We start from the raw sequence: 57,671 nt of genomic DNA, 5'->3' as shown, positions 1-57,671 counted from the left end.
CCCGGCCGGGGCGGTGGCCAGCAACCGGTCGAAGGTGGCCAGGCCGATCCGCCGCCCCACCTGCCAGGCCACCGGCGCGGCGGCCAGCGTGCCGAGCACCGCGGCGAGCAGCCCGACCGGGCCGCGCCGCCGACGCAGGACGAACCACAGGGCGAGCGCCACGATCAGCCCGAAGGCCAGCCCGAGCAGGCTGAACCAGCCGTCGGCGGCGATCGGCTGCTCCGGCTGCGGCTCGGCGTAGATGGCCCCCTCGGCGGTCTTGAGCACCGGAGTGTCCGGCGCGAGCGCGGCCCAGAGCAGCCCGAGCGGGACACCCAGCGCGGCCAACGCGAGCACGGCGCCCAGCACCGTCGCCACGGCACGCAGCGGACGGCGCGGCTCGTCGAACCGAAGCTCCAGCGAGCTCTGGTACGCCGCCGAGGCCGGCAACCGACCCGGGCCGAACCCGCCCGACGCCGCCTCGGCCGACGGGTCGGCCTCCAGCGGTTTCGCGTCCGGCGTGCGGGGTGGCGTGGGTTGGTCGGGCTCGTCGACGGGCCGCTCAGGGCCGGGGTTGTCCGGGCTCACCCGATGATCCTCTCAGGCCCGGTGCGAGCCTGGGGCTCCGGTGGCGGCAGACCAGCTCACCGGGCGAACGGCTCCACCATCATCGCCGCGGCCCGCAGCCACGCCTGCCGGGTCTCCGGCTGGAGTTGGTGGTACTCGATCGACGACCCGGTCTCCAGAGCCGGGTCGTACGGCACGACTGCCACACCACGGGTACGGGTGGCGAAGTGCCGCTCCAGGTCGTCCTGGAGCGTCGAGCGACCCGGGGTCGGGCAGGAGATGAGGGTGATCGCGTTGTCCGCCAACTCCCCCATGCCCTCCTCGTGCAGCAGGTCGAGCATCCAGTCCGCGCTGAACGCCGCGTCCTCCCGGGGCACGGTGGTCACCACCAACTGGTCGGCGGCCTGCATCACCGTGCGCCAGTTGGGGCTCTCCACGTTGTTGCCGGTGTCCACACAGACCACGTCGTGGGTGCGCCGCAGCAACTCCAGCACACGTCGGACGGTGAACTGGTCCAGTCGCTGGGCGAACCGCGGGCTCTCCTCGCCGGCCAGCACGTCGTACGAGCCGTCGGAGGCGTGCCGCAGGTAGTCGTCCAGCCGGTCCAGCAGGGTCGCGCCCTCCAGGATCTCGATCTGGGCCAGGTCGCTGATCAGGTGCCGGATCGTCCGGGCGTGCCGGGCGCTGCCGGCGCGCAGGCCGAGGGTGCCGCGCAGCTCGTTGTCGTCCCAGGCCAGCACGCCCTTGCCGCGGACGCTGCCGACCGTCGCCGCGGCGAGCACGGTGGCGGTCGTCTTGTGCACCCCGCCCTTGGGGTTGGCGAAGGCGAACACCCGGGGCGTGCCCAGGTCCCGTTGGAGCACCCCGTTGGCGCGCTCCTGCTCCTGGTCGACGGCCGGTGGGCGCCACTCGATCCGGGTCGGGTAGGCACGCTCGGCGACCGCCGAACCGACCGTCGGGGCGGGTGGCGGCGGAACCGGCGGGGCGACCGGTGGCGCGGGTGGCGGGGCGACCGGCGGGATAGCCGGCGGCGGTGCGACCGGCGGGGGCGGTGACGCGACCGCGGGGTAGCCGCTCTCCGGCTGGTAGCCGGTCTCCAGCAGGGCGTACCGCGACTCCACCGGTGGGTCGCCGGGTCGGTAGCCGTTGTCCAGCAAGGCGTAGCGCGACGGGACCGGGTCGGGGCCGCGGGGCGGCGGCTCGGGCTCGGCCCGGTACGTCGGCTCGGCCCGGTAGTCCGGCTCGGCCCGGTAGCCGGGCGTGGCGCGGTAGTCCGGCTCGGCGCGGTAGCCGGGCTCGCCCCGGTATTCCGGCTCGGCCCGGTAGCCGGGCTCGGCGCGGTAGTCCGGCTGCTCGGTCCGGTACGCCGGCTCCGATCGATAGTCCGGCTCGGCCCGGTAACTCGGCTCGGTCCGGTACGCCGGCTCGGCCCGATAGTCCGGCTCGGCCCGATAGTCCGGCTCGGCCCGATAGTCCGGCTCGGCCCGGTACGCGGGCTCAGCCCGGTACGCGGGGTCGACGCGGTAGGTCGCCTCGGCCCGGTAACCGGGCTCCGCGCCGTACGACAGGTCGGCCGGATGCCCGATGGCGGGCGCCCGCCCGGCGTAGCCGTTGGGGGCCGCACGCCGTGGCAGAGGGTCCGGCGGCGGCTCGTCGCCGTGCCGCTCCGGCTCGGTCTGCTCCGCGCCGCGACCGCCCAGCCGGGCACGGTCCAACAACGCGCGCCACCGCGGCGCTGGTTCGGCCGGCCGGCCCCAGCCGGTCTCACTGCCCTCCACGGCCCGCCCTCCCAGCGCCATCGATCTCCGTCTGACAGGCTACGAACCCAACCCTATTCGGACCACACCTCAGAGCGCACACCAGCCGGCGCAGATCACGACGGCGACGCTGACGGCGACGGCTCGGCGACGGTGGCGTTCGGCGAGGTGGTGACGCTCGGCGGCGCCGACTCGGTGGGCACCGGCTTCGACGGTTCGGGTGACGGAATCGTCACGACTGGTGCGGGTTCCGACGATTCGCCCACGGAAGCGGAGGGCGCCGGTGCGCTGATCACCGGCGCCGGCCGCTCGGACTCGGCAGGTGCGGCGCTCGGCCCGGTGTCGGCCGGCGGGCGCACCACGTCGCGCTGTTCGGGCAGGGGTGGCGTGAAGACCGTGCGGTCCAGCCGGTACACCTCGGGGGCGGGGTCGACCGCCCGCACATCCGGCCGGGCCGCGACGCCGCGCAGTGCCACCGGGGTCGCGCGTACCACCGCCGCGTAGACGCAGGCGCAGCCGGTGCGGTACGCGGCGGCCTCGGCGGCGGCCACCTCGGCGCCGCTGGCGTACTGCTCCCGCAGCTCCTGCTCGCCCGCCCCGTCGCCGTCAACCGCGGCGGCCCTGGCCCGGTAGTCGGCGGCCTCGGTCTCCTTGCGGGCCGCCACCTGTTCCATCCCGGCGACCACGTCGTCGGGCACCCGCAGCGCGGGGATCTTGACGATCTCGGTCTGTCGGCCGGGCAGCGGAACCCGCCCGAAGACGGTCGAGACCCCGACGTCGCCGAGCACCGTCGCCAGCCGCTGCGGCGGCAGGTACGCCTCAAGCGTGACCAGCGCGTACGTCCCGCCCTCGGCGGCCGTGGCGGACGCGGGCAGCGCGGCCAGGTCGGCCGCGGCCGACCGCAGGTAGCCGGGGACGGAGTCGCCGTCGGCAACGCCGACCCGGGTCACCTCGCCGACCGTCCGGTCGCCGACCGGAGTGTCGTCGACGGCCCAGACCGCGGTGCCCAGCACCGCCGCCGCGGAGAGCACGGCCGCCCAGCTGAGCACGCCGGACCGCGCCGACCGGTCACCCAGCCGGGTCACCGCCCGGGTCAGCGGCGGCAGCAGCCGCTGGTCCAGCTGCCGCAGCAGGTTGCCGGCGCGCACGGGCGGGATCCCCTCTGTGGAACGGTGTCGGGTGGTCGCCGCTCAGTCACGCAGGATCTGGAGCGCACGGTCCAGATCGTCAGGGTAGTCGCTGACGAACCGGACCTCGTCCCCCGTTCGGGGGTGCAAGAAGCTCAGTTCGCGGGCGTGCAGCCACTGTCGGGCCAGGCCGAGACGGGCCGAGAGGGTGGGATCGGCGCCGTAGGTGAGGTCACCCACACAGGGGTGCCGCAGGGTGGAGAAGTGCACCCGGATCTGGTGGGTCCGGCCGGTCTCCAGCCGGACGTCGACCAGGCTCGCCGCCGGGAACGCCTCAAGGGTGTCGTAGTGGGTGATGCTCGGCTTGCCGCCGGAGACGACCGCCCACCGGTAGTCGTGGGTGGGGTGCCTGTCGATCGGCGCGTCGACGGTGCCGCGCAGCGGGTCCAGGTGACCCTGCACCACCGCGTGGTAGCCCTTGTCGACCTCGCGGTACTTGAAGGCCCGCTTCAACGCCGTGTACGCCTGCTCGCTCTTGGCCACCACCATGATCCCGGTGGTGCCCACGTCGAGCCGGTGCACCACGCCCTGCCGCTCGGCGGCGCCGCTCGTGGAGATGCGGTGCCCGATCGCGGCGAGCGCGCCGATCACCGTCGGCCCGGTCCACCCGGGGCTGGGGTGCGCGGCCACCCCCACCGGCTTGTCGACCACGACGATGTCGTCGTCGGCGTAGACCACCCGCAGGCCGGGCACCGCCTGCGGCACCACTGTCGGCGGTGCGACCGGGGCGGGCAGCGTGACGTCCAGCCAGGAGCCGGCCTTGACCTTGTGCGAGTTGGGTCGGGCGGAGCCGTCGACAAGCGCGTCTCCGGCGTCGACAAGGGCTGCGGCGGCGGTGCGGGAGAGCCCGAACAGGCGGGAGACCGCCTGGTCGAGGCGCATGCCGTCGAGGCCGTCCGGAACCGGAAGGGAACGCTGGTCGCCGCCAGCGGCGAACGCGGAGGTCATGCCCGCTCCCTCTGCTCGGCGCCCGGCTTGGCGTCCGTCGTGGCCGGGTCGCCGTCGCGCCCCGCCCGCCGGCCGTCACGCTGGCGGCCGGTCAGCTCCAACAGGACGGCCAGCAGCACGCCGCAGACCAGTGAACTGTCGGCCAGGTTGAACACCGGCCACACCTGGCCGTACGGGTCGAAGAGGCTGATCATGTCGACCACGTGCCCGTGGAAGGGGGACGGCGCCCGGAAGATCCGGTCGACGAGGTTGCCCAACGCGCCGCCGAGCACCAGGCCGAGGGAGACCGCCCAGGGCAGCGAACGCAGCCGCAGTGCCATCCAGACGATCCAGCCGACCACCCCGATGGTGATCAGCGGGAAGACCCAGGTGTGGTCCGCGCCGATGCTCCAGGCCGCGCCGCTGTTGCGGGTCAGGCTCAGGTAGACGAACCCGCCGAGCAGCCGGACCGGCTCCCGGTCGGACAGCGCGGCCAGCGCGAGGTGCTTGGTGACCAGGTCGGCCAGCAGGGCCACCAGGGCGACTCCGGCGAGAATCGCGACGGCCCGGGGCCGGCGTGTGCCGCCACCCGGGTCGGTGCGGCCGGGTTCGGCGGACGGTACTGCGGTCATGCGCTCCCCATCGACAGTCTTGGCGGTGATCGCTCACCGTCTCATCGCCGCCGGGGAACGGACCTCAGCGCCGCTCCTCCAGCTGCTTGCACGTCACACACTGGGTGGCCGACGGGAAGGCGGCGAGGCGCTCGACCGGGATCGGGTTGCCGCACCGCTCGCACCAGCCGTAACCACCCTCGTCGAGGCGCTCCAGAGCGCGCTCCACCTGCGTGATCCGTTCCAGAATGCTGTTGGCGAGAGAGATCTCCTGCTCCCGCTCGAGCGTCTTGGTGCCCGTGTCGGCCTGGTCGTCCCCGGCCGAGTCGGTCAGCCGATCGCGCTGCAGCTCGGTGATCTCACTCAGCGTCTGATCGTACTCGGCACGAAGCTCGTCCCGACGCGCCGCCAGCGCCGCCCGGATCTTCTCGGTCTCCGCCGTGCTGCGGGTGGCCTTGGCCACCGGCTTGCGCCCGGCGGTCCTGGTGTCGGATGGCTTCGCCATGGGTCGCTCCCTCGGCCGGGGAACCGCGCGGTCCGCGGCGCCTGGGTCAGGGGGCGCCAACCAGGCGTCCCCTATGTACGAAAAGGGGCGCGCGGCGACGATGGCCGCGCACTCCGGAGGTTGGCAAGAATACGGAACGTACAGGCGTCCGACAACGTGCCGCACCGTCGCACCGTCTAACAGCCCCTAGCCCTGCCTAACTGGGGCAAAGGGAACGCTAGCAGATCAATCGACCGCCTCATCCCCGTACTCACCAAACCATCGGGCCAGACGACCCCGCCGACTGACCGCCCGCAACCGCCGTTCCGCAGCGTCCCGTACCCCGGCGGTCGCCACGATCAGCAGACTGTCGCCGGTCTTCAACCGGGTGTCCGGTGCGGGCACGAAGCCCACGCCGTCGCGCAGCACCAGGGTCACCGACGCGCCCAACGGGAGCCGTAGCTCGTCCACGTGCACACCCGCCAGTCGCGAACCCGGCGGCACCTCCACCTGGAGCAGATCCGCCCGCATCCGCTCCAGCGGCGCGGTCTCCACGTGGATCTCGGCGGCCTCGGCCGGCGCGGTCACCCGCAACCGGCGGGCGAACGGCCCCAGCGTCCCGGTCTGCACCAACGTGAAGATCACCACCAGCACGAAGACCACGTCGAAGAGCCGCTCCGCGCCGGGCACCCGCTCGGAGAGCGGAATGGTGGCCAGCACGATCGGCACCGCCCCGCGCAACCCGGCCCAGGACAGGAACGCCTGTTCTCGAAGGCCGACCCGGAACGGCAACGCCGTGACGGCCACCGACAGCGGCCGGGCCAGCAGCACCAGAGCCAGCCCGGCGACCACCGCGGGCAGCACCGCCGCGTCCAGCCGGCCCGGCGAGACCAACAACCCGAGCAGGACGAACAACCCGATCTGGGCGAGCCAGGCCAGCCCGTCCGCGAAGCCGAGAATCGCCTGCCGGTGCGACAGCCGGGCATTGCCCAGCAGCACCCCGGCCACGTAGACGGCGAGGAACCCCGAAGCGTGCAGAACCGCCCCGGCGGCGTACGCCAGCACTGTGATGCCCACCGCCGCGATCGGGTAGAGCCCGGCCGAGGGCAACGCCGCCCGGCGCAGCGCCCAGGTGCCGGCAACGCCCGCGGCCACGCCCACCGCCGCACCGACGCCCAGTTCGTAGAAGACCAGTGCGACCTCGTACCACCATGGGTGCGCAAAGCCCTGGTGCGACAGCAGCACCACCAGCAGCACCACCGGGGCGTCGTTCATCCCCGACTCGGCCTCCAGTGTCGCCACCAGCCGGGGCGGCAACCGCAGCCGGCGCAGGGTGGCGAAGACGGCCGCCGCGTCAGTGGACGAGAGCACCGCGCCGTAGAGCAGCGCCAACCGCCAGTCCAGCCCCAGCAGCAGGTGCACGGCGACGCCGACCACCACGATGCTGACGATCACGCCGACCGTGGAGAGCGCGGAGGCCAACCCGAGCACCGGGCGCAGCGTGCTCCACCGGGCGGTGAGGCCGCCCTCCGCGATGATCACGATCAACGCGCAGAAGCCGAGGGTCCGGGTCAGCTCGACATCGTCGAAACGGATGCCCAACCCGCCCTCGCCGATCGCCACGCCCAACGCCAGGTAGACCAGGAGGCTGGGCACGCCGAGCCGGGTGGAGAGCCGCACCGCGCCGACGGCGACCAGCAGCACGGCCGCACCGAGCAGCAGCGCGATGTCCAACCCGGGCGTCACGGCTGCCTTGCCTGGGCTGTCCTCACTCGGCGGATCCGTCGCGCAGGCGGCGCAGCACCCCGGGCATCTCCGGGCTGGGCCGATCGACGAGGAAGAGCTTGTCCCGGCTGGCCGCGCCGGTACGCAGTGACACCGCGGCCGGTCGGACGCCCAACGCGCCGGCCAGCGCCCGGCGGGCCGCCTCGGTGGCGCGACCGTCGACGGCCGGCTCGTGGACCGCGATCACGAGGGCGGGCCCGTGCGGGCCGTCGAAGCGGCCACCAACCCGGCCCCGGGAGGCGCCGGGCTTCACCCGTACCGCCACGGTGAGCGTGTCCTGTGCGGGCACCGGCGCCGCTTCAGATCGGCCGGGCGTCGGCGAGGAGAGCGGTCGCCGGCGCGCAGTGCGCGCACGGAGTGAAGCCGAGCTCCACGGCCTCGGCGACCGGCAGCGTCTCGGGCTGCCAGCCAACCAGGTGGGGACAGCTCTCGAGGTGGTAGCGGGGGCGGCCGTCGACGACCTCGACGGCGTCGAGCAGTCGCGCCACCCGGGCCGCCTCGGCGGCCGTGATCTGCTGGACGGCCGGCTCGTCGACCGCCGAGACCGCAGGGTCGAACACGTCGTCGGTCGACGCCGCGACCGGCGACGCTGGGCTGACCGGCCTGGCCCGCGAGGGCGCCTCGTCCGCCGCAGTCGCGAACGCCGTCCCCTGGTCGTACGGCGACGCCTCGTCGACGCGCGGCGACGCGTCATCGTCGCGCGAGTCGACAGGCGGCGCATGGTCGTCCGGCGGCACGGGTGGTTGCCGCCACCCGGTGCCGCCGGTACCAAACGTCGTGGGCACGTGCTGGACCGGCACCTCCGGCTCGACCAGTGGCGGCCCGTACGCGGCACCCGGCGTGGCCTGGCTGGCCGTGCGGGGTGCGTCGGGGTGTCGCCGGTCGGGCCGGCCGGGATCCGCCATGGCGCGGTTGGCGGCTGCCTGGCGGGCGCCCACCACCAACGCCACGGCGGCCAGCAGACTGGCCGCGATGGAGATGACCAACAAGAAGCTGGAGCCACCGGCCAGGCCGAGCACCAGCAGCACCACCGCGACGAGGATGAGCAGGAGACTTGCCACTATCACGGCTCACCCCCGCCGCGTCGAACCGTCCAGGCAGGGCCGGCGACCGTCACCATTGGCGGACAGCGATCGCCGGCCGGTGCTCAGCGTCCGGCTTCGAGGGCGCCGGAGCGCCCGCCGCCGCCGTATGAACCAGCGAGGCCCGCTGCGGCCAGCCCGTTGCCGCCAGCGACCCGGCCGGCTTCGGAGCGGGTCATCTCGGCCTCGAGGCCCTGGCCACGACCGTCGAGGTCACGCAGCTGGCTCTCCAGGTACGCCTTGAGCCGGGTGCGGTACTCGCGCTCGAACTGCTTGAGCTCCTCGATGTGCTTCTGCAGCGCCGTGCGCTTGGCGTCCAGGCCGCCCATGGCCTCCTGGTGCCGCTGGCGGGCGTCCCGCTCGAGGGCGTCAGCCTTCGCGCGCGCCTCCCGGGTCACCTCCTCGGCCTTGCTGCGAGCCTCGGACAGCAGCTGGTCGGCCTCGCGGCGAGCGTCGGACACGTGGTCGTCGGCGGTGCGCTGGGCCATCATCAGCACGCGCAGGGCCTGCTGCTCACCGTCACCGGTGACGCCGCCGGCCGGGCCGCCGGTCGCGCGGACCTGCTCCAGCTCGGCCTGCATCGCGCGGGCAGCCTGCTCGGCCGCCGACTTGTCGCGCTGCACGCGGTCCAGTTGGGCCTTGACGTCGTTGAGCTCCGCCGCCATACGGGCGTCGCCGCCGGGGCCCGCAGGGGCACCGCCGCGGCCGCCGCGCTCCACCTGGGCGCGCAGCTCGTTGTTTTCCTCGATGAGACGGGCGAGCTCGCGCTCGACCTCATCCAGGAAGGCGTCGACCTCCTCCTCGTCATACCCCCGCTTGCCGATCGGCGGCTTTTTGAAGGCGACGTTGTGGACGTCGGCCGGGGTCAGCGGCATCGAAACTCCTCGGGTCAGTTGCGGCCGCGAAAGCGCGTCGGTCATCAGGCAGATGCCCTGATCGACGGCCCTAACACGAACTCCATCAGCACGAACAGGATAACCAGGAGCACAAGGGAGGCCAGGTCGATGCTCACGGTACCAATTCGCAGCGGAGGGATCACACGCCTCAACGCGTTGAGAGGGGGATCAGTGACGCTCCACACGGATTCCAATCCTGCCGATGCTCCACGCCCCGGTTGCCAGCGACGGCCGTACTGCAGAACGGCGCTCAACACGAACCGGGACAGAAGAAGGAGCAGGAAGACATAAAGGATCAGGTACAGCACTTGCAGTAAGATCGACAACACGGTCAGCGACGTCCCTCGGGTCGGGCGGGGTCAACTCAGACTGAAAAAGCCGCCCTCAGCGATCTTGGCTTTGTCCTCAGCGGTGACCTGGACGTTAGCCGGTGAGAGCAGGAACACCCGATTGGTCACGCGCTCGATCGTACCGCGCAGGCCGAACGCCAGTCCGGCGGCGAAGTCCACCAGACGGCGGGCATCGGCCTCATCCATCTCGGTGAGATTGATGATCACCGGGACCCCGTCGCGGAAGTGCTCACCGATGGTGCGCGCCTCCCGGTAGGTGGTGGGGTGCAGCGTGGTGATCTGGTAACGCTGCTCCTCCTCGGGCAGTGCCCGCTCACGCGACGTGACCTGCGGCGCGAGGGCCAGGTTGTCCCGCGTGTGGTAGGTCAGCGCGCCGGAGGTCTCACCCGCCGAGGACCTGGTGATCGACCGTACGCTGGACCGCTCGGCCCGCTCCGGACGCTCACCGTCACCGCGCTCGGACTCGCTCAACCGCCCGCTCGGCCGCTCGGAGAGTCGACCCCGCCCGCTGTCGCGCGGCCGGGGAGCCGGTGGCTCCTCGGTGTCGTCCTCGTCGTCGTCGGCGAACTCCTCGGCGTACCGGCTCTGCCGGTAACGCGAGTCGCGGTAGCCACCCTTTTCGTAGCCACCGTCGTCGTAGGCCCGCTCGTCGTCTTCTTCGACCAGACCGAGCCAGACCCCCGCCTTGCGCAGTGCACCCATCCCGCGCCCTTCCGTCCGCCGTGCGGCACGCGCCCCCGTGCCATGTCGCCCGTCGCGAGTGGACAACCATGCCCATCGGACCGGAACGGCAATCCCCTCGGCGCGCGATTCGCGTCGCGCGCCACGACCCCCGACTAGGAGACGCCCGCCCCTGAAACAACACTGATGTAATTTGCATGTCTCGCGGTCAGGCTACCGCAGCGTGGGACGCATTCCGAGCAACGCGCTACCGACGCGGACATGTGTCGCGCCGTAACGGATCGCGATTTCGAAATCTCCGCTCATACCGGCGGAGAGCGCGGTGGCTCCCGGATGGACTGCCCGAAACGCGTCGGCAACCTCCGCGAGCCGGGCGAACGCCCGCTCCGGCTCCCACCCCAGCGGAGCGACCGCCATCAGACCCACCAGACGCAGCCCTGACGCGTCGGCGACAGCCTCGGCCACCGGCTCCAACCCCGCGCCCGGATCCGCCGAGTCGGGCAGTGCTCCGCCCCGGGCCGCGTCGCCGTCGATGCTCACCTGGATCAGGGCGTCGAGCGGCGCCTGCCGGTCGGCGGTCGCGGTGGCCAACGCCCGGGCCAGCCGGACACTGTCGACGGAGTGCACCACGTCGGCGTAACGGACCACCGAGCGTGCCTTGTTGCGCTGCAACTGGCCGATGAAGTGCCAGCGGGGACGCACCCCGGCAGCGGCCACCTCGGCGGCCTTGCCGGCTGCCTCCTGGTCGCGGTTCTCCCCCATGTCGGTCACCCCGAGCCCGGCCAGCGCCAGCACGTCGCTGGCCGGGTAGGTCTTCGTCACCGCGATCATCGTGACGTCGGCGCGGTCCCGGCCGGCCTGCGCGCAGGCATCATCGACCCGGGACCGAACCTGTGCCAGACCGGCCGCGAGTTCGGCGTGCCGATCCGGTCGTACCGTCGCTGAGCTGTCGGTCATCGGCGGTGCTCAGGACCCGTTCTTGAGAAAGTCGGGAACGTCCACGTCGTCGAAGAGCACGCGACGCGGTGACTGCGCCGGAGTGGGGTTGGTGGCCGGCGCCGGCGCCGGAGTGCTCTGCGGTGCCGGCTGGTTGGTGTTGGACTTGCGGGTCGGCTCGGCCGCCTTGTACGCGGGCGTGCCGCCGTCGAAGCCGGCCGCGATGACCGTCACCCGCACCTCGTCACCGAGCGCGTCGTCGATGACCGCGCCGAAGATGATGTTGGCGTCCGGGTGGGCCGCGTCGGTGACCAGCTGGGCGGCGTCGTTGATCTCGAACAGACCCAGGTCAGAGCCACCGGCGATGGAGAGCAGCACACCCCGCGCGCCGTCCATGCTCTGCTCCAGCAGTGGGCTGGAGATGGCCGCCTCGGCCGCCTCGACCGCGCGGTTCTCGCCGCGGGCGCTGCCGATGCCCATCAACGCGCTGCCGGCGCCGCTCATCACGCTCTTGACGTCGGCGAAGTCCAGGTTGATCAGACCCGGGGTGGTGATCAGGTCGGTGATGCCCTGCACACCCGAGAGCAGCACCTGGTCGGCCGTGCGGAACGCGTCCATCATGCTGATGTTGCGGTCACCCAGGGCCAGCAGCCGGTCGTTCGGGATGACGATGAGCGTGTCGCACTGGTTGCGGAGCTCGTCGATCCCCGTCTCGGCCTGCACCTGACGGCGCTTGCCCTCGAAGGAGAACGGCCGGGTCACCACACCGATGGTCAGTGCGCCGAGCTTGCGGGCGATGTTGGCCACCACGGGCGCGCCACCGGTGCCGGTGCCGCCGCCCTCACCACAGGTCACGAAGACCATGTCGGCGCCCTTGAGCACCTCTTCGATCTCGTCGCGGTGGTCCTCGGCGGCGTTCTTCCCGACGTCCGGGTTGGCCCCGGCCCCCAGGCCACGGGTCAGCTCCCGGCCGACGTCGAGCTTGACGTCGGCGTCGCTCATCAGCAGCGCCTGGGCATCGGTGTTGATCGCGATGAACTCGACGCCCTTGAGCCCAACCTCGATCATCCGGTTGACGGCGTTGACGCCGCCACCCCCGATGCCGACGACCTTGATGACCGCCAGGTAGTTGTGCGGAGGTGTCATCTCCGGTCCTTTCCTTCGAGATTGGCTTCGGCCGACCGGGTACGGCGTGGCCAGACCAGCGGCCGACGACAGCTGTCACCAACGAGGATCAGGGGTGAACCCTAACCCTCTACTAGAGGCTTACAGTTATGTCAACCACTGAAGCTCTTCGGGGCAACGTAAGCGCCACCGCCCGATGAGCCAAGGACCCGGACGGCGTGTCGCCGAGCGGAGCGTGACCTGTCACGTCCCGCACGCTCACCGATCAACGAAAGGTCACGACATCCGGCGCGCTCACGTCGATCCGGTCGGTGTCCTCGCCGAGCAGCGCGGTGGCCACCCGGGCCTTGTCCGTGCCCCGGGTCGCGTCGCCCCAGACCACCGTCCGGTCCCCCCGCAACCGCAGGCTGATCCGGGCCAGCCCCTCCACGTTCACGTCCACCAGCTCCGCGCGCAGCTGCGGCGTCAGCGCGACGAGCACCTCCAGCGCGGCCCGGGTGCCCGGGTCGTCGGCGGCCGGACGGGCCACCGTCACCTGCGGCAGCCCCGTGGGGCGTCGCTCCACCGTCCGGAACGCCACCCCGCTCCGGTCGATCAGGGCGAACGCCTCGCCCTGCGGCACCAGCGCCACCGCGGTCCGCTCGGTCACCCGCACCACCAACGCGCCGGGCCAGTCCCGCGAGACCGTGGCCCGCTCGACCGCTGGCAGCGCGCCGACCCGCCGGGCGGCGGCGGCCAGGTCCACCCGGGCCAGCGGCACCCCGTCCGGAACGCCTACCGCGTCGTGCACCTGCACCGGAGTGACCAGGTCGGCGCCCTCCACCCGTACCTCGCGCACGCCGAACAGGCCGGTGCCGAGCACCGTCCAGGCGACCAGCCCGGCCAGGGCGAGCACCCCGGCGGCCACCGCCCACGGCAGCGCCGCACGCATGCGACGCTGCCGGGCACGGGCCATGAACCGGCGGGTCGAGGGCGGTACCGCGTCGCGGCCCGCCCGGACCAGCTGCCACCGCCGGGCCGGACCTCGGCGCGGGGCGCCGCCGTCGGCGGCGCTGGTCCGCCCTCGGGCCGGGCCGGGACTCATCCGGCCGCGGGCGCCGAGCCGCCGGGCACGGCGGTGCCACCGAGAGCCGCGCCGTCGCCACCGGACGTGGTCCCACCCGGCACCGGATCACCGATCGCCGGGGTGGTGGCGACCGGGTCGACGGTCGCGGTCGGCGCCGAGCCGGCCGTACGCTCACCCAGGGCGGCCAGCAGCTCGTCGCCCATCAGCGAGATCGGCGGGGCGCCCATGGTGACCACCACGTCTCCCGGGCGGGCCCGACGGGCCACCTCGACCGGGGCCTGCTCCCACGACTCCACGAAGACCTTGCGGTCGGCGGGCAGATCCACCGCCGCGATCAGCGCGGCCGAGCCCTCGCCGGGCTGACGCAACTCACCCGGCCCGAACACCTCCAACAACACCACCTCGTCGGCGATGGCCAGCGCCTCGGCGATCGCCGCCTGGTTGTCGCGGGTGCGGTACAGCCGGTACGGCTGGAAGACGACGATCAGCCGGCCGTCCCCGGCGACCTCGCGCAACGTCTGGTTCGCCAACGTCATCGAGGTCGGGTGGTAGGCGTACTCGTCGTAGACAAGAACACCGTCCGCGACACCCTTGCGCTCGAAGCGCCGTCGCACGCCGGGGAAGACCGCCAGCGCGGCCTCCGCCGCCTCCAGCGGCAGCTCCAGCAGGTACGCGGCCAGCACCGCGGCGGCGCTGTTCAGCCCCATGTGCCGCCCCGGCACCGGCAGCCGGAACTCGCCAAGCGACCGGCCGTCGATCGCGGCCAGGTAGCGCACCCCACGTGCGGAGGAGACCATCTCGGTCAACCGCAGGTCGGCGTCGGCCGCCTCGCCGTAGGTGTACACCCGTCGTCCCTCGGACCGCAGGCTCTCGGCCAGCCGCCGACCGCCCGGGTCGTCGGCGCAGGTGATGATGAACCCGTCCGGGTCGGTGAGGCCGGCGAACTCCACGAACGCCGCCTCCAGCGTCGCGTAGTCGCCGTAGGTGTTCAGGTGGTCCGCCTCGACGTTCGTGATGATCGAGACGTACGGGCGGTAGATGAGGAACGAGCGGTCGCTCTCGTCCGCCTCGACCACGAAGTGCTCACCGGTGCCGTGGTGGGCGCCCGAGCCGACCTCGGAGATCTCCCCGCCGATCACGAACGACGGGTCCACACCTGCCTGCTGGAGCACCATCGTCACCATCGAGGTGGTGGTGGTCTTGCCGTGCGTGCCGGCGACCGCCACCGCCCGACGGCCGGTCATCGCCGCGGCGAGCGCCTCCGAGCGGTGCAGCACGCGCAGGCCGCGCCGACGCGCCTCGACCAGCTCCAGGTGGTCCTGTGGGATTGCCGACGAGTAGACGACGGTGTCCACACCGTCGAGGTTGGTCACCTCGTGGCTGAGGTGGATGGTGCCGCCGAGCGCCCGCAGGCCCGCCAGCGAAGGCCACTCCCGCAGGTCGCTGCCGGAGACCCGGATGCCGCGGGTGAGCAGCAGCCGGGCCACGCCGAGCATGCCCACCCCACCCACTCCGATCAGGTGGACGGCGCCCAGGTCCTCGGCGGTGAGCGTGCCGGCCGGCGTGAACTGCGCGGTCATCGGGCCACCGCCGCCAGCACGAAGGAACGCAGCGCCTCGTCGCCGTCGCGCCGGCCGTACGACGCGGCGGCGGCACCCATGTTGTAGAGCCGCTGCGGGTCCCGGATGAGGGGGATGACGGTCCGCTCCAGCCAGTCCGGGGTGAGCTCCCCGTCGTCGACAAGCAGCCCACCGCCGGCCTCCACCACGGGCAGCGCGTTGCGCCGCTGCTCCTGGTTGCTGTGCGGGTACGGCACGTAGATCGTGGGCAGCCCGATCGCGGCCACCTCGGCGACGGTCATCGCCCCGCCCCGGGCCAGCATCAGGTCGGCGGCGGCGTAGCCCAGCTCCATCTCGGACAGGTACGGCAGCGTCACGTACGGCACCGGCAGGTCGGTGGGGATCGGCACCGGCTCGTTGCGGGCGCCCATCACGTGCAGCACCTGCACGCCGTTGCGGGCCAACTCCTTGGCCGCCCCGGAGACCGCCAGGTTGATCGAGCGGGCGCCGGACGAGCCGCCGGACACGAAGAGCACCGGCAGGTCCGGGCGGAGCCCGAAGTGGGCGCGGGCGGCGTTACGCAGCGCGTACCGGTCCAGACCGGCGATGCTGCGGCGCAGCGGCACACCGACGACTGTGGCGTCCCGCAGTGACTCGGCCTGGCTCGGCTGGTTCGGGAAGCCGACGGCCACGTTCTTGGTGAACTTCATGCCCAGCTTGTTGGCCACGCCCGGCGGCACGTTCACCTCGTGGATCACCATGGGCAGCTCACGACGCCACGCGGCCAGGTAGGCCGGCACCGAGACGTACCCGCCGAAGCCGACGACCACGTCGGCGCGCACCTCGTCGATCACCTTGCCCGCCGCGCGCGCCGCGGTCCACATCCGGCCCGGGGTGCGGACCAGGTTCATGTTGACCGAGCGGGGCAGCTGGTACGCCGGGATCTGCCGCAGGTCGTAGCCCTGCGGCGGGATCAGGTCGTTCTCCATGCCCCGGGGTGTGCCGAGGCAGGTGATCCGGACGCCCGGGTCGTGTCGGCGCAGGCAGTCGGCGAAGGCGAGCAGCGGGTAGACGTGCCCCCCGGTGCCACCTCCCGCGAGCACCACCGAACGCAGCGGACCCATCAGCGTCTCCTCTCGCTCGCCGTACCCTTGCGGCTGCGGTCCTGTCGGACCCCGCGCGGTGCGGCCTGATCGTCGTGGTGCCGCTCGCGGGACCGGGGCACGGACCCTCGGCCAGCGGGCGGCGTCGCCGGTCGGCGACGCCGGCCGGGAAGCGGCGGCAACGGGGCCCAGAGTAGTCGGACCCACCGGGCCGGCGGACGGGCATGCAGTGCTCTGGCCGCATCGGGTTCGGCGCGCGCGAAGGACGCCAGCATGCCGATGCCGGCCAACGTCACCACCAGCGCACTTCCGCCGTCGGAGATGAACGGCAGCGGCAGACCGGTGATCGGCAGCAGCCCGACCACCCCACCGATGTTGATCACGGCCTGGCTGACCAGCCAGGTGGTCACGGCCGTGGCGGCGAGCCGGCGGAACGGGTCGTCGACCCGCCGGGCGATCCGGAACCCGGTGTACGCGATGACAGCGAACAGGCTGAGCACCACGACGCACCCGATCACGCCCAACTCCTCGGCGATGATCGCGAAGATGAAGTCGTTGTGCGCCTCGGGCAGCCAGTCCCACTTCAGGCTGCCCTTGCCGAGCCCGACACCGAACCAGCCACCGTGCTCGATGGCCAGCCGTCCCTGGTAGAACTGGAGACAGTCGCCGAGCTTGCAGGTCTCCGGGTCCGGCGGGTTGAAGAACATGGCCAGCCGGGCGAAGCGGTAGTTGTCCTCGCCGCTCTCGCCGGAGCCGGCACCCAGCGAGGCCACCGCGACGAGCAGGCCGATCCCGACCAGACCGGCCGCCGCCAGGGCGCCGAAGACCCGCATCCGCACGCCGGCGGCCCAGAGCAGACCCACGACCAGGGCCAGCAGACAGAGCATCGTGCCCGTGTCGTTGTAGCCGACCAGGACGAAGAGCAGCCCCATCACCGGGAAGAGTGGGGTGGCCAGCTCGCGCCACCAGCCCAGCGCGGCACCCTTGCGGGCGATCAGATGCGCACCCCAGAGCACGAGCGCGAACTTGGCCAGCTCGGAGGGCTGTAGCTGGATGCCGCCGACGAACAGCCAGTTCAGCCGCGCCTCGATCGGGCCGATCTGCCCTGATTTCTGGTGGGTCAGCCGGGCGTACGCGAGCAGCAGGTTGAGCAGGAGCAGCAACCCGATCGAGGTGAACAGCAACGGCCGGCCCAGCGACCGGTAGGTGCTGGCCGGCAGGCGCTGGCAGACCCAGAACGCGCCGATGCCGATCATCGCGAAGATGGCCTGCTTGGTCACCGACGCCGAGGCGTTGCCGTCCTCGGCGTAGTCCTTCACGCTGGTCGCCGAGAAGACCATGGTCAGCCCGATCAGCAACAGCAGGCCGGCGCAGGACAGCAGCAGGTAGTACGAGGTCAGCGGCCGGTCCAGCAGGCCGCGCAACGCGGCGAGCCCGCCGGCCGCGTCGATACCGCGCGGCACCGGTGCCGCCACGGCCTCCGGCTCGCGTCCCGCCGGCCCGGACTCCCGCGCCCCCGGCCCGGATTCGCGGGCCGCCGCGCCGGGCTCCGGGCCGCGCGCCCCGGCGGCCAGCGGTGTACGCCCCGACGCGCCCGGCGACCGCCGCGCCCGCCCGCCTGCCCTGCCCTCAGTGCCGATGTCCTCCCCCACCCCGACATCATCACCGCTGAACACGCCCCACCGCCCCACAACGCCCCACCGGGCGTGTCGAACTCGCCCCCACGCCACCCTCCCGCGCCGATCTTGCACTTTCTGCGCCGGCAAAACATCCATAAAAGGACGTTCCGCCATCCGAAAGTGCAAGATCGACGGATGAGGGGGTGGGGCGCGGGGCGCGGGCCCGCGGATCAGGTCATGTTGGCGAGGAACTCGCTGTAGAACAGGCCCAGGGCGATGGCCACGCCGATGCCGGCGATGATCCAGAAACGCACCACGATGTTGACCTCGCTCCAGCCGGCCAACTCGAAGTGGTGCTGGAGCGGAGACATTCGGAACACCCGTTTGCCTGTGGTCTTGAAGGAGATGATCTGGATCACCACGGACATCGTGATGATCACGAAGAGCCCGCCGATGATCGGCAGCAGCAGGATGGTGCGGGTGGACATCGCCATGCCGGCGATCAGACCGCCCAGCCCCAGCGCCCCGGTGTCACCCATGAAGATCCGCGCCGGCGAGGTGTTCCACCACAGGAAGCCCACACAGGCCCCGGCCGCCGCCCCGGCGATCAGCGCGATCTCCAACGGGTCGCGGACCTCGTAGCAGTACGGCTGGGTGTAGTTCGGGTCGGCGCACCAGTGCCGGTACTGCCAGAACGCGATCAACGCGTACGCGGCGAGCACCATCACCGACGCGCCGGTGGCCAGACCGTCCAGGCCGTCGGTGAGGTTGACGCCGTTCGTCGCGGCCATCACCACGAAGATGAAGATGATCACCGCGCCGACCTTGCTGACCTCCAGGAAGTCGATGTCCCGGATGAAGCTCAGCGTGGTGCTGCCCACCGTCTCGGTGTTGGTAGCCAGGCCCGAACCGTTTGTCATCGTGCTCGGGAACCACAGCGCGATCACCCCGAAGACCGCACCGACCAGGATCTGGCCGAGCAACTTGCCACGCTTGTTCAGCCCGGCGCTGTTGCGCTTGCGCACCTTGAGGAAGTCGTCGAGGAAACCCACAGCGCCGGAGAAGACCATCAGCCCCAGCAGCACCAGCGCGGTGATGGTCGGCTCCACCTGGGCGATCTGCTGGTCCGGCAGGCTGGTCAGGGCGAGGTGCCCGGCCACGTACGCGATCACCGTGGCCAGGATGAAGACCACGCCACCCATCGTGGGCGTGCCCTTCTTGCCCTGGTGCATCGCGGGGCCGTCGGAACGGATCGGCTGACCGGCCTTGAGCCGGGTGAACAACTTGATCGCGATCGGGGTGCCGAACAGCGAGACGAGGAAGGCCACCCCGACGGCAACGATGACAGCCCTCATCGGGTCGACTCCCCACCGGCGTCGGCGCGCAGGGCGTCGGCCACCTCCCAGGTCCGGTACCGGGAACCCTTGACCAGGACGACATCACCCGGTCGTAGCTCGCTCCGCAGCACCTCGACGGCCGCCGCCTGATCGGTGAGCAGCACCGACTCTCCTCCCCAGTTTGCTACAGCTGACGCGCCTTCGTGGATCGGCGCAGCCGGCTCACCCACCACGAGCAGCCGGTCGACACCCAGCTCGGCCGCGAGTTGGCCGACCTCTGCGTGGCCGTCGTACTCGAACGGGCCAAGCTCGGCCATGTAACCAAGCACCGCGACGGTACGCCGCCCCTGGCCCATGCTGGCGAGCGCCCGCACCGCGACCGCCATCGAGGCCGGGTTGGCGTTGTACGAGTCGTCGATCACTGTCACCCCGTCGGGGCGGTCGAAGACGTCCATCCGTCGGGTCGAGACCAGCCCCAGCTCGCCGAGCGCCGTGGCCAGCTCGGCCTGCGGCATGCCCAGTTCCCGGGCGACCGCCGCCGCCGCGAGCGTGTTCCCGACCTGGTGGCGGCCGGCCAGCCGGAGCCGCACCGGCGCGCGCCCCTCCGGGGTGACCAGGGTGTACGACGCGTGCCCTCGCTCGTCGAGCGTGACGTCCTCGGCGCGCACGTCGGCGTCGGGCGCCTCGCCGTAGCGGACCACCCGGGCCCGCGTGCGGCCCGCCATCGCGTCCACCCGGGGGTCGTCGGCGTTCAGCACGGCCAGCCCGTCCGGCGGCAGCGCCTCGACCAGCTCCCCCTTGGCCTGCGCGATGGCCTCCTGCGAGCCGAACTCGCCGATGTGCGAGGTGCCGACGTTGAGCACCACGGAGATCCGGGGTGGCACCAGCTCGCACAGGTAACGCACGTGCCCGACCCCGCGAGCGCCCTTCTCCATCACCAGGTAGCGGGTGTCCGGGTCGGCCCGCAGGGCGGTGTACGGGTGCCCCAGCTCGTTGTTGAACGAGCCGGGCGGTGCCACAGTGGCCCCGAGCCGGGCGGTCAGCTGACCGATCAGGTCCTTCGTGGTGGTCTTGCCGGACGAGCCGGTCACGCCGATCACGGTCAGCCCGGTCAGCCGGTCCACCGCCGCGCGGGCCAGTCGGCCCATCGCGGTCAGGGCGTCGTCGACAAGCACCATCGGCACGCCGGGCACCTCTCGGCTGCCGAGCACCGCCACCGCGCCGGCCTTGATCGCCGTCGCCGCGTAGTCGTGCCCGTCGACCTTCTCCCCCGGGAAGGCCACGAAGAGCGAACCGGGCCCCACCTTGCGCGAGTCGAACTCCACCGAACCGGTGACGGTGGCGGCCGGGTCGGCGGCCACCAGCCGTCCGTCGACCGCCGCGGCCACCTCGGCCAGGCTCAGCGTGATCACCGCTGACCCGCCAGGTCCCCGAAGCGGGCCCGCAGCGCCTCGGCCAACTCGACACTGTCGTCGAACGGGAGCACCTCGCCCGCCACCTCCTGGCCGCGCTCGTGCCCCTTGCCGAGCAGCGCGATCACGTCGCCCGGCTCGGCCAGCCGAACCGCCTCGTCGATCGCGGCGCGGCGGCCCGCCACCTCGATGATCCGCGCGGCCGTGGCGGCCCGGTACGCCCCGGCGAGCACCTCGGCGCGGATCTCCGCCGGGTCCTCGGTACGCGGATTGTCGTCGGTCACCAGCACCACGTCGGCTCCCTCCGCCGCGGCGGCGCCCATCACCGGCCGCTTGCCCCGGTCCCGGTCCCCGCCGGCGCCGATCACACAGATCAGTCGGCCGGCGCTGAACTCTCGCAGCGCGGCCAGCGCGGCCACTATCGCGTCAGACTTGTGGGCGTAGTCGACCACCCCGCGCACCGGCGCGGCCACGTCGACCAGCTCCAGCCGGCCCGGGACGCCCCCGCAGGCGGCCACACCGGTCGCCGCGGTCACCGGATTCACCCCGGCACCGACAAGTGCGGCGATGGCCAGCAGCGCGTTGGCCACGTTGTGCCGGCCCGGCAGCGCGACGCCGGCGGACACTGCCACGCCGTCCGGGCCGTGCGCGGTGAACCGCTGCGCGTACCCCTCGCCGCCCACACCGTCGGCCCACCAGGTCGCGCCCTGGTCGCCGGCCGCCGAGTAGGTGACGGTGGTTGGCTTGAGCAGCGGCTTCAACGCCGGGTCGTCGTGGTTGAGCACCTCGACCCCGCAGCGCCCGTCGAAGAGCTGGGCCTTTGCGGCGAAGTAGTCGTCGCTGTCGGCGTGGAAGTCCAGGTGGTCGGAGCCGAAGTTGGTGTAACCCCCGACGGCGAACCGCACACCGCCCACCCGACCCATGGCCAGCGCGTGGCTGGAGACCTCCATGACCACTGCGGTGACCCCCCGCTCGCGGGCGGTGGCCAGCATGGCGTGCAGGTCGGTCGCCTCGGGGGTGGTGCGCACACTGTCGATCACCAGGTCACCGAGCCGGGTCTCCACCGTCCCGACCAGTCCGGTGGTGTGTCCGGCCGCCCGCAACCCCGACTCGATCAGGTACGCGGTGGACGTCTTGCCCGCGGTGCCGGTCACCCCGATCACTGTGAGATCGGCGGTCGGATCGCCGTAGACGGCCGAGGCCAACTCGCCGAGCACGGCGCGCGGGTCGGGCACCACCAGGGCGGGCAGGCCGGTCTCCGCCGCCAGCTCCGCACCCGCCGCGTCGGTCAGCAGGGCCACAGCACCCGCCTCGGCGGCGCCGGCGGCGAACTCCGCGCCGTGCCGACGGGTGCCGGGCAGCGCCGCGTACAGGTCGCCGGCGCGAACCTCCTGGCTGGCATGGGTGACCCCGGTGACGACCACCGCGGCGGCCTCCGCCGGAAGGTCGACGGCGAGCCGGACGGCGAGATCACCGAGCCGGACTCCGGTCACGGTACGTGGACGTGGATTGCCGGGCACGGCGTCAGACCCTACCCGGTCGTCCGGTTCCGGCCGCACAGCCGCCCCGGTGGTTCGTCGGCACTCACCGATGATGTCCCGCCATCGCTGCTCAGCGCGGATAGACCACGAACTTGGGCGCGGATCCGCCGGTCGAGGGCGGCACCCGATAGTGACGCAGAGTGAACTGCATCATGTCGCGGAACGCCGGATTGGCGATCGCCGCGCCCCCGCCGTTGGGCGCGTAGACGAAGACGGCGATCACGTAGCGGGGGTTCTCGGCGGGAGCCATCCCGATGAAGGAGGACACCTCCCCGGGCTGCTTCTTGCCGTTCACCAGCCGCCAGCCGGTGCCGGTCTTGCCGGCGACCCGGTAGCTGGGGACCGCTGCGGTGACGCCGGTGGCGCCGTCGACGGTGGTGACCGCCTCCAGCATGGTGCGCAGGGCCGCCGCGTTCTGCGGGCTGAGCACCGACCGGGTCACCGGTGCTGGCGCGGGGGTGCGCTTGCCGTCCGGGCCGATCACCTCCTTGACCAGGTGCGGCTGCACGTACGTGCCGTTGTTGGCGATGGCGGCGTACGCGGCGGTCATCTGCAGCGGTGTGGCGTCGACGCTGTGCCCGATCGGCACCGACCCGTACGACGAGCCGCTCCACTCGTCGGCCGGCAGCAGTCGGCCGCTTGCCTCCCCGGGCATCCCCTCGCCGGTGGGCTTGCCCAGCCCGAACCGCTTCTGGTAGTCGATCAGCCGGTCCCGGCCGAGCTTGTCGGCGATCGTGATGGTGCCGACGTTGGACGAGTAGGCGAGCATCCCCGGCACGCTCATCCGCTTGCCGTTGGCCGGGTGCGTGTCGGAGAACCAGGTGTCGCCCATCTTGATGCTGTTGGCGATCGGCAACGTGGTGTCCGGCGTGATCACCCCCTCCTGCAACGCCGCTCCGTAGGTGATCGCCTTGTGCACCGAGCCGGGGTCGACCACGAAGCTGGTCGCGGCGTCCTCCCGGGCGACCGGGTCGCTGGGCATCGGCTTCGCCGCGTCGTAGGTGGGGTTGCTGGCCTGGGCCAGCACCGCGCCGGAGGGAATCTCCATGACCACTGCCGCACCGGTGCCGCCCGGCACCTGGGACATGCCCGCGCTGAGGATCTGCTGCGTGCGGAACTGCAGGTCACGGACGATGGTGAGGGAGAGCGAGCTGCCCGGCTTGGCGAGAGTGGTCCGGCTGTAGCCGCCCGGAATGGGCGCGGCGAGGTCGCCGAGGCCGGCCTCGTACACCCGTTTGCCGTCCTGACCGGCGAGCACGTCGTCGTAGCGGGCCTCCAGCCCTTCCAACCCGTCCATGTCCTGGCTGGTGAAGCCGATCAGGTTGGCCGCCAGGTCACCGCCGGGCACGTCGCGGCGCTCGTCGCGGTGCACCCCGATGCCGGGCAGTTCCAGCGCCTGCACCCGCTTGGCGGTCGGGATCTCCACGCCCCGGGCCAGGTAGGCGAACGTGGACGCGATGCCGTTCTCCAGCTTGCGCGGCTTCATCAACTCCATGAGCTTCGACACCGGAATGCCGAGCAGCGGGGAGAGCGCCTTCGCGGTGCCCGCCTGATCCTCGACCTCGGTCGGGTCGGCGTACACGTACCGCGCCTCGACACTGCGGGCCAGCGGCGCGCCGGTGCTGTCGTAGATCGCGCCGCGCGGCGCCGGCAGCTCGACCGTGCGGAGGCGGTCGGTGACGCCGCCCCCGGCGTACGCCGGGGCGTCGACGGCCTGGAGGAAGATCAACCGGATGCCGATGACGGCGAACAGGGTCAGGGCGAGCACGGTGCCCAGCCGCAGCCGCAGCCGCGAGTCGGCAAGCTTCGGCGGACGTCGCGGCTTGCGGGACGGCCGCCGGGCCGCCGGGCGGTCGGCGCGACGCGGTCCGCCAGGCGTGGCCCGGCGACGCGGCGGCGGCTCGTCCCCACCCGGGCCACGGGGGGTACGCGGCGTGACGGTGCGCACCACCTGACCGCGTCCGGCGGCCGGCGCGTCACGCCGGCCGACCCGCGCGGCGGCCCGGCCACCGTCGAGCACCTGCAACGCCGGCCGGAACGGATCACCGGACCGGGTGCTGCGCGGCGTACGCCGCTGCTCGGCGCCCTGACCGCGCGCCGGCGTGCCGCGCTCCTCGCGGACGGTCCGACCCCTCGGGGTGTACGCCCTGGCGCCGGAGATGCCCCCGATGCCCGGCTCACCGGTGCGCGGCTCGTCCGACCTTGGTGGCACCGGTCAGCCTCCCGCACCCTGGCTGGTCACCGACGGCTGGCCGTTCGCCGGCTGCGGCACACCGATGGTCTTGCCGTCCGGCAGCCGGATGTAGCCCGGCTCGCCAGCGTCGACCAGACCCAGCCGCTTCGCGTTGGCGGTCAGGTTGCCCGGCGCCTCGGCGTCGGCGATCTGCTTGTCCAGTTGCTGCTTCTCCAGGTCCAGTCGAGCCTGCTGCTGCTGCAACCGCTCCAGCCGGAACGCGTTCTCATTGATCTTGGTGTTGACCGCCAGGATGCCCAGCACCCCACCGACCACCAGCACCACGATCAGCGCCGCGAACGGCGCACGCGGCACCGAGATCGGCGGCGGCGGCGCCACCCGCAGCCGCGGCGGGCGCGCGCTGGTGGCGCTGGCCGCCTTCTCCACCGGTCGCAGCGCGGCGGTGCCCTGAGTCGGGAACTCGCGCGCCCCCCGGGCGCGAGTCTCCCCCTGCTGCTTCACTCGATCGATGCGTGGCGTACCGTTCCCGAGGCGCGGAGCCCGCTCCGCCGCGGTCCGGCCCCCCGACCGCGGTGCGCGCTGCCCGCCGCCGGTGACGTCCCGGCGGTCGCGCTTGTCAATGCTCATGTCCCTCCCCCTCAACGTCCGTCCCTCTGCCGTCCCCGGTGCCCCTGACCCCCCACGGATCAGGCGGACCCGGTGCCCGGTTGGTGCATTCCCTTCACCCGTCGGCGAGACCGTTCGCGGTCGGTCCGCCCCTGCTCTGTCGCGTTCGGGTCGAGTCGCTCCGCGGCCCGCAGCCGCACCGAGGCGGCCCGCGGGTTCGCGGCGACCTCCGCCTCCCCCGGCAGTTCGGCGCCCCGGCTGAGCAGCCGGAACGTCGGACCGGACCCGGGAAGCTCGACCGGGAGGTCAATCGGGCCCTTACTGCGGACCCGGTCCGTGAGGGCCGCCTTGGTGAGCCTGTCCTCCAGCGAGTGGTAGGACAGGACCACCATGCGACCGCCCACGGTCAGTGCGTCGAGTGCGGATGGCAACGCTGTCTCCAGCGCTGCCAGCTCTCTGTTTACCTCGATCCGTAAAGCCTGAAACGTTCTCTTTGCCGGGTGCCCACCCGTTCGTCGGGCTGGTGCCGGGATCGAGTCCCGAACCAACTCCGCCAGGAGCGCGGACGAGGTGATCCGGGCCCGCTCCCGCTGCCGGATGATCGCCGAGGCGATCCGACCGGCGAACTTCTCCTCGCCGTAGACCCGCAGCACCCGGGCCAGGTTCGGATGCCCGTACGTGTTGACCACCTCTTCGGCGGTCACCCCCCGGGTCTGGTCCATCCGCATGTCCAACGGCGCGTCCTGGGCGTACGCGAACCCGCGGTCGGGCGCGTCCAGCTGCAACGACGAGACACCCAGGTCGAACAGGATGCCGTCGATGGCCGGATAGCCCAGCCGGTCCAGCACGTCCGGCAACTCGTCGTAGACGGCGTGCTCCAGGTGCACCCGATCGGCGAACCGGGCCAGTCGGACCCGCGCGTGGGCGAGCGCCTCGGTGTCCCGGTCGAGCCCGATCAGGACCGTCTCCGGATGCGCCTCGAGCACCGCCTCCGCGTGCCCGGCCAGACCGAGCGTCGCGTCGACGTAGACCGTCCGGCCGCCTCGACCCAGCGCGGGGGCCAGCAGCTCGAGGCACCGCTCGAGCAGCACCGGCACGTGCGTGCCGCGCAACTCCCCCATGTTGACCCCCACTGGTTGAAACGTCCGTTCTTCTCGTGCGCCTGTCGTCGGACGGCGCTGCCGTCGTACCGCCAGATCCCCATCCGCTCCCGCCTGACACCGGACCGTCGCCCAATGACTGGATCGTGCGCCTGGCACCGGGGAAGTGATGCCAGGAACTCGAAAGCGGCTGGAGATCTCGCAGTACGTCGGGCGCCGTTACCGCCCTACAGACCGCCGGGCAGCACCCCCTCCTCAATGTCGGCGAAGTCGTCTTCGCTGTCGGCGAGGTAGGTCTCCCAGGCGACCTTGTCCCAGATCTCCACCCGCGTGCTCGCGCCGATCACCACCAACTCGCGGTCGAGCGCGGCATAGGCCCGCAGGTGGGCCGGAATGGTCACCCGACCCTGCTTGTCCGGAACCTCGTCGTGCGCGCTGGCGAAGAAAACCCGGCTGTAGGCCCGAGCCGCCTTGTGTGTCATCGGCTGTGCGCGCAACTGCTCCGCGATCCGCTGGAACTCAGGGGTCGGGAAGACGTAGAGGCAGCGCTCCTGCCCTTTGGTGACCACGACACCCCCCGCCAGCTCATCCCGAAACTTGGCCGGAAGGATCAACCGGCCCTTTTCGTCCAGGCGCGGAGTGTGGGTGCCGAGAAACATCGGCCCAACCCCCTCGCCCCTGAGCGGCGTTCGCGGCGCCGCTGACCCCCCGGGCCGGTGAGCCCTCCCGGCCTCACCATTGGTCCCCACTCTACTCCACTTCCCTCCACCCGCAACCAAATTCGCCCGCGTGGCGCGGCTGACCCGGCGACAAAACCGCACGTCACAAGGGGTGGAGCGCAGTGGAGGGCTCCGGCCGCCCCTCGGCGTGGTCCGCTTTCCGACATAGATCGACTCCGTCCGGGTGACACCGACCCGGCCGCCCGCGCAGCCACCACGGCCGAACGGTTCACAGTCGGCGGCGATCTGGTGGGGCCGGCGGTCCGGTAACCTCGCTCGCGTGACGGACGCGAAAATGCCCCTACGGGCCAAGGTGGCCAGCTCCGTGTCACGGACCGCCGCGGCGCTCTCCCGGGCCGCCGGCCGTGGCGACGGTTCGGTGATCGGCGGATGGATCGGCCTGAAGATCGACCCGGACCTGCTGGCCCACCTGTCGGCCGGGCGCGCGATCGCGCTCGTCTCCGGCACCAACGGCAAGACCACCACCACCCGGTTGACCTCCGCCGCGGTCGGCGTGCTCGGCCGGGTCGCCACCAACTCGTTCGGCGCCAACATGCCCAGCGGGCACACCTCGGCGCTGGCCAAGGCCGGCAGCACCCCGTACGCGGTGCTGGAGGTCGACGAGCACTACCTCGCCCAGGTGCTGGAGGCGACCGAGCCACACGTGGTCGCACTGCTGAACCTCTCCCGCGACCAGCTCGACCGCGCCAAGGAGGTCGCCATGATGGCGCAGCTCTGGCGCGCGGCGCTGGTCCGGCACACCGACGTACGGGTGGTGGCCAACGCCGACGACCCGCTGGTCGTGTGGGCCGCCACACCGCCGGGCGACCCCGCCCGGGGCATCAACCCGCCGCACGTGACGTGGTTCAGTGCCGGCCAGCGCTGGCACGACGACTCCTGGGTCTGCCCGGAGTGCGGCTCCACCATCCAGCGCTCCGGCGAGCAGTGGTGGTGCACCGGCTGCCCGCTGCGCCGACCGGAGCCGCACTGGGTCGTCGAGGACGAGGGCGTGCTCGACCCCACCGGCGCCTGGCACAAGGTCTCGCTCCAACTGCCCGGCAAGGTCAACCTCGGCAACGCGGCGACCGCGCTGGCGGTGGCCGCCGAGTTCGGCGTCCGCCCGGTCGACGCGGTGTCCCGCCTCGGCATCGTCACCTCGGTGGCCGGCCGCTATGCCCAGGTCGACAAGGACGGGCGCAACATCCGGCTGCTGCTGGCCAAGAACCCGGCCAGTTGGCTGGAGGCGTTCGACATGGCCGACGACGCGCCGACCCTGCTCTCCATCAACGCGCGCGACCCCGACGGTCTGGACACCTCCTGGCTGTACGACGTCGACTTCGCCCCGCTCCGCGGCCGACAGGTGTTGATCACCGGCGACCGGGCGTACGACCTGGCGGTCCGGCTGGACGTCAACGACGTCCCGTTCCAGCACGTCCGCACGTTCGACGACGCGCTCCGGTCGGTCCCGCCCGGGCGGCTGGAGGTCATCGCGAACTACACCGCGTTCCAGGACATCCGAGCGGAGTTGGACCGTGTCATCTGAGAGTCTGCGCATCGTCTGGATCTACCCCGACCTGCTCTCCACCTACGGAGACCGGGGCAACGCCCTGATCCTCGCCCGCCGGGCCCGTCAACGCGGGATGCCTGTCGAGGTGCTGGAGGTCCGCTCCGACCAGCGGCTGCCCGCGACCGCCGACATCTACCTGGTCGGCGGTGGCGAGGACGGCCCGCAGGCGCTCGGCGCCCAGCGGCTGCTCGCCGACGGCGGCCTGCACCGCGCGGTCGCCCAGGGCTCTGTCGTGTTCGGCGTCTGCGCCGGCTACCAACTGCTCGGCACCTCGTTCTTCGCCAAGGGCGTGCAGTGCCGCGGGCTGGAGTTGCTCGACCTGCAGTCCGACCGGGGCGAGAGCCGGGCCGTGGGCGAGCTGGCAGGTGAGATCGACCCTCGGCTGGGCCTGCCCCCGCTGACCGGCTTCGAGAACCACGGCGGCCGCACCCACCTCGGCCCGGAGGTCTCCCCGCTGGCCCGGGTCACCGCCGGGGTGGGCAACGACGGCGCCACCGAGGGCGCGTGGCGCGGCAAGCTGTTGGGCACCTACTCGCACGGGCCGGCGCTGGCTCGCAACCCGGCCCTGGCCGACCTTCTGCTGCGCTGGGCCACCGGGGCACACCAGCTCCCGCCGTTGGACGACACCTGGTCGGACCGGCTCCGCAACGAGCGCCGCTCCGCGGTGGCCGCCGCCCGGGCATGATCCGTGCCGTCCGGCGGCTGCTCCGGCAGCCGTCGGCCGCGCGGTTCGCCCTGCTCGTGCTGCTGATCGGCGGGTGCGGGTTACTGCTGCTCCTGGTGCCCCGGCCGGACCCGGCGCAGCTGCCGCTGGTCGCCGACCGGCTGGGCGACCTCGCCCCGGTGGCGGCGATCCTCGGGGGCGCGCTGCTGCTTGTCGCGCTGGTGCCCCGGACCTTCATCACGCTTGCCGCGGGCGCGATCTTCGGTCCCGTTGAGGGTGCCGCGTACGCCCTGGGCGCCGCGCTGGTGGCCGCGGCGATCGGGTTCACTGTCGGCCGGTTGCTCGGTCGGGAGTTCGTGGCCGAACGGGTCCGCGGTCGCCTGGCCCGCCTCGACGGCTGGTTCGCCCGGCAGAGCGTGCTCGGTGTGGTCACCGTCCGGCTGCTGCCGATCGCCGGCTTCGGGCTGGTCAGCTACGGCTACGGCACGACCGGCGCACGGGTGCTGCCGTTCCTGGCCGGCAGCGTGATCGCGTCCGCGCCGACCGCCTTCGGGTACGCGGCGATCGGCGCGGCGGTCAGCTCCCCCGGCCACGTCAACTGGTACACCGCCGCCCCGGCCAGCCTCGGCCTGATCGCCAGCCTGGTCCTCGTTCACAAGTGGTGGCGCGCCGAACGCCGCCGCCACACCATGCCGGTCTAACCCGACGACCCACCCCGCGATCTTGCACTTTCTGCACCGACATTCCCCTCGAAGGGGGTAAGTCGACGACAGAAAGTGCAAGATCGCGGGGGTTGGAGGGCGGGGTCAGGCGACGACCGAGACCATCCGGCCCTTGACCACGATGACCTTGCGGGGTTCCTTGCCGTTCAGGGTCGCCGCCACCGCGTCCAGGGCAGCAGCGCGAACGGCGTCCTCGGAGGCGTCGGCGGGGACCTCGATGCGGCCACGGACCTTGCCGTTGACCTGCACCGGGTAGGTCACCGTGTCGGCCACCAGCAGCGCCGGATCGGCGGTCGGGAAGTCCGCGTACGTCAGCGAGGTGTCGTGGCCCAGCTTGCGCCACAGCTCCTCGGCCAGGTGCGGGGCGAACGGCGCCACCATCAGCACCAGCGGCTCGGCCACCTCGCGAGGCGTGGCCGACAGGCGGGTCAGCCCGTTGGTCAGCTCGATCAGCTTGGCGATCGCGGTGTTGAACCGGATGTCGTCCATGTCGCCACGGACCCCGTCGATCACCTTGTGCAGCAGCCGGCGGGTCGCCTCGTCGGCCGGGTCCTCGGTGACCCGCAGGTCGCCGGTCTGCTCGTCGACGACGACCCGCCACACCCGCTGCAGGAACCGGTACGAGCCGACCACCGCCCGGGTCTCCCAGGGTCGGGACACCTCCAGCGGGCCCATCGACATCTCGTAGACCCGGAAGGTGTCCGCGCCGTAGGCGGCGCACATGTCGTCGGGGGTCACCACGTTCTTCAGCGACTTGCCCATCTTGCCGTACTCGCGGTTGACCGCCAGATCGCCCACGTAGTAGGCGCCGTCGCGCTCGAAGACCTCCTCGGCCTGCACGTAGCTGCCGCGCGAGTCGGTGTACGCGTACGCCTGGATCATGCCCTGGTTGAACAGCTTGCGGAACGGCTCGAACGACGACACGTGCCCCAGGTCGAACAGCACCTTGTGCCAGAACCGCGCGTACAGCAGGTGCAGCACGGCGTGCTCGGCGCCACCGACGTACAGGTCGGTGCCCCCGCAGTCACCCTCGGCGCGCGGGCCCATCCAGTACCGCTCGTTCTCCGCGTCGACGAACCGCTCACTGTTGGTCGGGTCCAGGTAGCGCAGCTCGTACCAGCAGGAGCCGGCCCACTGCGGCATCACGTTGGTTTCCCGGGTGTAGCGCTTCGGCCCGTCACCCAGGTCCAGTTCGACCTCGACCCAGTCGCGCCGCCGCGACAGCGGGGTCTCCGGGTTGCTGTTGGCGTCGTCGGCGTCGAACGTCTTCGGGGAGAAGTCGTCCACCTCCGGCAGCTCGACAGGCAGCATCTCCTCGGGCAGCGCGATGGCCGCGCCGGTCTCGTCGTAGACGATCGGGAACGGCTCGCCCCAGTACCGCTGCCGGGAGAACAGCCAGTCGCGCAGCCGGTAGGTCACCGCGCCGGTGCCGTGCCCGTTCGCCTCCAGCCAGGCGATGATCGCCGCCTTGGCGTCGGCGACCCCCAGGCCGTCCAGGTCCAGGCCGCGCTCGGGCGCGGCGCTGTTGATCGCCGGACCGTCCCCGGTGTACGCCTTGCCGTCGAAGCCCTCCGCCGGCTGCACGGTACGGACGATGGGCAGCTCGAAGACCTCGGCGAACGCCCAGTCCCGCTCGTCCTGCGCCGGCACCGCCATGATCGCGCCGGTGCCGTAGCCGGCCAGCACGTAGTCCGCGATGAAGATCGGGATCTGCCCGCCGGTGACCGGGTTGGTGGCGTACGCGCCGATGAAGACGCCGGTCTTCTCCTTGGTGTCGGACTGCCGCTCGACGTCGGTCTTGGCGGCCGCAGCCTTGCGGTACGCCTCGACGGCCTCCCGGGGGCTGGCGTGCCCGCCGGTCCAGGCGTCCCTCGTGCCGTTCGGCCAGGTGGCCGGCGCCAGCGTGTCGACCAGCTCGTGCTCGGGCGCCAGCACCATGTAGGTGGCGCCGAAGACGGTGTCCGGGCGGGTCGTGAACACCCGCACCGGCGCCGCGCTGGTCGGGAAGTCGATGTGGGCGCCCGTGGAGCGGCCGATCCAGTTGCGCTGCATCAGCTTGATCGGCTCGGGCCAGTCCAGGCTGTCCAGGTCGTCCAGCAGCCGGTCACCGTACGCGGTGATCCGCATCTTCCACTGCTTCAGGTTGCGCCTGAAGACCGGGAAGTTGCCCCGGTCGGAGCGGCCGTCGGCGGTGACCTCCTCGTTGGCCAGCACGGTGCCCAGCCCCGGGCACCAGTTGACCGGCGCCTCCGAGACGTACGCCAGGCGGTGGTCGTCGACGACCTGGCGGCGCTCGGCGACGCTCAGCTCGGCCCAGGCGCGGCCGTCCGGGGTGGACCGGTTACCGCCCTCGAACTCGGCGATCAGCTCGGCGATCGGACGGGCCCGGCCGGCGTCGCGGTCGTACCAGGAGTTGAAGATCTGCAGGAAGATCCACTGGGTCCAGCGGTAGAAGTCGGTGTCGATGGTGGCCACCGAGCGGCGCTCGTCGTGGGCCAGCCCCAGCCGCCGCAGCTGCGCCTTGTACCGCTCGATGTTCGCGACAGTGGTGGTCCGGGGGTGCGTGCCGGTCTGCACCGCGTACTGCTCGGCGGGCAGGCCGAACGCGTCGAAGCCCATCGCGTGCAGCACGTTGCGGCCGGCCATCCGCTGGTAGCGGGCGTAGCAGTCGGTGCCGATGTAGCCCAGCGGGTGGCCGACGTGCAGGCCCGCCCCGGAGGGGTACGGGAACATGTCCAGCACGTACAGCTTCTCCGCGCCGGCGCGGGGGTGGGTCGGGTCGGCCAGCGGGCCGGTCGGGTTCGGTGCGTGGAAGGTGCCCTCGCGCGCCCAGGTGTCCTGCCAACGAATCTCGATCTCGTCGGCCAGGGCCGCGGTGTACCGGAACGGGGGAATGTCGCCCGCCGGTGCGGCTGCCTCACTCATCGTCTCTCCTCGCTTCGCTTCGCTTCGTCTCGGCACCACCGGGCCGGGCCGGCGGCGGGCACAAAAAAGCCCCTCGCGCAGGAGGGGCCGCCGTGCTGTCGCTGCGTTCAGCGCATCAGCACGGCCCGGTAAGAAGCAGGAAGACTCCGGCCATGCCCCGCAGTGTACCTTGCCCACGGATCCTCTTGCCGGCCCCCGCGTCGGGCGAACCCCGTTCCCCCAAGCTGGCGAATATCGGTGCGTAACCGACGGACTACCTGCGGGGGTCGGCGATAACGACAAACATGGTTAGCCTGAGAGACCAGTGAGATTCCTGCGGCAAACGAGGCTCGACGTCGCGAACCCAACGGCGGGTCCAGGTGCTCTCTAGAGAGCTGCAGTGATGGCGACGAGGAGGAGGCCCGTGACACAACAGACCTGGGACGAGGTGGGCGGCCTGTTGCCGCACGACGAGTTCCGCGCCGCCAGCGAGGCCATCGTGGCCAACATCGAGCAGGTCATCGAGGGTAAGACCGCCACCGTGCGGCTCGCCCTGGCCGTCCTGCTCGCCGAGGGTCACCTCCTGATCGAAGACGTCCCGGGTGTCGGCAAGACCAAGCTGGCCAAGGCCCTCGCGCGGTCCATCGACTGCACCGTGCGGCGCATCCAGTTCACCCCCGACCTGCTGCCCAGCGACGTCACCGGGGTCAGCGTCTACAACCAGGAGACGCACGACTTCGAGTTCCGCCCCGGTGCCGTGTTCGCCAACCTGGTGGTCGGCGACGAGATCAACCGGGCCTCGCCGAAGACCCAGTCGGCGTTGCTGGAGTGCATGGAGGAGCGGCAGGTCACCGTCGACGGGGTGACGTACCAGCTCCAGACCCCGTTCATGGTGATCGCCACCCAGAACCCGATCGAGATGGAGGGGACCTACCCGCTACCGGAGGCGCAGCGCGACCGGTTCACCGCCCGCATCGCGATGGGTTACCCGGACTCCCACGCCGAGCTGGCCATGCTCGACGGGCACGGCGCCACCGACCCGCTGAACGAGCTGCGCGCGGTCTCCGACGCGGCCATCGTCCGGCAGCTGATCGCCACCGTCCGGCAGGTGCACGTCGCCGACGCGGTCAAGCAGTACGCGATCGACCTGGTCACCGCCACCCGCGAGGCTCCCGACCTACGGCTCGGCGCGTCCCCCCGGGCGACCCTGCAACTGCTGCGCACCGCCCGGGCGGTCGCCGCCCTGGAGGGCCGCGACTACGTCCTCCCCGACGACCTGCAGGCCCTGGCGGTGCCGGTGCTCGCCCACCGGATCATCCCGACCGCCGACGCGCAGCTCGCTCGACGCACCACCGACGCGATCGTCTCCGAGCTGGTGCACCGCCTGCCGCTGCCCCACGACCGGCAGCGCAACCCGTACGACACCCGACCCCCCGCCACCGGCAACGGTCGCGCACCCTACGAGCCGCGGAGGCCATGACGTGCGTGCCGGGCTACGCGGGCTGACCACCCGCGGGCGGTCCTTCCTCGCCGCCGCGGTCGCGGCGGCGATCTCGGCCGGCATCCTCGGCGAGAAGGACCTGCTCCGGGTGGCCGTCCTGTTGGCCATCCTGCCGTTGCTGGCCGCCGCCTACGTCGGGCGGAGCCGCTACAAGCTGGCCTGCAACCGTTCGCTGGACCCGCACCGGGTTCCGGTCGGCGCCAACTCCCGGGTGGTGCTGCGCCTGCAGAACCTCTCCCGGCTGCCGACCGGCACCCTGCTCCTGGAGGACCGGCTGCCCTACGCGCTGGGCAGCCGGCCCCGGGTGGTGTTGGAGCGGCTCGGCGCCCACCAGGCCAGCTCCGTGGCGTACACCGTACGGGCCGACGTGCGGGGCCGCTACGACGTGGGCCCGCTGGTCGTCCGGATGACCGACCCGTTCGGTCTCTGCGAACTCACCCGCTCCTTCCCCAGCACCGACCACCTGACGGTCATCCCGCAGGTCACCCCACTGCCGTCGGTCCGGCTTCCCGGGGAGTACGCGGGCAGCGGCGACAGCCGGGCCCGCTCGGTGGCGGTGCACGGCGAGGACGACGCGGCGACCCGGGAGTACCGGCGCGGCGACGACCTGCGCCGGGTGCACTGGAAGTCCACGGCCCGCACCGGCGAGCTGATGGTGCGCCGCGAGGAACAACCGTGGGAGAGCCGGGCCACAGTCGTCCTGGACACCCGGGCGTACGGGCACCGCGGCGAGGGGCCGACGGCCAGTTTCGAGTGGTCGGTCTCGGCCGCCGCGAGCATCGCCGTCCACCTGCGGCAGGCCGGTTACAAGTTGCGCCTGGTCACCGGCTCGGGGGCGGATGTGGACGCCTCGGAGGCCGGCGGGGACGGTGCGCTGCTCGACCACCTCGCGGAGGTACGACTGGATCAGCGCGCCGAGCTCACCGGCCTCGTGCAGCGGGTCCGCCAACGCGCCGACGGCGGTCTGATCATCGGCCTGTTCGGCACGGTGAGCGTGGCCGAGGCGGAGTTGCTGGCCGGGCTGCGGGGCAACGGCGCCACCTGCGTCGGCTTCCTCCTGAACAGCTCCACCTGGCTCAGCCTGCCGGAGAAGGCCCGGGCCGAGGCGGAGCACGCCCACGCGGCCGCCGTCCTCGCCATGCTGCAGAGCGGCTGGCGGGTGGTCGGCGTCGACCACGGCGGCCGGCTGCCGACGCTGTGGCCGCAGGTCGGCCGAGGTGCCCAGGGGTTCGCCCTGCGGGCCGCGCTGGCCGAGACGGTCGCCGGTGGTGTGCGATGAACGGAAGGCTCCCCTCATGATCAGCAGTCGGAACATCGGCGTGGTGGCGGCCGCTGCCACGCTGCTGGCCGCCGCGCCGCTGTCGGCCATCTTCCAGGGCTGGACGTGGTTGATCGAGTCCATCATCGCGGTCGCCGTGGTGGCCGGGGTCGCCGCGTTGACCCGCCTCGCCCGAGCACCGCTGTGGGGTCAGGTGCTGGGCATGCTGGCCGGCCTGATGCTCGCCCTGACCTGGCTGTTCCCCAGCGGTGAGGAGTTGCTCGCGATCCTGCCCACCCCGGGCACGTTCGCGTACTTCGGCGATCTGCTCGCCGGCTCCATGCAGGACATGCGCTCGTACGGGGTCGAGGTCCCGGACACGGACCCGCTGCTGTTCATCGCCGTGCTCGGCGTCGGCGGGGTCGCCGTGCTGGTGGACGTCCTGGCCGTGGGGCTGCGCCGGCCCGCACTGGCGGGTCTGCCGATGCTCGCGATCTACTCGGTGCCGGTCGCCGTCTACGTGGACAGCGTCCCCGCGGCGCCGTTCGTGGTGGGCGCCGCCGGTTACCTCTGGCTGCTGGTCACCGACAACGTCGACCGGGTACGCCGCTTCGGGCGCCGGTTCACAGGTGACGGCCGCGACGTCGACGTGTGGGAGGCCTCGCCGTTGGCGTCCGCCGGCCGCCGGCTCGCGGCGGTCGGGGTGGCCCTGGCGGTGGCGCTGCCGCTGGCGGTGCCCGGCATGACCGGCGGCCTGCTCGACTCGCTCAGCCGAACGCCGGGCAACGGCAACGGCAACGGGGCCGGCTCGGGCGGCACGTCGGGTCGGATCGACCTGTTCGCCTCGCTCGCCGGCCAGCTCAACCAGTCCCAGGTAGCCGACCTGGTCAAGGTGAAGACGTCCGAGCAGAGCCCGTTCTACCTGCGTTACGCGGTCGCCGACGAGCTGCGCCCCAGTGGTTTCCAGGCGCGCAACCCCAGCGGCCGGTCGGTCAACCGGGACCTCCCGGATCCGGCCGACCGCGCCGGCCAGGGCGTGAAGCAGACCACCTACCAGGCGACCGTCGAGGTCACCAAGAACCTGAACATGTCGCTGATGCCGGTGTACGCCGAGCCGACCCGCACCGACGACCTCAGCGACAACTGGCTCTACGACACCAACCAGCAGGTCGTCTTCTCCAACCGGGAGAACTCCCGGGGGCGGAAGTACTCCTTCGACTACGTCCGCTCGACCTTCACGCCCACCTCGCTGCGGGGCGCGCAACCACTGCCGACCGACCATCCGGTACGCCGACAGATGACCGCCACTCCCGGGGCGGTGCCCGAGGTGGAGGACTTGGTCAAGGGGTTGGTCCAGGGCAAGCGGACGGACTACGACCGGGTGTTGGCGATCTACCAGCACTTCTCGGCGGACAACGGGTTCAGCTACCGGTTGAGCACCGAGAGCGGCAGCAGCGGTCAGGACATCGTCAATTTTCTGACGAACAAGGTCGGCTACTGCCAGCAGTACGCCGCCGCGATGGCCTGGCTCGTCCGCGCGGCCGGTATCCCGGCGCGGGTGGCGTTCGGGTTCACCAACGGCAGCAAGCGCGACGGTGACACCTTCACGTTGACCAACCTCAACCTGCACGCCTGGACCGAGGTCTACTTCGACGGGGCGGGTTGGGTGCCGTTCGACGCCACCCCGGCGTACGGGGTGCCCGGCTCCACCCGGTCGGCCTGGGCGCCGGACACTGACGCGGCGGAGCCGACCAGCCCGGACACCGGCGTCACGGGCACCCCGACGGGCCCGGAAGCCTCGGCCGGGCCGGCCGGCTCGGACAACGCCGACCGGGACACCGACGACGGGCTTGCTCTCGGTGGGACGACGCCGAACGAGCAGCCACCGGTCTGGCCCTGGTGGGCGGCGGGTCTGGTGGCCCTGCTGGCACTGCTCGCGGTGCCCGCTCTGCGCCGGATGGCGCTGCGCCGTCGACGGGGTGGCCGCGAGGTGAGCGGGGCGATGGCCTCCGCCGGGGTCGACGGCGACAGCGAGCCGGGGGCGCGACAGGTGGTGGTCGGCGTGGACGCCAACCGGGCCCGCGCGGACGCGCACGCCGCCTGGTCGGAGCTGCTCGACACGCTCGTGGACTTCCGGGTCCCGGTTGATCTGACCGAGACGCCCAGGGCGACCGCGGACCGGCTTGTCCGGGACGCCCTCGACGACGACGCCGCGATCGGGTCGGCGCGGCTGCTCGGCCGGGCGGAGGAACGGGCCCGCTACGCGCGGGATCCGCTGACCGGTGAGCGGTTGCTGCCGGCGCTACGCGCCGTCCGTGGGGCACTCGCCACGCGGGCGGACAGACGGACCCGCCTGCTCGCCGCCGTGCTGCCGCCCTCGGTGCTGCTGCGGTGGCGCACCACCCTGGCGGACAGGTCCGGCCGAATGGTGGCGCTCACCGGGCGGACCCGGTACCGACTGCTGCGGTGGAACCCTCGACGGCTGCTGGCCGACCGGGCCGCTCGCTGACCGAACCCCACCCCGGCGCCGGGGTGGGGTTCGTCGGGTCGACGTCGTCCTGTGCGGATGCGACCGGGGGCGCGGCGGCTCACCGACTACGGGCGGGCCACCCAAGGTCGTGCTCGATCCAGGAAAGAGGCCCTTCGCCTCGCGCACGATGCCACTACTTCCAGGATCGAGCACGATCATGCGGGAGGGGGCGCGGCGGAGACGGCGCGCAGCGGAGAAGGGCGCGCGGATACCACAGAGGTCGCCGGGGGCTGGTGCCCGGCGACCGCTCGTCGCGGCGTACGGCCCGCCTCAGCGGCGGGACCGGCTCAGCGGTGCCCCTCCGGGCGCTGCCGCCACCTGTCCTCCATGCGGTCCAGGATTGACGACCGGCGACCGGATCGGCCACCGCCGCGGGGACGACGACGACTCGTCGTGCCGCCCACCACGTGCAGGTCGGGTGACTGCGCCCGCCGGTGCGACTGCACCGCGAACGCCGCCGACGCCAGCATGACGACGAAGCCCGCCACCGCCAGCGGTGGAGTCTTGATCACCGCGCCATAGACCAGTAGAGCCAAGCCAGCGATGATGACGCCGGCGGCGACGAGCAGGCGACGCCGCGCATGAAAGCGCGGATCGCTGGCGCGCACGGCCGAGGCGAATTTGGGGTCCTCGGCAAGCGACCGCTCGATCTGCTCGAACAGCCGCTGCTCGTGCTCCGAGAGCGGCACGGCACTCCTCCCCGGTCACGTTGGTCGGGCCCACTCGGGCCGACAGACCGTGGCAGCCAACCGGCTGCTTACCCGCAAGTCTACGAGGGGGGTCGCGCGTCGGAAAGCGGGACGACCTATGGGCGGGGTGGATTTTCGTTTCGACGAGCGTCACGGTCGCCCATCAGACTGGCCGGACCTATGACGGACCGCCCGAAACGGGCAGCGGCGGCGTCCGCGGCAGCTTCCGCTTCGCGCCAACCGCGCTCGGGCGCGCCGAGGGTGAGTTGCCGGGGAGCACCCTGCGCCGAGGAGAGCCCCTCCACCCGGACACCGACGAGTCGGATCCGCTCACCCGGGTCCAAGGCGGTGTAGAGCGCCCAGACCGTTTCGAACATCTCGCGGGCGGTGTCGGTGGGAACGTCCAGGGTGCGAGATCGGCTGACGGTGCGAAAGTCGGCCAGCCGGACCTTGAGCGAGACGGTGCGCCCGACCTGACCGGAGCCGCGCAACCGGACGCCGACCTTCGTGCTGAGCGCGAGCAACGCACGGCGGATCTCCAGCGGGTCGGCCACGTCGACGTCGAAGGTCACCTCGGCGCCTATCGACTTGTCGACGTGCTCGGGACTGACCCCGCGCGGGTCGCGCCCCCAGGCCAACTCGTGCAGGTGCGACGCCGAGGCGGCACCGACGGCTCTGCGGAGCATGCCCACCGGCGCCTCGGCAAGGTCGCCGACGGTGGTCAGGCCGAGCCGGCGCAGCGCCTCGGCGGCGCGCTCCCCCACCCCCCACAGGGCGTCCACCGGCAGCGGGTGCAGGAAGTCGAGCACCTGCCCCGGGGGCACGACCAGCAGGCCGTCCGGCTTGGCCCGGGTGGAGCCCAGCTTGGCCACGAACTTCGTCGACGCCACCCCTACCGAGCAGGTCAGCGCCTGCTCGTCGGCGACCCGGCGACGGATCAGCCGGGCGATGGTGGCCGGGGAGCCGAAGAGCCGACGGGCACCTGTCACGTCGAGAAACGCCTCGTCGAGGGAGAGCGGCTCGACCAGCGGCGTGACGTCCCGGAAGATCTGCATGACGGCCCGGGAGGCGGCCGTGTAGGCGGAGAAATCCGGTGGCAGGTAGACCGCGTGGGGGCAGCGGGCCCGGGCCTGACTGGTCGGCATCGCGCTGCGTACGCCGTACCGGCGGGCCTCGTAGCTGGCCGAGCTGACCACCCCGCGCGGCCCGACGCCGCCGACGACCACCGGCTGGCCGCGCAACTCGGGGCGGCGGCGCACCTCGACGGCGGCGAAGAAGGCGTCCATGTCGACGTGCAGGATCGGGCTGGTGGAGTCGTCGGCGTCCGGCCCGAAGCGCGGATCGTCGCCCCGGGGCAACGACTGACTGCGGCCCATCCCGGCAGGTTAACCCGGGGGTACGACACCACCATCGGCCAGCGGGCCGAACCGTCCCCGGATCAGCCCCGGACCACCAGCAGCGGCACGGTCAGCTCGGCGGCGGTGTCCGACCCGTGGTAGGCCACCAGCTTCGACGCCATCGGCCGCTCGGTGCGACTGGCCATGACCGCGTACGTGTCGTTGCAGGTCACCACCACGTCGCCGATCCGGCCCAGGTGCTCCTCGGGCACCGGCCCGAACCAGCCGGTGGCCACCATCTCGGCGCGGGTGCGTACCCGGGCTGCGGCGCCCAGCACCTCCGACCAGGTGGCCCGCACGTCCTCGACCGCGCCCGGCTCGACGTGCAGGTAGCGCACCCGGGCCTCGCCGGCCACCAGCCGCACCCCGGCCCGCAGTCGCGGATCGGTGTCCAGGTCGAAGCGGTGCGCGGCGGGGATGTCGAGCTGCCCGTGGTCGGCGGTCACCAACAGCGCCGCGTCCGACGGCAGCCCGTCGACCAGCCGGGCGACCAGGGCGTCCACCTCGGCGGCGGCGACCCGCCAGGGCGCCGAGTCGACGCCGCTGACGTGGCCGTGCCGGTCCAGGTCGGCGTGGTAGCCGGAGACCAGTGTGGGCCTGGCCCCGGCGGACAGCGCGGCGAGCATGGCGGTGGCCACCGCGTCCCCGCCGGCGGCGCCCCGGAAGTCGCCACCCCGGTTGGCGGCCAGCGTCAACCCGCTGCCGCCGAACTCCGGCCGACTCACCACTGTCGTCGTCACGCCGGCGGCGCGGGCCCGCTCCAACTGGGTGGGCACCGGCTGCCAGCGCAGTGGCGACGGATCGGTGGCCCAGTCGGTGTGGGTGAGCACCCGATCGGTGCCGGGCACCCGCACGGTGAAGCCGAGCACCCCGTGCGCGCCCGGCGCGACACCGGTGCCCAGCGACACCAGGCTGGTCGGGGTGGTGGACGGGAAACCGGCGATGAGCGGCCGGGCCACCGTCGCGGCGAGCCCGGCGAGGGTCGGCGCGTACGGCGCGGCGGTCGGCAGCTGGTACCACCCGAGCCCGTCGACCAGCAGCACGGCGATCCGGCGTACCCCGGCCAACGCGGGCACGAGCCCGAGCGGATCGGGCGAACCGGGCACGCCCAACACGGCCAGCGCGCTGGGCAGCACGTCGGCGAGGCAGCCGCCGCCGTGGTCCGGCCCGAGGATCTCCAGCGGCGCCGGCACGTCACCGGCCTCGGCGATCATGCCGGCCGGCGGGCGAACAGGTGCAGTTGGGCGGCCAGATCCCGGTACGGCGGTTGGCCGGCCAGCGCACGTTCCAACTCGATCAGGGCGGCCGACTGCCCGTCGGCGACAGCGGCCGGCAGCAGGTCGGCAAGCACGCGTACCCCGTGGATCTCCTCGACCACCAGCCCGGCGGCGCCGAGCAGCGCGGCGGCACCGGCGGCGTCGTAACGTCGGCGCAGCATGTCCCGCGGTCCCGCGGTGCCGGCCGGATCGGCGGCCAGGGTGGTCGCGACGTCCAGGTGCCCGTTCATCGCGCGGCCCAGCACGGCGGCGGCCCGGCCGGCCACCAGCACACTGGCCGCTCCGCCCGGGCGCAGCGCGGTGGCCAGCGCGGCCACCACCGGCGTCGGGTCGTCGACCACCTCCAGCACGGCATGGCAGAGCACCAGGTCGACGCCGGCCGGCTCGACCAGCCCGGCGAGGGCGTCACCGTCGCCCTGCACGGCGGCGATCCGGTCGGCCACCCCGGCCTCGGCGGCGCGGCGGGTGAGCGCGGCGAGCGCGTCGGGGCTGGCGTCGACGACGGTGACCCGATGCCCGGCGCGGGCCAGCGGAACGGCGAAACCGCCGGTGCCGCCGCCCACGTCCAGCACTGTGAGCTCGGCGTCGCCGCGCCGGTCCAGTTCGGCGCGGAGCACCGACCAGATCACGGCGGTACGGGGTGTCAGCGGCGGCTCGGCGAACCTGCCTCGGGTCTGCTCCACCCGGCCGAGCCTAGTCACCCGGCCCAACGGCGGTGCGGGCGTGTGGCGGGCGCGCCACCACACGCCCGATCGGTGCGTGGTGCGGCGGTCGGTCAGGCCTCGGTGCCCTCGGCCTCGTCCTCCGCCCGGGACCGACGCTCGTTGGCCACCGGACCGTTCGTCACCTCGTACTCGCGGGGGTCGGCGAGGTGCGACGGCACCCAGCCGGTGCCCAGTCGGGTCCGCCGGGCGTTGGCGATTCCACCGGTGTACGCGTGATTTCCCGTCACTGTCGTTCCCCCTCACGGATCACGGGCCGCTCTGCCCGCTCGGAACGAGTCTCCCGCTCGACGGCTCGGGAAACCGTAATGTGGATCACTGAATCAGCGGAAGTCACGGGAGGCCGGACGCACCGGTGGCTCGATGGCGTCCAGTCGGTCGGCGACCAGGTTGGTCACCCCCTCGTGCCGCTGCAACCGCCCCCGGACCACCAGCGCGGCGCTGGTCCGCGCCACCCGCCGGTAGCGCTGCCACAGCCCCGGCGAACAGGTGACGTTGAGCATCCCCGTCTCGTCCTCCAGGTTGAGGAAGGTGACCCCGCCCGCGGTCGCCGGGCGTTGCCGGTGGGTGACGATGCCACCGACCCGGATCCGTTGCCCCGGCTCCACCCGGCCGAGCCGGGCGATCGGCACCGCGCCGAGCACGTCGAGCTGACCCCGGATGAACTGGGCGGGATGGCTCTCCGGCGACAACCCGGTGGCCCACACGTCGGCGACCAGCCGGTCCACCGCTTCCATCCCGGGCAGCGTGGGCGCCGCCGCGCCGGTCACCGTGCCGGGCAGCCGACCCGGCCGGTCCTGCGCCGCCGCACCGGCAGCCCACAGCGCCTGCCGCCGGGTCAACCCGAAACAGGCGAAGGCGTCCGCGGTGGCCAACGCCTCCAGCTGCGCGGCGGTGAGACCGAGTCGCCGGGCCAGGTCCGGCATGTCGCGGTACGGCCCACCGGCGACCCGCTCGGCCTCGATCCGTTCGGCCACGTCGGCGCCGAGGGTCCGCACGCTGGACAGGCCGAGCCGGACGGCCGGGCCGCCCAACCCCCAGGCGTGCGGTGGCTCCCCCGGCCCGCTGCCCCACCGGGTCTCCGGGGTGGACTCCAGCACCGCCTTCGCCCCACTGGCATTGATGTCCGGACGACGGACCTCCACCCCGTGCCGACGGGCGTCGTCGACAAGGGTCTGCGGCGAGTAGAAGCCCATCGGCTGGGCGTTGAGCAGCGCGGCCAGGAACGGCGCCGGGTGGTAGCGCTTGAGCCAGGAACTGGCGTAGACCAGGTAGGCGAAGCTCATCGCGTGGCTCTCCGGGAAGCCGTAGCTGGCGAACGCGGTGAGTTTGCGGTAGACGTCGTCGGCCAGCTCACCGGCGATGCCCCGCTCGGCCATCCCGGCGTAGAGCCGGTCTGCGATCCGGTTCATCCGCTCGACCGACCGCTTGGCGCCCATCGCCCGGCGCAGCTGGTCGGCCTCGGCCGCGTCGAAGCCGGCCAGGTCGATGGCGAGCTGCATCAGCTGCTCCTGGAACAACGGCACACCCAGGGTCTTCTCCAGGGCGTTGCGCATCAGCGGATGCGCGAAGGTCACCGGCTCCTGGCCGTTCTTGCGCCGGATGAACGGGTGCACCGAACCACCCTGGATCGGGCCGGGACGGATCAACGCCACCTCGATCACCAGGTCGTAGAACTCGCGGGGCTTGAGCCGGGGCAGGGTGGCCATCTGGGCCCGACTCTCCACCTGGAACACCCCTACCGAGTCGGCCCGGCAGAGCATGTCGTAGACCTCCGGGTCGTCCAGGGTCATGTCGCCCAGGTCGAGCCGGGACCCGATCATGTCGTAGCCGTAGTGCAGGGCGGAGAGCATGCCCAGGCCGAGCAGATCGAACTTGACCAGGCCCACCGCGGCGCAGTCGTCCTTGTCCCACTGCAGGACGCTGCGCCCGGGCATCCGCCCCCACTCCACCGGGCACACCTCGATCACCGGCCGGTCGCAGATCACCATGCCGCCGGAGTGGATGCCCAGGTGCCGTGGGAACGTCTGCAACTCGTTGGCGTACTCCACCACCTGCTCGGGAATGTTCTCGACATCGACAGTGGCGACCGAGCCCCACCTGTCGATCTGCTTGCTCCAGGCGTCCTGCTGCCCCGGCGAGTAGCCGAACGCCTTGGCCACGTCCCGCACGGCCGACCGGGGCCGGTAGGAGATGACGTTGGCGACCTGGGCGGCGTGCTCCCGGCCGTAGCGGGTGTAGACGTGCTGGATCACCTCCTCCCGGCGGTCGGACTCGATGTCCACGTCGATGTCCGGTGGGCCGTCCCGTTCCGGGGCGAGGAACCGCTCGAAGAGCAACTGGTGCCGGACCGCGTCCACATTGGTGATCCGCAACGCGTAGCAGACCGCCGAGTTGGCCGCCGAACCCCGACCCTGGCAGTAGATGTCCTGGTCGCGGCAGAACGTGACGATGTCGTAGACCACCAGGAAGTAGCCGGGGAAACCCAGCTCCTCGATCATGTTCAGTTCGTGGTCGAGTTGCGCGTACGCCGTCGGGTGCGCCTGCGGCGGCCCGTAGCGCTCGTGCGCACCGTCAGCTGTCAGCTTCCGCAGCCAGCTCATCTCGGTGTGCCCCGGCGGCACCGGGTACGCCGGTAGCTGCGGCGCGACGAGTTGGAGGTCGAAGGCCAACTCGGCGCCGAACTCGGCGGCCCGCGCCACCGCACCCGGGTACGCGGCGAACCGGGCCGCCATCTCCGCGCCGCTGCGCAGGTGGGCGGTGGCCGCCGCGGGCAACCAGCCGTCGATCTCGTCCAGGCTGCGTCGGGCCCGGACCGCGGCGACGGTGGTGGCCAGCCGACGCCGACCGGGGCTGGCGTAGTGCACGTTGTTGCTGGCCACCGTCGGCAACCCGGCCGCGGCGGCCAGATCGGCGAGCGCGTCGTTGCGGTCGGCGTCGACGGGATGGCCGTGGTCGGTCAGCTCCACGGCCACCGTCTCCGCGCCGAAGAGCGCGGTCAGCCGGTCCAGCTCACGGGCCGCCGCGTCCACCCCCTCGGTGAGCAGCGCCCCCGGCACGTGCCCCTTGCGACAGCCGGTCAGCACCAGCACGTGGTCACGCAGCTCGGCGGCGACCTCCTCCAGGTCCCCGTACTCCGGGCGGCCCTTCTCACCGCCGCGTAGCTGGGCGCGGGCGATGGTGGTGGCCAGCCGGGCGTACCCCTCGTGACCGTGCGCGAGCACCAGCAGGTGCGCGCCGTTCGGGTCGGGCTCGCCGTTCTGCGGGCCGGGCAGGCCGAGGGACAGCTCCGCGCCGAAGATGGTCGGCAGACCCAACGTACGAGCCGCCTCGGCGAAGCGGACCACCCCGTAGAAACCGTCGTGGTCGGTGACGGCGAGCGCGGTGAGCCCCAGCCGGGCTGCCTCCTCGGCCAACTCCTCCGGATGACTGGCGCCGTCGAGGAAGCTGAAGTTGGTGTGCGCGTGCAGCTCGGCGTAGGGCACCACGCCGTCGGGGCGGGTCACCTCCGGCGGCTGGTACTGCTCGCGGCGGCGGCTCCAGGCCGGGGAGTCACCGCCGTCGGCGTCCACGGCGAGTGGGTCCACCACGTGCAGGTGCCGCTCCTCGCGGGACCGCCCGCTCGACCGGCCGGAGCCGCCACCGGCCCGGCCGGAGAGCACCCGCTCCAGCTCCGACCAGGGCATATTCGAGTTGCGGAAGCTCATCGCGCACCCGCCTCCGACCTGGGAAACACCGGCTCAGTCATAGATCGCCTCCACCAGCCACTGCCCGGCCTCGACGGCCAGCAGCAGGGCGGCACCGTCGGCCAGGCTGACCTGGAACCGGGCCCGACGACGGGCCTCGACCGGCGCCCACCACCGCTCGTCCACCGGCCACGGGCCGGCCCAGCCCACGATCTCCGCCGGCTGGCCGGTGCCGACCACCAGCCGGGCCGGTGGGGCGCTCACCGCCAACCGCGCGCTGATCACCACCGGCTCACCCGCGGCGTCGTGCACTGTCGCCGCGAGCGGACTGGGCAGCACCACCGCCGGCGCGGGCGCCGGGAGCCGACCCGGCCACGGCGGAGCGTCGGGGCGCGCGGGAAGTCGTTCGTCGCCCCACGGCACCAGTCGCACCTGGTCGGCCGGGGAACGCCCACCACCGAGCACCGCGGTGACCACCGCCTCCGGACCGAGGATGCCCTGCACCCGGCTCAACGCCCGGTGCGCGCGTTCCCGCTCCTCGCCGGTCTCCCCCCAGAGGCCGGCCTGCAGACCGGCCTGGGCGATCACCCCGTCCGGGATCAGTCGCAGCCGGATGATGCCGGCCGTCGGTCGGGACGGTCGGGCGCCGGCGCGACCGTTGCTGCCGGAGAGCCACCCGTCGAGCTGCCAGCGCACCCGGTCGGCGATGGCCGCGGCGGTGAGCAGGCCATCGTGCCGCCACACCCGGTGCAGCTCCTGCCCGTGCTCGGTGACCGCCTCGATGCCGAGCCGGGTGCAGGCCAGCCCGTGCCCGGCCAGCCGCTCGTGCAGCTGCTCGGCCAACGCCCGGGCCACGAACGCCGCCGCGTCGACCCGGTCGATCGGCTCGTCCTGCTCCGCGGTCACCGTCAGGTCGGCCGGCGGCTGCCGGACGGCGAGTGGGCGGTGGTCCCGCCCGGCGGCCAGTCGATGGGCCAGCGCACCGTCGAACCCGAACCGGGCCAACACGTCGCCGGCCGGCAACGCGGCGAAGTCGCCGAGGGTTCGCACCCCCAGCCGGCGCAGCAGATCGGCCAGCGCCGACCGGCCGAGTGCCTCGACCGGCAACCCGGCCAGGAACTCCGGTGTCCCGCCCGGCGCCACCACCCGGCCGGCGCGAGCGGCCAACCCGGCCGCGAACACCCCGTCGGCGATGCCGACCTGGCTCTCCACCAGGCAGGACTGGGCCACGTGCTCGATGATCCGCTCGGCGGCCGCCTCCTCGCCGCCGAGGTAACGGCCCGGCCCCCGGGCGGCCACCGCGCAGGCACCCGGACGGACCACCTCGACCCCGGCGACCAACTCCTCCACCGCGGCGACCACCGGCTCGAACGCCCGGGCGTCCCGGCCGAGGTCGTACTCCACGACGGTGAGCTGTGGGCAGCGACCCTGTGCCTCCCGCTTGCGCAGCCCTCGACGCACCCCCTCGGCGCGAGCCCGCTCGGAACAGGCGACCACCCGGTTGGCGTGCAGCACGGCGACCGGGCCGGTCGCCGGCACCCCGTCGACGATCTCGGCGGCGAGCACCGGCCAGTCCGGGCACCACAGCAACAGAGTTCGTGCCGGCGCGCCGGTCACCCCCGACCAACCAGGGCGAGTGGCGCGGCCGATCGGCCCACGGGCGACGGCAGCGTACGAGGGATCACCCGGGTCAGCTCGTCACCCGGGAGCCAGACCTTGATCTCCTTGGGTCGGGCGGCCGCCCCGCGCCCGCGCGCCGAGACGGTGATCTCCCGGCGGCGCAACCGCCCCCGGCCCAGCCCGAGCCCCTCCCAGACTCCACGGACCACCTGCAGCGTCACGTCCGCGCCGTCCCACCGGCCGTACGGGACGAGCACGCTGCCGCGCTGCCGGGCCCGGGCGGCCAACCGGGTGGCGACCGAGGCGGAAACCGAGGCCGGCACTGTGGTGACCACGACGTCCACCCCGTCGATCAGCGCGGCGACCACGGTGGCCCACTCGGGGCCGGGGTTCGGCACCAGGGCCAGCCGGTCCAGAGCGATGCCCAGCTCGGCGGCGGCGCTCGCGCCGAACGTCGGCACCCCGACCACGGCGCACCACGAGCCGGCCCGGGACGCCTCGGCGAGCAGTGCCAACATCAGTGAGGTGCCGCCACTGCGGCGGGGCTGGCCGGCGGCGACCGCTATGGTGCTGCCCCGGCGCAGGCCCCGGTTGGGCAGCAGACCGGTCAGCTCGGGCACCACCGGCAGCACCCGGTGCCCACCGACCGGGTCGGGTGCGCTCGCCGGGCGCACCAGATCGGCCAGCGCGGCGGAACCGACCACCATGCGGCCCGCCATTGGACCAACTCCCCCGTCGTTGCTGTGGATCAGATCAGGACCGGCACGCCGTGCCACCGGCCGTCCGGCTCCCCCCGAGGGACGGCCGGTGGCACGGCGGGATCAGGCGGCGAGGCCGTCCAGGGCCGGTTGGTGGGCCACGCCGAGCGCGGTTTCCACCACCGTGACGAACTGTTCGGCGGCGCGGAGCAGATCGTCGGCCTCTCGGGCGTTGACCACCCGGGGGATGCCGGCCTCGGCGGCGGCGCGCTTGCTGGCCCCCGCGGCGAAGAACCGGGACCACTCGTCGAGCTCCGGAGCGACAGCGCAGAGGAGGACCCAGACGCTGGTGATCCGGTTGCGCCGACTCGGCGCGGGGCGGGCCCGGGCGGCGAGCAGGGCGGCCGCCGCGCGCAGGGCCGCCAGGTGGGCAGCCGCGTAGCGCAGGCCGTCAGGTCGGGTCTGGCCGGCCTCGACCAGCCCACGGCGGGCCAACATGAGGAGCTGGGCGGGGGTGCGGTGCGGCAGCACGTGCGCCGGCACCGTCGGTGCCTGAGCCGGGTTGGTCGGCATGGATGTCTCTCCTCCACGTGGCCGAGACGTCACTCCGGCGGCTGATGCCGCCGACGAGACGCCGAGGTCGGGTGGTGCGGAGGAAGACGCACCGGGTGTGGCCGGCCGGGTGTGGATGCTTCCCCACACCACACCCGGCCGGCGGACCGGCGGGTGCGTCGCCCGCTGCCCGGGGGTCGTGGGCGGCGGGCGACGCTCCTGCCTGTTGGGACCAGGCTCGCGACTGCCCGGAAACCCTGGTGCGGCCCGCGGAGCCGCACCGCCCGGAGGTGGCGCCGCGAAACGCCGCGCTCCGGCTGGTTGGAACGGGCGTTCGAGGCAATCGAACACTCGTTCTAACTGCTGCTGACAGTACACCTCCCCTCCGACGAAAATGCAACGTGTGACGCGCTGAGCGTGCCGGCCGGGTGAACCCACACCGGCGAACCGGGAAGAATGACGACATGCAGCCACACCCGAACGTACGAGCGGTGCAGGACGCGCTCACCACCGCCGGCACGCTCGACGGCGCGGGCGAGCCCAGCATGGTCCGTCTGCTGCCCGACGCGGTGCACACCGCCGCAGCCGCCGCCGACGCGCTCGACGTCGAGGTCGGTCAGATCGCCAACTCACTGATCTTCGACGCGGACGACACGCCGCTGCTCGTCCTCACCTCCGGCGCACACCGGGTCGACACCGCCGGCCTGGCGGCATCGATCGGCGTCACCCGGCTACGCCGGGCCACCCCGGAGTTCGTCCGGGCCCACACCGGACAGCCGATCGGCGGGGTCGCCCCGCTCGGGCACCCGCACCCGCTGCGCACCCTGGTGGACACCGCGCTGGCGGCGCACCCGGAGATCTGGGCCGCTGGCGGCGTACCCCAGGCGGTCTTCCCGACCACCTACGCCGAACTGCTGCGGGTCACCGCCGGCACCCCGGCCGAGGTGGCGTGAGCGAGCGGAGCGAGCGAACCAGCAGGCACAGCAGCGACGCGCTCGCGCCGCCGCGAAGCGGAGGCGTGAGCGAGCGGAGCGAGCGAACCAGCAGCGCGGCTCCGGAGCTGGTCACGCTGCACGTGTGGCGGACCTCCCGCGGCGCGCTGACCCGGGCGCTGACCCGGATGGCACTGGATCCACGCCGGTTGCGGGCCCTCCCGGGCGTTCGGTTCGGCAAGCTGCTGGGCACCGGGACCGGCACCGACTTCGGGCCGAGGGACACCGACCTGACCCGGTGGGCGGCGCTGACCGTCTGGGACTCCCCCGCCGCGGCGGCCGGCTTCGACGACTCTTCGGTCGGGCGGGCCTGGGCCCGCATCGCCCACGCCCAGGCCCGGGTCGACCTGCGCCCGTTGACCAGTCGGGGCGAGTGGTCCGGCCAGCAGCCGTTCGGCGACCCGTCGGGCGGCCGGGTCACCGGCCCGGTGCTGGCACTGACCCGGGCTCGGCTGCGGGCCCGCCGGGCGGCCACCTTCTGGCGGGCGATCCCGCCGGTGGCCGCCGCCCTGCGCGACGCGCCCGGGCTGCTGGCCCGGTTCGGGGTCGGAGAGGCGCCGTTGGGCTGGCAGGGCACGGTGAGCGTGTGGCGTGATCCGACGGACCTGGTGGCGTTCGCGTACCGTCACCCGGAGCATCGGGCGGCGATCATGCGAACCCCCACCGCGGGCTGGTACGCCGAGGAGCTGTTCGCCCGGTTCGAGGTGCGCGACGTGGTCGGCGACCGGTCGGTGCTCGGGTGGGTCGCCGAGGGTGGCCCGGAAATGATGAAGGGTGGACGGGCATGAGGTTGGTGCGCTGGACGCCGGACGATCTCGTCCGGCGGCTGGACGACGTGGTGGCCGTCTACGGCGAGGCGATGGGATACCGCACCGACCTGCTGGAGGCTCGACGCGGTTACATCGCCACCCACGTCCGCCGACCGGGTTTCCGGGCGGTCGCCAGCCTGACCAGCGAGGGTCACCTCGCCGGCTTCGGCTACGGCTACCTGGGCGCCTCCGGTCAGTGGTGGCACGACCAGGTGCACCGTGCGTTGGACGCCCCGACCCGCACGCGCTGGCTCACCCACTGCTTCGAGGTGGTCGAGCTGCACGTCCGGCCACCGGCGCAGGGGCACGGCCTGGGCACCGGTCAGCTGCGCGCGCTGCTCGGCATGGCGGAGGGCGACACCGTGCTGCTGTCCACCCCGGAGGCCGACGAGCAGACCTCGCGGGCCTGGCGGTTGTACCGACGGTTCGGCTTCGTCGACGTGCTGCGCGACTTCCACTTCCCCGGCGACGAGCGGCCGTTCGGCGTACTCGGTCGCGATCTGCCGCTCGAGCCACCGGCGTCATGACCCGGCGGATCTCCTGGACGCTGCTCGCCGTCCTGGTGTTCGCCCAGATCTGCTACCCGCTCACCACCGGTGCCACCCGGGCCGGGCTCACAGTGGCCACCGTCGTCCTCGGTTGGCTGCTCTCGGTCGGCCACGCGCTGCTCAGCCGAGGCCCACGGGTGGCGGCGGCGCTGGTCGCGGTGGCCAGCGGCGGCGGGTTCGCGATCGAGGCGATCGGGGTGGCAACCGGCGTGCCGTTCGGCAGCTACGACTACTCCGGCGAGCTGGGCCCCAAGCTGGCCGGTGTGCCACTGATCATTCCGCTGGCCTGGACCTGGATGGCCTGGCCGGCGTGGCTGGCAGCGGTCCGACTGACCGGCGGCAACGCCACAACGGCCAGTAGCAGCGGGCCGACAGCCGGCGGCAGCGGGCCGACGGTGGGTCGATGGGTGGGGCGGATCGCGCTGGCCACGGTGGGGCTGGCCGCCTGGGACCTCTTCCTCGACCCGCAGATGGTGGCCGAGGGCTACTGGGTCTGGCGCGACGCCACCCCGGCCCTGCCCGGCCTGGCCGGCATCCCGGTCAGCAACTACCTGGGCTGGCTGCTCTTCGCGGTGCTGCTGATGAGCGCGCTGCGCCCGCTGGCCGGGCCTGCCGTCGAGCACACCGATCGGCGGGACCACCCGATGGTCGCGCTCTACCTGTGGACGTACTTCTCCAGCATCCTGGCCCACGCCGTCTTCCTCGACCTGCCCGCCTCGGCGCTCTGGGGCGCCGCCGGCATGTCGGTGACCGCCGTACCCCTGGTGGTGACCCTCCTGCGTGCCCGCCGGGGCGGTGACCCCGGTCGGGAGGCCCACCAGCCACACCGCCCCGGGGTCGACGCGACCCGATGACCGTCCTGCTCGCCCTGCTGATCGCCGTCGCCGCGTTGACCGGGCACACCTGGCTCAACGCCGCCCGCTGGCTGCGCAGGCCCACCGACCGGCCCGACGAGGTCGACGAGCCGGTGGCGGTGCTGCTGCCGCTGCGCGACGAGGCCACCCGGGTCACGCCCTGCCTGCGCGCCCTGCTCGCCCAGCGCGGCGTACCCGGGCTGCGCGTCGTGGTCCTCGACGACGGGTCCACCGACGGCACCGCCGACGTGGTCCGCGCGGTGGCCGGCGACGACCCCCGGGTCACGCTGCTCACCGGGGTCGCCCCACCGCCGGGCTGGCTGGGCAAGCCGCACGCCTGCTGGCAGCTGGCCACCCGGGCCGACCCGGACGCCACAGCGCTGGTCTTCGTCGACGCCGACGTGGTGCTCGCCCCGCACGCCGTGGCCGCGGCCGTCACCGAACTGCGCGCCGCCCGCGTGACGCTGCTGTCGCCGTACCCCCGGATCGTGGTGGCGACGGCGGCCGACCGGTTGGTGCAGCCGCTGTTGCAGTGGCTCTGGCTGACCTTCCTGCCGCTGCGCGCGATGGAACGCTCACCGCGGCCGTCGCTGGCCGCGGCTGGCGGGCAGTTCCTGGTGGTGGACCGGGCCGGCTACACCGCCGCCGGCGGGCACGCCGCGGTCGCCGACAAGATCCTGGAGGACGTCGAGCTGGCCCGGGCGGTCAAGCGGGCCGGCGGGCGGATCGCCCTGGCCGACGGTTCCCGACTGGCCACCTGCCGGATGTACGACGACTGGCCGCAACTGCGCGACGGGTACTCGAAGTCGCTGTGGGCGTCGTTCGGGCACCCGGGCACGGCGGCGGCCGTGCTGACGGCGCTGTTGCTGCTCTACACCGCCCCACCGCTGATCGCGCTGGGGTTCGCCACGACGGCTCCCCGGGTGTCAATGGTGGCGCTCGGCGCGTACCTGCTCGGGGTGACCGGACGGGTGCTCACCGCCCGCGCGACCGGAGGCCGGTGGTGGCCCGACGCGCTCGCACACCCCGTGTCGGTCGTGGTCCTCGGTTGGCTGACCCTGCGGTCGTACCATCTGCGAAAGCGACGCCGCCTGACCTGGCGGGGCCGCCCGGTCAGCTAGGAGGCGCGGCATGGCGCGGATCGTGGTCGTCGGCGCCGGGGTGGGTGGCCTCGCCACCGCCGCCCGGCTGGCCGCCACCGGGCACCAGGTGACCGTCTTCGAGCGGGCCGACACGGTCGGCGGCAAGCTCGGCCGGTACGCGCACGACACCCCGGCCGGGTCGTTCCACTTCGACACCGGGCCGAGCCTGCTCACCCTGCCCGAGGTCTTCCACGACCTGTTCGAGGCGACCGGGGCGAAGCTCGACGAATACCTGGACCTGGTCCCGCTGGACCCGATCGTCCGGCACGTCTTTCCAGACGGTGGCCCGACCCTGGACTCGTGCGCCGACCCGGTGGAGTTCACCGCCCGGATCGGGGCCGCCCTCGGCGACCGGGCGGCAGCCGACTGGCAGCGGCTGTGGCGGCGGGCGGCGCGCGTGTGGCAGGCCTCCTCGCGGGACATCCTGCGCCGTACCGTCGATTCTCCCCGCGACCTCGCGTCGCTGGCCTGGCGCGTCGGCGACCTGGCCGCCATCGCCCCGGGCCGCAGCCTGCGCGGCCTGGGCCGCCGGCACCTGTCCGACCCGCGGCTGCGGATGCTGCTGGACCGGTACGCCACCTACACCGGCGCCGACCCACGCCGGGCACCGGCGGCGCTGGTCGCGGTCCCCTACGCCGAGCTGACCTTCGGCGGCTGGTACCTGCGCGGCGGGCTGGGCACGCTCGCCGACGCGCTGCTCACGCGCTGCCTGGACCTCGGCGTGGTCGTGCAGACCGACGCCACTGTCACCCGGATCGACGCCACCGGCGGCCGGGTGCACGGGGTACGCCTCGCCGGCGTCACCGCCCCGGTGCCCGCCGACGTGGTGGTGGCCAACGTGGACGCGCTCACCGTCTACCGTGACCTGCTGCCGCACGCGCGTCGGCTGGCCGGGCTGACCGACCGCAGCCTCGCCGGCTTCGTGCTGCTGCTCGGCGTCTCCGGCAGCACCGGGCTGGCCCACCACAACGTCTTCTTCCCGGATGACTACGACGCCGAGTTCGACGCGGTCTTCGGTGACCCCGGGCGGGGCGTACGGGCCCGGCCGGCGGCCGACCCGGCGGTGTTCGTCACAGTGGCCGACGACCCGATGGTCCGCCCAGCCGGACACGAGGCGTGGTTCGTGCTGGTCAACGCCCCTCGGCAGGGCAGCGCGGCGGGTGCTGTCGACTGGCGACGCCCGGGGCTGGCCGACGCGTACGCCGACCGGATCCTGGACGTGCTGGCGCGGCGCGGCGTGGACGTGCGCGACCGGCTGCTGTTCCGCGAGATCCGCACCCCCGCCGACCTGGACGCGGCGACCGGCGCGCCAGGTGGCTCGATCTACGGCACCGCCGGTGGGCTGCTCCGCCCGGCCAACCGTGGCCCGGCGAACGGGCTGTGGCTGGTGGGCGGCTCCACCCACCCGGGCGGCGGGTTGCCGATGGTGACCCTCTCCGCGCAGATCGTCGCCGACGAGATCGGCCCGGCCTGGTAGACCCTTCAGTTGGCGTCGGCCGGCGTCTGTTCCGGCCGGCGTCGGGGTGGGCCGCTCAGCCGGCGTCGAGCAGGGCGCGGCGGATGCTGGAGAGCAGTTGCCCCAGGCCGAAGCCGGCCAGCAGCACCCAGACCGCTGTCGCCATGGTGATGGTGCCGGCGGCCAGGTCCGGCTCGATCAGCCCGGCCAGCCCGGCGACCAGCAGACCGGCCAGCGCCACCGAGACCCGGGTGGGGCGTTCGCCCACGGTCACCGCGCCGATCTCCCGCATGCCGGCGGCAACCGCCCGCGCCCGGACGTACTCGTGCAGCCAGGACAACGCGCCCCCCGCCACGACCAGCCCACCCGGCGCGCCCAACAGCCAGAACGCCAGCAGCCACGCCACCTCACCGAGGCGGTCGGCGACCGAGTCGTAGACGTAGCCGAGCCGGGTCGTGCGACCGGTGGCGACCGCCACCGCACCGTCCACGCTGTCCGCCACGGCGGCGAGCAGCACGAACAGCGCGCCGAGGAACGGCCCGTCCCCCGGCCGGCCCACCAGCAACGGTACGCAGAAGCAGAGCAGCACCCCGGCCACGGTGACCGCGGTGGGGCTGACCCGCAGCCGGCCCAGCACATATCCGACGTGGTACGCGAATCGCAGCCAGGCGCGCACCACCGGCGCCGCGACCCGAGGGTCGAACCCACCGTGCAACCGCGCCCACGCCGTGGCGTACTGATCCCAGTTCAGCTGTGTGCCCACCACGGATCAACCGTCGTGCCGGGCAACAGGTGTCGCAGGCGCAGCGTTCACACGCGGGCGCCGGCTTTCAGGTTCTGCCAGACCTCGCGGGTCGCGGTGGACCGGTTGAGGGTGATGAAGTGGATTCCCGGCACGCCCTCGTCCAGCAGCCGGCGGCACATCTCGCTGGCCTGCTCGATGCCGAGCCGGCGGACGGCGTCCGGGTCGTCGGCGACGCGCTCGAAGCGGGCCGCCAACACCCGTGGGAACGGCGCGCCGGACAGCTGCACTGACCGCTCGATGGTGCTGAACTGGGTCACCGGCATCACCCCGGCCAGGATCGGGGTGTCACAGCCGGCAGCGGCCACCCGGTCACGTAGCCGCAGGTAGTCGTCGGCGTCGAAGAACATCTGCGTGACCGCGAACTCCGCGCCGGCCCGACACTTGCGGACGAACTGGGCGGTGTCGCTGGCCACGTCCGGCGAGCGGGGGTGCTTGTACGGGAAGGCCGCCACGCCGACGCTGAAGTCACCGGCGTTGCGCACCAGCCGGACCAGGTCCTCGGCGTAGTCCACGCCCTCGGGGTGGCGGATCCACTCACCGCCCGGGTTGCCCGGGGGGTCGCCACGAACGGCCAGCACGTTGCGCACGCCCACCCCGGCGAGCCGGCCGACCACGTGCCGCAGCTCGGCGACGGAGTGGTTGACCGCGGTCAGGTGGGCCATCGGCAGCAGTGTGGTCTCGGTGGCGATCCGCTCGGTCACCGCCACTGTGGTGTCCCGGGTCGAGCCGCCGGCGCCGTACGTGATCGACACGAACGACGGGCGCAGGGACTCCAGCTCGCGGATGGCCTGCCAGAGCAGCTGCTCCCCCGCCTCGGTCTTGGGCGGGAAGAACTCGAACGAGAAGGTCGGCTGGCGCTCACGGATGAGCTCCCCGATCGCCGGCTGCGGATTGGGGAGTGTCGAGGGAAGACCGAGCGCCACGACCCGACTCTAGCGGTCGATGCCACCAGGACCCAGGCCCTTCCCACCCCAGCGTCCGGCACCGTCCGGTGCGCCCGGGTCCGGCGTGCCCGAGCGCCCGGGTCCGGCGTGCGGAAAAGACGTCGTACCTCCGGGGTAGGAATGGGTGGTGCGGGAGGGGCGGCGGGGGTGGCCCGGGGTCCCGCGCGGGGGTCAGCAACCGAGCGGTGATGCCGGTCCCGTCCGGTCGGGCGGGTGGGTCCTCACCGCACCGACGCCCGCCAGGAGGACCCATGATCCCGCCCGCATCGCCGCGCCCCGCGCAGCTCGGGCCGTTGCTGGCCCGGTGCCGACTGGCCCGGGGCTGGAGCCAGCAGCGAGCCGCCGCCGAGTTGTGTGCCGCCGCCGGGGTGCCGACGCTGAGTCGGCACGAGATTTCCCGGTGGGAACGACAGCGTCGCGTGCCTGGCGGTTTCTGGCTCGGCTGGCTCGCCGTCGTCCTGGACGTGCCGCTGGTGGCGTTCGTCGAGGCCGCCGCGGCCACCCGTCGGGCCGGCTCGACACGGGCCACCGGGCCGGGCCGCGCCGCGCTGGCCGGCGCGCGACCGGCTGGGCGGAGGGGTCCCGGCCGCACCGGCGGGACTACGCGTGGCGGTCGAGCGCGAGCCATGACGACCGGCTAGCGTCGGGGCGTGACCCACGCTGCTCCCGTGTCCCCCGTCGACCGCGCCGGCCTACGGCAGCGGGTCGACAAGGCTCTCACCGAGTTCCTGGCTGGCCAACGGGTCCGGCTCGCCGCCGTGGACGACGCGCTGGGTCCGGTGGCCGAGGCGATCGAGGCGTTCGTGCTCGGTGGCGGCAAGCGGCTGCGTCCAGCATTCGCGTACTGGGGGTTCCGGGGGGCCGGCGGGGTGGACGGCGACCAGGTGCTCACCGCCCTGGCCGCGCTGGAGTTCGTCCAGGCCAGCGCCCTGATCCACGACGACCTGATGGACCGTTCCGACACCCGTCGCGGCGAACCCGCGGTACACCGACGGTTCGCCACCCGGCACCGGGAGGCCGGCTGGGGCGGCGACCCGGACGGTTTCGGCGACGCCGCGGCCATCCTGCTCGGTGACCTGTGCCTGGTCTGGTCCGACGAGCTGCTGCACTCCGCGGGCCTGGACCTGTGGGCGTTGGCCCGGGCCCGGCCGGTCTTCGACGAGATGCGCACCGAGGTCACCGTCGGGCAGTACCTCGACGTGCTGACGCAGGTCACCGGGGACACCTCGGTGGAACGGGCCAGCAAGGTCGCCCGGTACAAGTCCGCGAAGTACACCGTCGAGCGTCCGATGCTGCTCGGCGCCGCACTGGCCGACGCGGCGGAGGACGTCCGGACGGCCTACTCGGCGTACGGGCTGCCGCTGGGCGAGGCGTTCCAGCTCCGCGACGACGTGCTGGGGGTCTTCGGCGACCCGACGCTGACCGGCAAGCCGGCCGGGGACGATCTGCGCGAGGGCAAGCGCACCTACCTGGTGGCGGCGACCGTGGAGGCCACCGACGACGCGGGCCGCGAGCTGCTGCTCAGCCGGCTCGGCGACCCGGAGCTGGACGAGCAGGGGGTAGCCCGGCTCCGCGAGGTGATCTCGGGGAGCGGTGCGCTGGCCCGTACCGAACAGCGGATCGTCACACTCACCGACACCGCCCTGGCCGCCCTGACCGCCGTCGACCTGGACACCGAGGCCCGCCAAGCCCTGGTAGACCTGGCCATAGC

Annotated in this window: 50 protein-coding genes and 1 pseudogene (1 of these 51 running past the window's edge); 14 read left to right on the top strand and 37 right to left on the bottom strand. The window is 73.0% G+C overall.

All coding sequences use genetic code 11. From position 1 onward, the window contains the following. From KBX71_RS21645 to mraZ, 25 genes and pseudogenes are all read right to left on the bottom strand, one after another. Positions 1 to 567, bottom strand: the 5' portion of a protein-coding gene (locus KBX71_RS21645) for a DUF2567 domain-containing protein (RefSeq protein ID WP_210819783.1). The gene continues 264 nt to the left of window position 1, outside the view; 567 of the gene's 831 nt are visible here — the first part of the coding sequence; it begins with the start codon at positions 565 to 567; its stop codon lies off the left edge, out of view. A 56-nt stretch (positions 568 to 623) separates the two neighbouring features. After that, positions 624 to 2,345: an AAA family ATPase gene (locus KBX71_RS21640; protein WP_247683873.1), complete on the bottom strand. Its 1,722-nt coding sequence runs from the start codon at positions 2,343 to 2,345 to the stop codon at positions 624 to 626. Between the two features lie 74 nt (positions 2,346 to 2,419). Continuing rightward, the gene (locus KBX71_RS21635) at positions 2,420 to 3,451 is read right to left on the bottom strand and encodes a hypothetical protein (protein WP_210819782.1); all 1,032 of its coding nucleotides are present in this window, start codon (positions 3,449 to 3,451) and stop codon (positions 2,420 to 2,422) included. 42 nt (positions 3,452 to 3,493) lie between these two features. Then, a complete protein-coding gene (locus tag KBX71_RS21630) occupies positions 3,494 to 4,438 on the bottom strand; it encodes an RluA family pseudouridine synthase (protein WP_210819781.1) in 945 nt (314 codons plus the stop codon). Next, the gene (lspA, locus tag KBX71_RS21625) at positions 4,435 to 5,049 is read right to left on the bottom strand and encodes a signal peptidase II (protein ID WP_210819780.1); all 615 of its coding nucleotides are present in this window, start codon (positions 5,047 to 5,049) and stop codon (positions 4,435 to 4,437) included. Before lspA ends, KBX71_RS21630 begins: the two co-directional genes overlap by 4 nt. Before the next feature lie 64 nt (positions 5,050 to 5,113). Then, positions 5,114 to 5,533: a TraR/DksA C4-type zinc finger protein gene (locus KBX71_RS21620; RefSeq protein ID WP_210819779.1), complete on the bottom strand. Its 420-nt coding sequence runs from the start codon at positions 5,531 to 5,533 to the stop codon at positions 5,114 to 5,116. A 225-nt stretch (positions 5,534 to 5,758) separates the two neighbouring features. After that, positions 5,759 to 7,258: a potassium/proton antiporter gene (locus tag KBX71_RS21615; RefSeq protein WP_210819778.1), complete on the bottom strand. Its 1,500-nt coding sequence runs from the start codon at positions 7,256 to 7,258 to the stop codon at positions 5,759 to 5,761. Positions 7,259 to 7,280: 22 nt separating this feature from the next. After that, positions 7,281 to 7,586 (bottom strand): DUF167 domain-containing protein, encoded by a 306-nt coding sequence (locus tag KBX71_RS21610; RefSeq protein WP_210819777.1) that lies wholly within the window; start codon positions 7,584 to 7,586, stop codon positions 7,281 to 7,283. A 10-nt stretch (positions 7,587 to 7,596) separates the two neighbouring features. After that, on the bottom strand, positions 7,597 to 8,202 hold the full coding sequence (locus KBX71_RS21605) for a hypothetical protein (RefSeq protein ID WP_247683886.1): 606 nt from the start codon (positions 8,200 to 8,202) through the stop codon (positions 7,597 to 7,599). Between the two features lie 242 nt (positions 8,203 to 8,444). Then, entirely contained in the window at positions 8,445 to 9,254 is an 810-nt protein-coding gene (locus KBX71_RS21600) for a DivIVA domain-containing protein (protein ID WP_210819775.1), read from the bottom strand. Positions 9,255 to 9,298: 44 nt separating this feature from the next. Further along, the gene (locus KBX71_RS21595) at positions 9,299 to 9,604 is read right to left on the bottom strand and encodes a YggT family protein (protein ID WP_030334503.1); all 306 of its coding nucleotides are present in this window, start codon (positions 9,602 to 9,604) and stop codon (positions 9,299 to 9,301) included. Between the two features lie 30 nt (positions 9,605 to 9,634). Then, on the bottom strand, positions 9,635 to 10,327 hold the full coding sequence (locus KBX71_RS21590; RefSeq protein ID WP_210819774.1) for a cell division protein SepF: 693 nt from the start codon (positions 10,325 to 10,327) through the stop codon (positions 9,635 to 9,637). 192 nt (positions 10,328 to 10,519) lie between these two features. Continuing rightward, positions 10,520 to 11,263: a YggS family pyridoxal phosphate-dependent enzyme gene (locus KBX71_RS21585; RefSeq protein ID WP_210819773.1), complete on the bottom strand. Its 744-nt coding sequence runs from the start codon at positions 11,261 to 11,263 to the stop codon at positions 10,520 to 10,522. Between the two features lie 9 nt (positions 11,264 to 11,272). Further along, positions 11,273 to 12,388 carry a cell division protein FtsZ gene (ftsZ, locus tag KBX71_RS21580; RefSeq protein WP_124820044.1) on the bottom strand — a complete coding sequence of 372 codons (1,116 nt, stop codon included), beginning with the start codon at positions 12,386 to 12,388 and terminating at the stop codon, positions 11,273 to 11,275. A 244-nt stretch (positions 12,389 to 12,632) separates the two neighbouring features. Next, complete coding sequence (locus tag KBX71_RS21575) at positions 12,633 to 13,451, bottom strand: cell division protein FtsQ/DivIB (RefSeq protein WP_210819772.1); 819 nt, start codon at positions 13,449 to 13,451, stop codon at positions 12,633 to 12,635. Continuing rightward, the gene (murC, locus tag KBX71_RS21570; protein WP_210819771.1) at positions 13,448 to 15,013 is read right to left on the bottom strand and encodes a UDP-N-acetylmuramate--L-alanine ligase; all 1,566 of its coding nucleotides are present in this window, start codon (positions 15,011 to 15,013) and stop codon (positions 13,448 to 13,450) included. Before murC ends, KBX71_RS21575 begins: the two co-directional genes overlap by 4 nt. After that, positions 15,010 to 16,116: an undecaprenyldiphospho-muramoylpentapeptide beta-N-acetylglucosaminyltransferase gene (gene murG / locus KBX71_RS21565; protein ID WP_124821632.1), complete on the bottom strand. Its 1,107-nt coding sequence runs from the start codon at positions 16,114 to 16,116 to the stop codon at positions 15,010 to 15,012. Before murG ends, murC begins: the two co-directional genes overlap by 4 nt. Then, entirely contained in the window at positions 16,116 to 17,570 is a 1,455-nt protein-coding gene (locus KBX71_RS21560) for an FtsW/RodA/SpoVE family cell cycle protein (protein ID WP_374102624.1), read from the bottom strand. Before KBX71_RS21560 ends, murG begins: the two co-directional genes overlap by 1 nt. A gap of 374 nt (positions 17,571 to 17,944) precedes the next feature. Then, positions 17,945 to 19,069 carry a phospho-N-acetylmuramoyl-pentapeptide-transferase gene (gene mraY, locus KBX71_RS21555; RefSeq protein ID WP_124815347.1) on the bottom strand — a complete coding sequence of 375 codons (1,125 nt, stop codon included), beginning with the start codon at positions 19,067 to 19,069 and terminating at the stop codon, positions 17,945 to 17,947. Beyond that, entirely contained in the window at positions 19,066 to 20,463 is a 1,398-nt protein-coding gene (gene murF / locus KBX71_RS21550) for a UDP-N-acetylmuramoyl-tripeptide--D-alanyl-D-alanine ligase (protein WP_210819770.1), read from the bottom strand. Before murF ends, mraY begins: the two co-directional genes overlap by 4 nt. Next, a complete protein-coding gene (locus tag KBX71_RS21545) occupies positions 20,460 to 22,022 on the bottom strand; it encodes a UDP-N-acetylmuramoyl-L-alanyl-D-glutamate--2,6-diaminopimelate ligase (RefSeq protein ID WP_210819769.1) in 1,563 nt (520 codons plus the stop codon). The genes murF and KBX71_RS21545 overlap by 4 nt, the downstream gene beginning before the upstream one ends. 52 nt (positions 22,023 to 22,074) lie before the next feature. After that, positions 22,075 to 24,216, bottom strand: coding sequence for a penicillin-binding protein 2 (locus tag KBX71_RS21540; protein ID WP_210819768.1), 2,142 nt, complete (start codon positions 24,214 to 24,216; stop codon positions 22,075 to 22,077). 3 nt (positions 24,217 to 24,219) lie between these two features. Further along, complete coding sequence (locus KBX71_RS21535; protein ID WP_124815113.1) at positions 24,220 to 24,825, bottom strand: hypothetical protein; 606 nt, start codon at positions 24,823 to 24,825, stop codon at positions 24,220 to 24,222. After that, positions 24,815 to 25,925: pseudogene (gene rsmH, locus KBX71_RS21530) on the bottom strand (16S rRNA (cytosine(1402)-N(4))-methyltransferase RsmH). Before rsmH ends, KBX71_RS21535 begins: the two are co-directional and overlap by 11 nt. A 206-nt stretch (positions 25,926 to 26,131) precedes the next feature. After that, positions 26,132 to 26,563 carry a division/cell wall cluster transcriptional repressor MraZ gene (gene mraZ, locus KBX71_RS21525; protein ID WP_124817664.1) on the bottom strand — a complete coding sequence of 144 codons (432 nt, stop codon included), beginning with the start codon at positions 26,561 to 26,563 and terminating at the stop codon, positions 26,132 to 26,134. 355 nt (positions 26,564 to 26,918) lie between these two features. On the opposite strand from mraZ, the gene KBX71_RS21520 reads away from it, so the two are divergent. Genes KBX71_RS21520 through KBX71_RS21510 form a run of 3 tightly spaced genes read left to right on the top strand, consistent with a single transcriptional unit; the run spans position 26,919 to position 29,555 of the window. Continuing rightward, positions 26,919 to 28,166 (top strand): MurT ligase domain-containing protein, encoded by a 1,248-nt coding sequence (locus tag KBX71_RS21520; protein ID WP_091407686.1) that lies wholly within the window; start codon positions 26,919 to 26,921, stop codon positions 28,164 to 28,166. Beyond that, positions 28,156 to 28,875 carry a type 1 glutamine amidotransferase gene (locus KBX71_RS21515; protein WP_196925380.1) on the top strand — a complete coding sequence of 240 codons (720 nt, stop codon included), beginning with the start codon at positions 28,156 to 28,158 and terminating at the stop codon, positions 28,873 to 28,875. The genes KBX71_RS21520 and KBX71_RS21515 overlap by 11 nt, the downstream gene beginning before the upstream one ends. Further along, entirely contained in the window at positions 28,872 to 29,555 is a 684-nt protein-coding gene (locus KBX71_RS21510) for a TVP38/TMEM64 family protein (protein WP_210819767.1), read from the top strand. The genes KBX71_RS21515 and KBX71_RS21510 overlap by 4 nt, the downstream gene beginning before the upstream one ends. Positions 29,556 to 29,660: 105 nt before the next feature. On the opposite strand, the gene leuS is transcribed toward KBX71_RS21510, so the two are convergent. Beyond that, positions 29,661 to 32,501 carry a leucine--tRNA ligase gene (gene leuS, locus KBX71_RS21505; protein WP_210819766.1) on the bottom strand — a complete coding sequence of 947 codons (2,841 nt, stop codon included), beginning with the start codon at positions 32,499 to 32,501 and terminating at the stop codon, positions 29,661 to 29,663. 403 nt (positions 32,502 to 32,904) lie between these two features. On the opposite strand from leuS, the gene KBX71_RS21500 reads away from it, so the two are divergent. The 3 genes from KBX71_RS21500 to KBX71_RS21490 are packed head-to-tail and all read left to right on the top strand — an operon-like array spanning position 32,905 to position 37,748. Further along, complete coding sequence (locus KBX71_RS21500) at positions 32,905 to 33,960, top strand: MoxR family ATPase (protein WP_124817672.1); 1,056 nt, start codon at positions 32,905 to 32,907, stop codon at positions 33,958 to 33,960. A gap of 1 nt (position 33,961) precedes the next feature. Then, a complete protein-coding gene (locus tag KBX71_RS21495; protein WP_124817674.1) occupies positions 33,962 to 35,260 on the top strand; it encodes a DUF58 domain-containing protein in 1,299 nt (432 codons plus the stop codon). 16 nt (positions 35,261 to 35,276) lie between these two features. Then, a complete protein-coding gene (locus tag KBX71_RS21490; RefSeq protein ID WP_210819765.1) occupies positions 35,277 to 37,748 on the top strand; it encodes a DUF3488 and transglutaminase-like domain-containing protein in 2,472 nt (823 codons plus the stop codon). 308 nt (positions 37,749 to 38,056) lie between these two features. Here KBX71_RS21490 and KBX71_RS21485 read toward each other — a convergent pair whose 3' ends face one another. The 9 genes from KBX71_RS21485 to KBX71_RS21445 all read right to left on the bottom strand — a co-directional run bounded on the left by KBX71_RS21485 (position 38,057) and on the right by KBX71_RS21445 (position 48,431). Further along, positions 38,057 to 38,458 carry a DUF3040 domain-containing protein gene (locus KBX71_RS21485; protein ID WP_124817678.1) on the bottom strand — a complete coding sequence of 134 codons (402 nt, stop codon included), beginning with the start codon at positions 38,456 to 38,458 and terminating at the stop codon, positions 38,057 to 38,059. Between the two features lie 116 nt (positions 38,459 to 38,574). Continuing rightward, positions 38,575 to 39,834: a DNA polymerase IV gene (locus KBX71_RS21480; protein ID WP_210819764.1), complete on the bottom strand. Its 1,260-nt coding sequence runs from the start codon at positions 39,832 to 39,834 to the stop codon at positions 38,575 to 38,577. Between the two features lie 62 nt (positions 39,835 to 39,896). After that, the gene (locus KBX71_RS21475) at positions 39,897 to 41,069 is read right to left on the bottom strand and encodes an alkaline phosphatase family protein (RefSeq protein ID WP_210819763.1); all 1,173 of its coding nucleotides are present in this window, start codon (positions 41,067 to 41,069) and stop codon (positions 39,897 to 39,899) included. Next, on the bottom strand, positions 41,066 to 41,833 hold the full coding sequence (locus KBX71_RS21470) for a methyltransferase domain-containing protein (RefSeq protein ID WP_210819762.1): 768 nt from the start codon (positions 41,831 to 41,833) through the stop codon (positions 41,066 to 41,068). The genes KBX71_RS21475 and KBX71_RS21470 overlap by 4 nt, the downstream gene beginning before the upstream one ends. A gap of 74 nt (positions 41,834 to 41,907) precedes the next feature. Beyond that, positions 41,908 to 42,084 (bottom strand): hypothetical protein, encoded by a 177-nt coding sequence (locus KBX71_RS21465; RefSeq protein ID WP_167492956.1) that lies wholly within the window; start codon positions 42,082 to 42,084, stop codon positions 41,908 to 41,910. A 93-nt stretch (positions 42,085 to 42,177) separates the two neighbouring features. Continuing rightward, positions 42,178 to 45,561 carry an error-prone DNA polymerase gene (locus KBX71_RS21460; RefSeq protein WP_210819761.1) on the bottom strand — a complete coding sequence of 1,128 codons (3,384 nt, stop codon included), beginning with the start codon at positions 45,559 to 45,561 and terminating at the stop codon, positions 42,178 to 42,180. A 33-nt stretch (positions 45,562 to 45,594) separates the two neighbouring features. Further along, entirely contained in the window at positions 45,595 to 47,157 is a 1,563-nt protein-coding gene (locus KBX71_RS21455) for a DNA polymerase Y family protein (protein ID WP_124817688.1), read from the bottom strand. Beyond that, positions 47,154 to 47,879 (bottom strand): hypothetical protein, encoded by a 726-nt coding sequence (locus KBX71_RS21450; RefSeq protein ID WP_124817690.1) that lies wholly within the window; start codon positions 47,877 to 47,879, stop codon positions 47,154 to 47,156. Before KBX71_RS21450 ends, KBX71_RS21455 begins: the two co-directional genes overlap by 4 nt. A gap of 102 nt (positions 47,880 to 47,981) precedes the next feature. Then, a complete protein-coding gene (locus tag KBX71_RS21445) occupies positions 47,982 to 48,431 on the bottom strand; it encodes an SAV_6107 family HEPN domain-containing protein (protein WP_210819760.1) in 450 nt (149 codons plus the stop codon). 443 nt (positions 48,432 to 48,874) lie between these two features. On the opposite strand from KBX71_RS21445, the gene KBX71_RS21440 reads away from it, so the two are divergent. The 6 genes from KBX71_RS21440 (at position 48,875) to KBX71_RS21415 (ending at position 54,232) form a co-directional block, all read left to right on the top strand. Then, a complete protein-coding gene (locus KBX71_RS21440) occupies positions 48,875 to 49,363 on the top strand; it encodes a YbaK/EbsC family protein (RefSeq protein WP_210819759.1) in 489 nt (162 codons plus the stop codon). Between the two features lie 65 nt (positions 49,364 to 49,428). After that, positions 49,429 to 50,190: a monooxygenase gene (locus tag KBX71_RS21435; protein ID WP_210819758.1), complete on the top strand. Its 762-nt coding sequence runs from the start codon at positions 49,429 to 49,431 to the stop codon at positions 50,188 to 50,190. Further along, on the top strand, positions 50,187 to 50,738 hold the full coding sequence (locus tag KBX71_RS21430; RefSeq protein ID WP_124817698.1) for a GNAT family N-acetyltransferase: 552 nt from the start codon (positions 50,187 to 50,189) through the stop codon (positions 50,736 to 50,738). Before KBX71_RS21435 ends, KBX71_RS21430 begins: the two co-directional genes overlap by 4 nt. Continuing rightward, positions 50,735 to 51,613 (top strand): carotenoid biosynthesis protein, encoded by an 879-nt coding sequence (locus tag KBX71_RS21425; protein WP_210819757.1) that lies wholly within the window; start codon positions 50,735 to 50,737, stop codon positions 51,611 to 51,613. The genes KBX71_RS21430 and KBX71_RS21425 overlap by 4 nt, the downstream gene beginning before the upstream one ends. Continuing rightward, a complete protein-coding gene (locus KBX71_RS21420; protein WP_210819756.1) occupies positions 51,610 to 52,734 on the top strand; it encodes a glycosyltransferase family 2 protein in 1,125 nt (374 codons plus the stop codon). The genes KBX71_RS21425 and KBX71_RS21420 overlap by 4 nt, the downstream gene beginning before the upstream one ends. A gap of 10 nt (positions 52,735 to 52,744) precedes the next feature. After that, positions 52,745 to 54,232 carry an NAD(P)/FAD-dependent oxidoreductase gene (locus tag KBX71_RS21415; RefSeq protein WP_210819755.1) on the top strand — a complete coding sequence of 496 codons (1,488 nt, stop codon included), beginning with the start codon at positions 52,745 to 52,747 and terminating at the stop codon, positions 54,230 to 54,232. 55 nt (positions 54,233 to 54,287) lie between these two features. Here the strand turns inward: KBX71_RS21415 and KBX71_RS21410 are convergent, their stop codons facing one another. Together KBX71_RS21410 and metF are read right to left on the bottom strand one after the other, a co-directional pair. After that, entirely contained in the window at positions 54,288 to 54,977 is a 690-nt protein-coding gene (locus tag KBX71_RS21410; protein WP_124817706.1) for a CDP-alcohol phosphatidyltransferase family protein, read from the bottom strand. A gap of 44 nt (positions 54,978 to 55,021) precedes the next feature. Next, positions 55,022 to 55,939: a methylenetetrahydrofolate reductase [NAD(P)H] gene (gene metF, locus KBX71_RS21405; RefSeq protein ID WP_124817707.1), complete on the bottom strand. Its 918-nt coding sequence runs from the start codon at positions 55,937 to 55,939 to the stop codon at positions 55,022 to 55,024. A 272-nt stretch (positions 55,940 to 56,211) separates the two neighbouring features. On the opposite strand from metF, the gene KBX71_RS21400 reads away from it, so the two are divergent. Both KBX71_RS21400 and KBX71_RS21395 read left to right on the top strand, forming a co-directional pair. Next, positions 56,212 to 56,601, top strand: a complete 390-nt coding sequence (locus tag KBX71_RS21400; RefSeq protein ID WP_210819754.1) for a helix-turn-helix domain-containing protein — start codon at positions 56,212 to 56,214, stop codon at positions 56,599 to 56,601. A 9-nt stretch (positions 56,602 to 56,610) separates the two neighbouring features. After that, the coding region (locus KBX71_RS21395; protein ID WP_210819753.1) for a polyprenyl synthetase family protein at positions 56,611 to 57,671 on the top strand (1,061 nt) is incomplete at its 3' end.

It is taken from the genome of Micromonospora sp. D93 (genome assembly GCF_018070365.1).
Classification (GTDB): Bacteria; Actinomycetota; Actinomycetes; order Mycobacteriales; family Micromonosporaceae; genus Micromonospora; species Micromonospora ureilytica.
The sequence above is the reverse complement of the archived record's forward strand: the minus strand, read 5'-3'. Positions and strand labels throughout refer to the sequence as shown.

Coding starts and splice junctions, on each gene's coding strand:
- KBX71_RS21640 (WP_247683873.1), bottom strand. CDS start 2,345: ATGGCGCTGGGAGGGCGGGCCGTGGAGGGCAGTGAGACCGGCTGGGGC.
- KBX71_RS21630 (WP_210819781.1), bottom strand. CDS start 4,438: ATGACCTCCGCGTTCGCCGCTGGCGGCGACCAGCGTTCCCTTCCGGTT.
- lspA (WP_210819780.1), bottom strand. CDS start 5,049: ATGACCGCAGTACCGTCCGCCGAACCCGGCCGCACCGACCCGGGTGGC.
- KBX71_RS21620 (WP_210819779.1), bottom strand. CDS start 5,533: ATGGCGAAGCCATCCGACACCAGGACCGCCGGGCGCAAGCCGGTGGCC.
- KBX71_RS21605 (WP_247683886.1), bottom strand. CDS start 8,202: ATGGCGGATCCCGGCCGGCCCGACCGGCGACACCCCGACGCACCCCGC.
- KBX71_RS21600 (WP_210819775.1), bottom strand. CDS start 9,254: ATGCCGCTGACCCCGGCCGACGTCCACAACGTCGCCTTCAAAAAGCCG.
- KBX71_RS21590 (WP_210819774.1), bottom strand. CDS start 10,327: ATGGGTGCACTGCGCAAGGCGGGGGTCTGGCTCGGTCTGGTCGAAGAA.
- KBX71_RS21585 (WP_210819773.1), bottom strand. CDS start 11,263: ATGACCGACAGCTCAGCGACGGTACGACCGGATCGGCACGCCGAACTC.
- ftsZ (WP_124820044.1), bottom strand. CDS start 12,388: ATGACACCTCCGCACAACTACCTGGCGGTCATCAAGGTCGTCGGCATC.
- KBX71_RS21575 (WP_210819772.1), bottom strand. CDS start 13,451: ATGAGTCCCGGCCCGGCCCGAGGGCGGACCAGCGCCGCCGACGGCGGC.
- murC (WP_210819771.1), bottom strand. CDS start 15,013: ATGACCGCGCAGTTCACGCCGGCCGGCACGCTCACCGCCGAGGACCTG.
- murG (WP_124821632.1), bottom strand. CDS start 16,116: ATGGGTCCGCTGCGTTCGGTGGTGCTCGCGGGAGGTGGCACCGGGGGG.
- mraY (WP_124815347.1), bottom strand. CDS start 19,069: ATGAGGGCTGTCATCGTTGCCGTCGGGGTGGCCTTCCTCGTCTCGCTG.
- KBX71_RS21535 (WP_124815113.1), bottom strand. CDS start 24,825: ATGAGCATTGACAAGCGCGACCGCCGGGACGTCACCGGCGGCGGGCAG.
- mraZ (WP_124817664.1), bottom strand. CDS start 26,563: ATGTTTCTCGGCACCCACACTCCGCGCCTGGACGAAAAGGGCCGGTTG.
- KBX71_RS21520 (WP_091407686.1), top strand. CDS start 26,919: ATGCCCCTACGGGCCAAGGTGGCCAGCTCCGTGTCACGGACCGCCGCG.
- KBX71_RS21510 (WP_210819767.1), top strand. CDS start 28,872: ATGATCCGTGCCGTCCGGCGGCTGCTCCGGCAGCCGTCGGCCGCGCGG.
- leuS (WP_210819766.1), bottom strand. CDS start 32,501: ATGAGTGAGGCAGCCGCACCGGCGGGCGACATTCCCCCGTTCCGGTAC.
- KBX71_RS21490 (WP_210819765.1), top strand. CDS start 35,277: ATGATCAGCAGTCGGAACATCGGCGTGGTGGCGGCCGCTGCCACGCTG.
- KBX71_RS21480 (WP_210819764.1), bottom strand. CDS start 39,834: ATGGGCCGCAGTCAGTCGTTGCCCCGGGGCGACGATCCGCGCTTCGGG.
- KBX71_RS21475 (WP_210819763.1), bottom strand. CDS start 41,069: ATGATCGCCGAGGCCGGTGACGTGCCGGCGCCGCTGGAGATCCTCGGG.
- KBX71_RS21460 (WP_210819761.1), bottom strand. CDS start 45,561: ATGAGCTTCCGCAACTCGAATATGCCCTGGTCGGAGCTGGAGCGGGTG.
- KBX71_RS21450 (WP_124817690.1), bottom strand. CDS start 47,879: ATGGCGGGCCGCATGGTGGTCGGTTCCGCCGCGCTGGCCGATCTGGTG.
- KBX71_RS21445 (WP_210819760.1), bottom strand. CDS start 48,431: ATGCCGACCAACCCGGCTCAGGCACCGACGGTGCCGGCGCACGTGCTG.
- KBX71_RS21440 (WP_210819759.1), top strand. CDS start 48,875: ATGCAGCCACACCCGAACGTACGAGCGGTGCAGGACGCGCTCACCACC.
- KBX71_RS21430 (WP_124817698.1), top strand. CDS start 50,187: ATGAGGTTGGTGCGCTGGACGCCGGACGATCTCGTCCGGCGGCTGGAC.
- KBX71_RS21425 (WP_210819757.1), top strand. CDS start 50,735: ATGACCCGGCGGATCTCCTGGACGCTGCTCGCCGTCCTGGTGTTCGCC.
- KBX71_RS21420 (WP_210819756.1), top strand. CDS start 51,610: ATGACCGTCCTGCTCGCCCTGCTGATCGCCGTCGCCGCGTTGACCGGG.
- KBX71_RS21415 (WP_210819755.1), top strand. CDS start 52,745: ATGGCGCGGATCGTGGTCGTCGGCGCCGGGGTGGGTGGCCTCGCCACC.
- KBX71_RS21400 (WP_210819754.1), top strand. CDS start 56,212: ATGATCCCGCCCGCATCGCCGCGCCCCGCGCAGCTCGGGCCGTTGCTG.